49 protein-coding genes, 1 tRNA gene and 1 pseudogene (2 of these 51 running past the window's edge) are annotated in these 56501 nt (G+C 66.6%); 25 read left to right on the forward strand and 26 right to left on the reverse strand.

The window, feature by feature from the left end; all coding sequences use genetic code 11:
* The 5 genes from AVE30378_RS07125 to prpF all read left to right on the forward strand — a co-directional run.
* A protein-coding gene (locus AVE30378_RS07125) for a sigma-54-dependent Fis family transcriptional regulator (RefSeq protein ID WP_129240080.1) crosses the window boundary here: on the forward strand, positions 1–955 show its 3' portion. It extends 911 nt beyond the left edge of the window; 955 of the gene's 1866 nt are visible here — the last part of the coding sequence; the start codon falls outside the window, past its left edge; the stop codon is at positions 953–955.
* A gap of 221 nt (positions 956–1176) precedes the next feature.
* Positions 1177–2979, forward strand: coding sequence for an NAD(P)/FAD-dependent oxidoreductase (locus AVE30378_RS07130; protein ID WP_129240081.1), 1803 nt, complete (start codon positions 1177–1179; stop codon positions 2977–2979).
* A gap of 130 nt (positions 2980–3109) precedes the next feature.
* Positions 3110–3820 (forward strand): GntR family transcriptional regulator, encoded by a 711-nt coding sequence (locus AVE30378_RS07135; RefSeq protein WP_129240082.1) that lies wholly within the window; start codon positions 3110–3112, stop codon positions 3818–3820.
* A complete protein-coding gene (acnD, locus tag AVE30378_RS07140) occupies positions 3817–6435 on the forward strand; it encodes a Fe/S-dependent 2-methylisocitrate dehydratase AcnD (protein ID WP_129240083.1) in 2619 nt (872 codons plus the stop codon). Before AVE30378_RS07135 ends, acnD begins: the two co-directional genes overlap by 4 nt.
* A gap of 36 nt (positions 6436–6471) precedes the next feature.
* Positions 6472–7656, forward strand: a complete 1185-nt coding sequence (gene prpF / locus AVE30378_RS07145) for a 2-methylaconitate cis-trans isomerase PrpF (protein WP_129240084.1) — start codon at positions 6472–6474, stop codon at positions 7654–7656.
* Positions 7657–7686: 30 nt separating this feature from the next.
* On the opposite strand, the gene AVE30378_RS07150 is transcribed toward prpF, so the two are convergent.
* On the reverse strand, positions 7687–8127 hold the full coding sequence (locus AVE30378_RS07150; RefSeq protein ID WP_129240085.1) for a PaaI family thioesterase: 441 nt from the start codon (positions 8125–8127) through the stop codon (positions 7687–7689).
* 5 nt (positions 8128–8132) lie between these two features.
* Entirely contained in the window at positions 8133–8927 is a 795-nt protein-coding gene (locus tag AVE30378_RS07155; protein WP_129240086.1) for an IclR family transcriptional regulator, read from the reverse strand.
* Positions 8928–9094: 167 nt separating this feature from the next.
* Here AVE30378_RS07155 and AVE30378_RS07160 point away from each other — a divergent pair, with 167 nt between their 5' ends.
* From AVE30378_RS07160 to AVE30378_RS07175, 4 genes are all read left to right on the forward strand, one after another.
* Complete coding sequence (locus AVE30378_RS07160; RefSeq protein WP_129240087.1) at positions 9095–10681, forward strand: acetate--CoA ligase; 1587 nt, start codon at positions 9095–9097, stop codon at positions 10679–10681.
* A gap of 18 nt (positions 10682–10699) precedes the next feature.
* The gene (locus AVE30378_RS07165) at positions 10700–11845 is read left to right on the forward strand and encodes an FAS1-like dehydratase domain-containing protein (RefSeq protein WP_129240088.1); all 1146 of its coding nucleotides are present in this window, start codon (positions 10700–10702) and stop codon (positions 11843–11845) included.
* A gap of 96 nt (positions 11846–11941) precedes the next feature.
* Positions 11942–13186, forward strand: coding sequence for a CaiB/BaiF CoA transferase family protein (locus tag AVE30378_RS07170; protein WP_129240089.1), 1245 nt, complete (start codon positions 11942–11944; stop codon positions 13184–13186).
* Between the two features lie 43 nt (positions 13187–13229).
* Complete coding sequence (locus AVE30378_RS07175) at positions 13230–14195, forward strand: Bug family tripartite tricarboxylate transporter substrate binding protein (RefSeq protein ID WP_129240090.1); 966 nt, start codon at positions 13230–13232, stop codon at positions 14193–14195.
* Positions 14196–14209: 14 nt separating this feature from the next.
* Here the strand turns inward: AVE30378_RS07175 and AVE30378_RS33010 are convergent, their stop codons facing one another.
* Positions 14210–14335: a hypothetical protein gene (locus AVE30378_RS33010; RefSeq protein WP_279636184.1), complete on the reverse strand. Its 126-nt coding sequence runs from the start codon at positions 14333–14335 to the stop codon at positions 14210–14212.
* A 116-nt stretch (positions 14336–14451) separates the two neighbouring features.
* On the opposite strand from AVE30378_RS33010, the gene AVE30378_RS07180 reads away from it, so the two are divergent.
* The gene (locus AVE30378_RS07180) at positions 14452–15327 is read left to right on the forward strand and encodes a LysR family transcriptional regulator (protein ID WP_129240091.1); all 876 of its coding nucleotides are present in this window, start codon (positions 14452–14454) and stop codon (positions 15325–15327) included.
* On the opposite strand, the gene AVE30378_RS07185 is transcribed toward AVE30378_RS07180, so the two are convergent.
* Positions 15308–16516 carry an amidohydrolase family protein gene (locus tag AVE30378_RS07185; protein WP_129240092.1) on the reverse strand — a complete coding sequence of 403 codons (1209 nt, stop codon included), beginning with the start codon at positions 16514–16516 and terminating at the stop codon, positions 15308–15310. The two genes, AVE30378_RS07180 and AVE30378_RS07185, sit on opposite strands and share 20 nt — an antisense overlap.
* A gap of 594 nt (positions 16517–17110) precedes the next feature.
* Between AVE30378_RS07185 and AVE30378_RS07190 the strand changes: the two genes are divergently transcribed.
* The 3 genes from AVE30378_RS07190 to AVE30378_RS07195 all read left to right on the forward strand — a co-directional run bounded on the left by AVE30378_RS07190 (position 17111) and on the right by AVE30378_RS07195 (position 21538).
* On the forward strand, positions 17111–18772 hold the full coding sequence (locus AVE30378_RS07190; RefSeq protein WP_129240093.1) for a sodium:solute symporter family protein: 1662 nt from the start codon (positions 17111–17113) through the stop codon (positions 18770–18772).
* A gap of 57 nt (positions 18773–18829) precedes the next feature.
* Positions 18830–18952, forward strand: coding sequence for a putative transporter small subunit (locus AVE30378_RS32790; protein ID WP_244234988.1), 123 nt, complete (start codon positions 18830–18832; stop codon positions 18950–18952).
* 105 nt (positions 18953–19057) lie between these two features.
* Positions 19058–21538 carry a heavy metal translocating P-type ATPase gene (locus tag AVE30378_RS07195; protein WP_129240094.1) on the forward strand — a complete coding sequence of 827 codons (2481 nt, stop codon included), beginning with the start codon at positions 19058–19060 and terminating at the stop codon, positions 21536–21538.
* A gap of 19 nt (positions 21539–21557) precedes the next feature.
* Here AVE30378_RS07195 and AVE30378_RS07200 read toward each other — a convergent pair whose 3' ends face one another.
* Positions 21558–23096, reverse strand: a complete 1539-nt coding sequence (locus AVE30378_RS07200) for an argininosuccinate lyase (RefSeq protein ID WP_129240095.1) — start codon at positions 23094–23096, stop codon at positions 21558–21560.
* 227 nt (positions 23097–23323) lie between these two features.
* On the opposite strand from AVE30378_RS07200, the gene AVE30378_RS07205 reads away from it, so the two are divergent.
* Positions 23324–24532 carry a benzoate/H(+) symporter BenE family transporter gene (locus AVE30378_RS07205; RefSeq protein ID WP_129240096.1) on the forward strand — a complete coding sequence of 403 codons (1209 nt, stop codon included), beginning with the start codon at positions 23324–23326 and terminating at the stop codon, positions 24530–24532.
* Here AVE30378_RS07205 and pdxR read toward each other — a convergent pair.
* The 4 genes from pdxR to AVE30378_RS07225 all read right to left on the reverse strand — a co-directional run bounded on the left by pdxR (position 24529) and on the right by AVE30378_RS07225 (position 27855).
* Positions 24529–26034 carry a MocR-like pyridoxine biosynthesis transcription factor PdxR gene (gene pdxR / locus AVE30378_RS07210; RefSeq protein WP_129240097.1) on the reverse strand — a complete coding sequence of 502 codons (1506 nt, stop codon included), beginning with the start codon at positions 26032–26034 and terminating at the stop codon, positions 24529–24531. The genes AVE30378_RS07205 and pdxR overlap by 4 nt on opposite strands.
* 106 nt (positions 26035–26140) lie before the next feature.
* The gene (locus AVE30378_RS07215) at positions 26141–26836 is read right to left on the reverse strand and encodes a glutamine amidotransferase (protein WP_129240098.1); all 696 of its coding nucleotides are present in this window, start codon (positions 26834–26836) and stop codon (positions 26141–26143) included.
* On the reverse strand, positions 26833–26991 hold the full coding sequence (locus tag AVE30378_RS07220) for a hypothetical protein (protein WP_208742360.1): 159 nt from the start codon (positions 26989–26991) through the stop codon (positions 26833–26835). The genes AVE30378_RS07215 and AVE30378_RS07220 overlap by 4 nt, the downstream gene beginning before the upstream one ends.
* A 36-nt stretch (positions 26992–27027) precedes the next feature.
* Positions 27028–27855: a YggS family pyridoxal phosphate-dependent enzyme gene (locus tag AVE30378_RS07225; RefSeq protein ID WP_129240099.1), complete on the reverse strand. Its 828-nt coding sequence runs from the start codon at positions 27853–27855 to the stop codon at positions 27028–27030.
* A gap of 109 nt (positions 27856–27964) precedes the next feature.
* Here AVE30378_RS07225 and AVE30378_RS32795 point away from each other — a divergent pair.
* A pseudogene (locus tag AVE30378_RS32795) lies at positions 27965–28096 on the forward strand (carboxymuconolactone decarboxylase); the annotation flags it as partial.
* Positions 28097–28162: 66 nt separating this feature from the next.
* On the opposite strand, the gene ptsJ reads toward AVE30378_RS32795, so the two are convergent.
* Positions 28163–29458: a MocR-like B6 salvage transcription factor PtsJ gene (gene ptsJ / locus AVE30378_RS07235; protein WP_129240100.1), complete on the reverse strand. Its 1296-nt coding sequence runs from the start codon at positions 29456–29458 to the stop codon at positions 28163–28165.
* A gap of 123 nt (positions 29459–29581) precedes the next feature.
* Between ptsJ and AVE30378_RS07240 the strand changes: the two genes are divergently transcribed.
* Positions 29582–29652, forward strand: a tRNA-Cys gene (locus AVE30378_RS07240).
* 35 nt (positions 29653–29687) lie between these two features.
* On the opposite strand, the gene AVE30378_RS07245 is transcribed toward AVE30378_RS07240, so the two are convergent.
* From AVE30378_RS07245 to AVE30378_RS07255, 3 genes are all read right to left on the reverse strand, one after another.
* Positions 29688–30464: an SDR family oxidoreductase gene (locus AVE30378_RS07245; protein ID WP_129240101.1), complete on the reverse strand. Its 777-nt coding sequence runs from the start codon at positions 30462–30464 to the stop codon at positions 29688–29690.
* A gap of 63 nt (positions 30465–30527) precedes the next feature.
* On the reverse strand, positions 30528–31442 hold the full coding sequence (locus AVE30378_RS07250; protein ID WP_129240102.1) for a beta-keto acid cleavage family enzyme: 915 nt from the start codon (positions 31440–31442) through the stop codon (positions 30528–30530).
* 32 nt (positions 31443–31474) lie between these two features.
* Positions 31475–32680, reverse strand: a complete 1206-nt coding sequence (locus AVE30378_RS07255) for an ABC transporter substrate-binding protein (protein WP_165360119.1) — start codon at positions 32678–32680, stop codon at positions 31475–31477.
* A gap of 235 nt (positions 32681–32915) precedes the next feature.
* Here AVE30378_RS07255 and AVE30378_RS07260 point away from each other — a divergent pair, with 235 nt between their 5' ends.
* Positions 32916–33611: a Crp/Fnr family transcriptional regulator gene (locus AVE30378_RS07260; RefSeq protein ID WP_129240103.1), complete on the forward strand. Its 696-nt coding sequence runs from the start codon at positions 32916–32918 to the stop codon at positions 33609–33611.
* A gap of 84 nt (positions 33612–33695) precedes the next feature.
* Here the strand turns inward: AVE30378_RS07260 and AVE30378_RS07265 are convergent, their stop codons facing one another.
* From AVE30378_RS07265 to AVE30378_RS07300, 8 genes are all read right to left on the reverse strand, one after another.
* Positions 33696–34676, reverse strand: a complete 981-nt coding sequence (locus tag AVE30378_RS07265) for a Bug family tripartite tricarboxylate transporter substrate binding protein (protein ID WP_129240104.1) — start codon at positions 34674–34676, stop codon at positions 33696–33698.
* 16 nt (positions 34677–34692) lie between these two features.
* The gene (locus AVE30378_RS07270; protein WP_165360112.1) at positions 34693–36108 is read right to left on the reverse strand and encodes an MmgE/PrpD family protein; all 1416 of its coding nucleotides are present in this window, start codon (positions 36106–36108) and stop codon (positions 34693–34695) included.
* Complete coding sequence (locus AVE30378_RS07275; protein ID WP_129240106.1) at positions 36105–36800, reverse strand: RraA family protein; 696 nt, start codon at positions 36798–36800, stop codon at positions 36105–36107. Before AVE30378_RS07275 ends, AVE30378_RS07270 begins: the two co-directional genes overlap by 4 nt.
* Before the next feature lie 101 nt (positions 36801–36901).
* Positions 36902–37792, reverse strand: a complete 891-nt coding sequence (gene gcvA / locus AVE30378_RS07280; protein WP_129240107.1) for a transcriptional regulator GcvA — start codon at positions 37790–37792, stop codon at positions 36902–36904.
* A 29-nt stretch (positions 37793–37821) separates the two neighbouring features.
* A complete protein-coding gene (locus AVE30378_RS07285; RefSeq protein ID WP_129240108.1) occupies positions 37822–38481 on the reverse strand; it encodes a TetR/AcrR family transcriptional regulator in 660 nt (219 codons plus the stop codon).
* 91 nt (positions 38482–38572) lie between these two features.
* Positions 38573–39718 (reverse strand): CaiB/BaiF CoA transferase family protein, encoded by a 1146-nt coding sequence (locus AVE30378_RS07290; RefSeq protein WP_129240109.1) that lies wholly within the window; start codon positions 39716–39718, stop codon positions 38573–38575.
* 27 nt (positions 39719–39745) lie between these two features.
* Positions 39746–40804 (reverse strand): hypothetical protein, encoded by a 1059-nt coding sequence (locus AVE30378_RS07295; protein ID WP_129240110.1) that lies wholly within the window; start codon positions 40802–40804, stop codon positions 39746–39748.
* 41 nt (positions 40805–40845) lie between these two features.
* Positions 40846–42012 carry an acyl-CoA dehydrogenase family protein gene (locus AVE30378_RS07300; RefSeq protein WP_129240190.1) on the reverse strand — a complete coding sequence of 389 codons (1167 nt, stop codon included), beginning with the start codon at positions 42010–42012 and terminating at the stop codon, positions 40846–40848.
* A 197-nt stretch (positions 42013–42209) separates the two neighbouring features.
* On the opposite strand from AVE30378_RS07300, the gene AVE30378_RS07305 reads away from it, so the two are divergent.
* Genes AVE30378_RS07305 through AVE30378_RS07320 form a run of 4 tightly spaced genes read left to right on the forward strand, consistent with a single transcriptional unit; the run spans position 42210 to position 46177 of the window.
* Positions 42210–43403 (forward strand): CaiB/BaiF CoA transferase family protein, encoded by a 1194-nt coding sequence (locus AVE30378_RS07305; protein WP_129240111.1) that lies wholly within the window; start codon positions 42210–42212, stop codon positions 43401–43403.
* Positions 43400–44404: a zinc-binding dehydrogenase gene (locus AVE30378_RS07310; RefSeq protein WP_129240112.1), complete on the forward strand. Its 1005-nt coding sequence runs from the start codon at positions 43400–43402 to the stop codon at positions 44402–44404. Before AVE30378_RS07305 ends, AVE30378_RS07310 begins: the two co-directional genes overlap by 4 nt.
* A gap of 32 nt (positions 44405–44436) precedes the next feature.
* On the forward strand, positions 44437–45402 hold the full coding sequence (locus AVE30378_RS07315; protein ID WP_129240113.1) for a Bug family tripartite tricarboxylate transporter substrate binding protein: 966 nt from the start codon (positions 44437–44439) through the stop codon (positions 45400–45402).
* Between the two features lies 1 nt (position 45403).
* Positions 45404–46177, forward strand: coding sequence for an enoyl-CoA hydratase/isomerase family protein (locus AVE30378_RS07320; RefSeq protein WP_129240114.1), 774 nt, complete (start codon positions 45404–45406; stop codon positions 46175–46177).
* Between the two features lie 78 nt (positions 46178–46255).
* Here the strand turns inward: AVE30378_RS07320 and AVE30378_RS07325 are convergent, their stop codons facing one another.
* Together AVE30378_RS07325 and AVE30378_RS07330 are read right to left on the reverse strand one after the other, a co-directional pair.
* A complete protein-coding gene (locus tag AVE30378_RS07325) occupies positions 46256–47860 on the reverse strand; it encodes an AMP-binding protein (protein ID WP_129240115.1) in 1605 nt (534 codons plus the stop codon).
* Between the two features lie 55 nt (positions 47861–47915).
* On the reverse strand, positions 47916–49127 hold the full coding sequence (locus AVE30378_RS07330) for an acyl-CoA dehydrogenase family protein (protein ID WP_129240116.1): 1212 nt from the start codon (positions 49125–49127) through the stop codon (positions 47916–47918).
* A gap of 169 nt (positions 49128–49296) precedes the next feature.
* Between AVE30378_RS07330 and AVE30378_RS07335 the strand changes: the two genes are divergently transcribed.
* The 4 genes from AVE30378_RS07335 (at position 49297) to AVE30378_RS07350 (ending at position 53709) form a co-directional block, all read left to right on the forward strand.
* Complete coding sequence (locus AVE30378_RS07335; RefSeq protein ID WP_208742362.1) at positions 49297–50781, forward strand: acetyl-CoA carboxylase biotin carboxylase subunit; 1485 nt, start codon at positions 49297–49299, stop codon at positions 50779–50781.
* Positions 50781–51284: an acyl-CoA carboxylase biotin carboxyl carrier protein subunit gene (locus AVE30378_RS07340; RefSeq protein ID WP_129240117.1), complete on the forward strand. Its 504-nt coding sequence runs from the start codon at positions 50781–50783 to the stop codon at positions 51282–51284. Before AVE30378_RS07335 ends, AVE30378_RS07340 begins: the two co-directional genes overlap by 1 nt.
* Positions 51281–52888, forward strand: a complete 1608-nt coding sequence (locus tag AVE30378_RS07345; protein ID WP_129240118.1) for an acyl-CoA carboxylase subunit beta — start codon at positions 51281–51283, stop codon at positions 52886–52888. Before AVE30378_RS07340 ends, AVE30378_RS07345 begins: the two co-directional genes overlap by 4 nt.
* 92 nt (positions 52889–52980) lie before the next feature.
* A complete protein-coding gene (locus AVE30378_RS07350; RefSeq protein WP_165360113.1) occupies positions 52981–53709 on the forward strand; it encodes a TetR/AcrR family transcriptional regulator in 729 nt (242 codons plus the stop codon).
* Between the two features lie 114 nt (positions 53710–53823).
* Here AVE30378_RS07350 and AVE30378_RS07355 read toward each other — a convergent pair whose 3' ends face one another.
* The 3 genes in view from AVE30378_RS07355 to AVE30378_RS07365 are tightly spaced (at most 23 nt apart) and all read right to left on the reverse strand, a layout consistent with a single transcriptional unit that may run on beyond the window.
* A complete protein-coding gene (locus AVE30378_RS07355) occupies positions 53824–54801 on the reverse strand; it encodes a Bug family tripartite tricarboxylate transporter substrate binding protein (RefSeq protein ID WP_129240120.1) in 978 nt (325 codons plus the stop codon).
* A 16-nt stretch (positions 54802–54817) separates the two neighbouring features.
* A complete protein-coding gene (locus tag AVE30378_RS07360) occupies positions 54818–55570 on the reverse strand; it encodes an enoyl-CoA hydratase/isomerase family protein (protein ID WP_129240121.1) in 753 nt (250 codons plus the stop codon).
* 23 nt (positions 55571–55593) lie between these two features.
* On the reverse strand, positions 55594–56501 hold the 3' portion of the coding sequence (locus tag AVE30378_RS07365) for a CaiB/BaiF CoA transferase family protein (RefSeq protein WP_129240122.1). It continues 286 nt past the right edge of the window; the window shows 908 of its 1194 coding nt (coding positions 287–1194); its start codon lies off the right edge, out of view; it ends in the stop codon at positions 55594–55596.

Genomic DNA, 56501 nt, shown 5'->3' on the forward strand with positions numbered 1-56501 from the left:
CGCCCTGTTCGCGCACGCCATCGAACCCAACCGGCACGCCCGGGGCGCGGCCGTCGCGGTGCGCGGCCTGGACGGCGGCGACGCCAGGATGGCCGCCCTGCTGGCGCGCGCCGCCAAGCTGGCCAGGCAGGGCCTGCCCATACTGCTGCAAGGCGAAACCGGCGTGGGCAAGGAATACCTGGCCCGCGCCATCCATGACGGCAGCCGGCGCGCGGGCCGTTTCGTCGCCGTGAACTGCGCGGCGATCCCGGAATCCCTGATCGAAAGCGAACTGTTCGGCTACCTGCCGGGGGCCTACACCGGCGCGGCGGCGAAGGGCCGCAAGGGCCTGATCGAGGAGTCCGACGGCGGAACCCTGTTCCTGGACGAAATCGGCGACATGCCGCTGGCGCTGCAAAGCCGGCTGCTGCGCGTCCTGGCCGAATCCGAGGTCACGCCCATCGGCGCCAACGCGCCGCGCGCGGTGCGCCTGAGCCTCGTGTCGGCCTCGCACCGCGACCTGGCGGCGCTGGTGCGCGAGGGACGCTTCCGCGAAGACCTCTACTACCGCGTCAACGCCGCGACGCTGACCGTGCCGCCGCTGCGCGAGCGCGACGACCTGGAGTGGCTGATCGCCCGCCTGCTGGCGCGCCACCAGGACGACTCGGGCGCCCCGGCGCTGGCGCCCGCCGCGCTGATGGCGCTGAAAGCCCATTCCTGGCCCGGCAACATCCGCGAGCTTGCCAATGTCATCGCGGTGGCGGCCGCGCTGTGCGAAAACGGCGTCATCGAACCCGGCGACCTGCCCGACGCGCTGGCGCCGGCGGCGGCAGCCGCCAGCCCCGGAGAAGCCGCGTTGCGCGCCATGCTGGCGCGTTGCGCCGGCAACGTGTCCGAAGCCGCCCGGCGCCTGGGCGTGGACCGCTCCACCGTCCATCGCCAGATGCGGCGCTACGGCCTCTCCTCGCGCCACTGACAGGGCGCGCCACACCCGAACGCCACACCTGTGGCGCGCCGCCACGGCGCCCGGCGCCGGCCCCCTCGCCGTTCCCCGGCGTTCCGCGCGCCCGAATGGGTGGCACGGCTATTGCTTGATCGTTATCGACGCCCACCGGCCGGCACAGGCCGGGGCCGCCGACGGACCGCCCGCCGGTCCGACACGACAACGACCGCCCGCAACGGGCAAGGAGACAAGACATGCAGACCGATCATGCCGGCGCGGCCCTGGACGCCGTGCTCGCCCGCCTGAACACCGCGCTGGGCAACAAGGACATCGATGCCGTCGCCGGACTGTTCCAGGACGAATGCTATTGGCGCGACCTGGTGCTGTTCACCTGGAACCTGCGCACCCAGGAAGGGCACGGCCAGATCCGCGACATGCTGCGGCGCCAACTGGCGCAGGTGGAGCCGGTGCGCTTCAGCCGCGACGCCAAGGAGGCCGTGTCCGACGACGGCGGCCTGCTGCAAGGCTGGATCGAGATCGAGACCAACCTGGCCCGCGGCTACGGCCACGTCCGCGTCAAGGACGGCAAGATCTGGACGCTGCTGACCACCATGTCCGAACTCAAGGGCCACGAGGAGCCGAGCGGCGTGCGCCGGCCCAAGGGCGCCGAGCACGGCAGCAGCCGGACCCGCCAGACCTGGCTGGAAAAGCGCGAGCAGGAGGCCGCCGAACTCGGCTACCAGACCCAGCCCTACGTGCTCATCATCGGCGGCGGCCAGGGCGGCATCGCGCTGGGCGCGCGCCTGCGCCAACTGGACGTGCCCACCCTCATCATCGAAAAGAACGAGCGCGCCGGCGATAGCTGGAGAAAGCGCTACAAGTCGCTGTGCCTGCACGACCCGGTCTGGTACGACCACCTGCCCTACATCCCCTTCCCCGAGAACTGGCCGATCTTCGCGCCCAAGGACAAGATCGGCGACTGGCTGGAGATGTACACCAAGATCATGGAGCTCAACTACTGGACGTCCAGCGTCTGCCAATCGGCGCGCTACGACGAGCAGAAGCAGGAATGGGAAGTCACCGTGCTGCGCGAAGGCAAGCCGGTGGTGCTGCGGCCCAAGCAACTGGTGCTGGCCACGGGCATGTCCGGCAAGCCCAACATCCCCAAATTCCCCGGACAGGACGAATTCCAGGGCGAACAGCAACATTCCTCGCGCCACCCCGGCCCCGACGCGTACCGCGGCAAGAACGTCGTGGTCATCGGCGCCAACAACTCCGCGCACGACATCTGCGCGGCGCTGTGGGAAGCCGGCGCCAACGTCACCATGGTGCAGCGTTCGTCCACCCACATCGTGCGGTCCGACACGCTGATGGACATCGGCCTGGGCGGCCTGTATTCCGAGCAGGCGCTGGCCAGCGGCATGACCACCCGCAAAGCCGACCTCACCTTCGCGTCCCTGCCCTACAAAATCATGGCGCAGTTCCAGATCCCGCTGTATGACCAGATGCGAGAGCGCGACGCCGAGTTCTACGGCAAGCTGGAAGCCGCCGGCTTCATGCTGGACTGGGGCGACGACGGCTCCGGCCTGTTCATGAAATACCTGCGGCGCGGATCCGGCTACTACATCGACGTGGGCGCCTGCGACCTGATCATCGACGGCAGCATCAAGCTGCAATCCCGCACCGACGTCAGCCACCTGACCCGCGACGCCGTCGTGCTGGAGAACGGCGTGACCCTGCCCGCCGACCTGGTGGTCTACGCCACCGGCTACGGGTCGATGAACGGCTGGGCGGCGGACCTGATCAGCCCGGAAGTCGCGGACAAGGTCGGCAAATGCTGGGGCCTGGGCTCGGACACCACCAAGGACCCCGGCCCCTGGGAGGGCGAACAGCGCAACATGTGGAAGCCCACGCAACAGGATGCGCTCTGGTTCCACGGCGGCAACCTGCACCAGTCCCGGCACTACTCGCAGTACCTGTCCCTGCAACTGAAGGCGCGGCAGGTGGGGATGCCGGTGCAGGTCTACGGCCTGCAGGAGGTGCATCACAAGCGGTAGGCCCGCGCCGGGCGCCCTGGGGCCGGCCGCTTGCGCCCGCCCCGGTCCCGGGGTAAATTGTTGACAATCCGGCGCTTAACCGCGCCTTATTCCGATTTTTTCTCCACGAAACCGGAAAATTGTCGACACAATGAGCAAAGTGCTGACGCTGCCGGGCGCCGCCCCGGGCGATAGCGAGACGCTTTCGGAACATATCTTCCGCAAGATCCAGTCCGCCATCGTCAAGGGCGAGATCGCCCCCGGCAGCAAGATTTCCGAACCCGAGCTGGCGCGCGTCCACGGCGTCAGCCGGGGCCCGCTGCGCGAGGCCCTGCACCGGCTGGAAGGCCAGCGGCTGCTGGTCCGCGTGCCGCATGCCGGCGCCCGCGTGGTGTCGCTGTCGCGGCAGGAACTCTCCGAACTGTACGAAATCCGCGAATCGCTGGAAGGCACCGCCTGCCGCCTGGCCGCCGAACGCATGCCCCCCGCCGAAATCGCGGAACTGCGCGGCGTGCTGGAAGCGCACGAGCGCGACGAGGCCTTCCAGGCCGGGCTCGGCTACTACGAACAGGAGGGCGATTACGACTTCCACTACCGCATCGTCAAGGGCAGCGGCAACCAGATGCTGTTCCGCATGCTGTGCGACGAGCTCTACCAGCTTGCGCGCATGTACCGCATCCAGTATTCGACGACGCCCAACCGCCCCCGGCAGGCCTATGCCGAACACCACCGCATTCTTGACGCCATCGCCGACCGCGATGGCGAGTTGGCTGAAATCCTGATGCGCCGCCACATCCGCGCATCCCGTCTCAACATCGAACAGCAGATCGCGCAGGGCAACCTGCAGCGCACCGAGGCATGAACCACTCCTACCGCAAGCCCCTGCCCGGCACCCGCCTGGACTACTTCGACACCCGCGCCGCCGTCGAGGCGATCTCGCCCGGGGCCTACGACCGCCTGCCCTACACGTCCCGCGTGCTGGCCGAGAACCTGGTCCGCCGCTGCGACCCGGCCATGCTGACGGATTCGCTGAAGCAATTGATCGAGCGCCGCCGCGACCTGGACTTCCCCTGGTATCCGGCGCGCGTGGTCTGTCACGACATCCTGGGCCAGACCGCGCTGGTGGACCTGGCCGGCCTGCGCGACGCCATCGCCGAAAAAGGCGGCGACCCCGCCAAGGTCAACCCGGTCGTGCCGGTGCAGTTGATCGTCGACCACTCGCTCGCCGTGGAATACGGCGGCGACGACCCCGACGCCTTCGCCAAGAACCGCGCCGTGGAAGACCGCCGCAACGAAGACCGCTTCCACTTCATCGACTGGACCAAGCAGGCCTTCCGCAACATCGAAGTGGTGCCGCCGGGCAACGGCATCATGCACCAGATCAACCTGGAACGGATGTCACCCGTCATCTACACGCAGGACGGCGTGGCCTTCCCCGACACGCTGGTCGGCACCGACAGCCACACGCCGCACGTGGACGCGCTGGGCGTGATCGCCATCGGCGTGGGCGGCCTGGAAGCCGAGAACGTCATGCTGGGCCGCGCGTCCTGGATGCGCCTGCCCGACATCGTCGGCGTCGAACTGACCGGCCGCGCCCAGCCCGGCATCACCGCCACCGACATCGTGCTGACGCTGACCGAATTCCTGCGCAAGGAAAAGGTCGTGGGCGCCTACCTGGAGTTCTACGGCGAAGGCGCCTCCAGCCTGACGCTGGGCGACCGCGCCACCATCTCGAACATGGCGCCGGAATACGGCGCCACGGCCGCGATGTTCTCCATCGACCAGCAGACCATCGACTACCTGCGCCTGACCGGCCGCGAGGACGAACAGATCGCGCTGGTGGAAACCTACGCCAAGACCGCGGGCCTGTGGTCCGACAGCCTGAAGAACGCCGAATACGAACGCGTGCTGCGCTTCGACCTGTCCAGCGTGGTGCGCACGCTGGCCGGCCCGTCCAACCCGCACCGCCGCCTGCCGGTGGCCGACCTGGCCGAGCGCGGCATCTCCGGCGTCGTCGAGAACGAACCCGGCCGCATGCCCGACGGCGCCGTGATCATCGCGGCAATCACCAGTTGCACCAACACCAGCAACCCGCGCAACGTCATCGCCGCCGGCCTGCTGGCGCGCAACGCCAACCGCGCGGGCCTGACCCGCAAGCCCTGGGTGAAGAGTTCGCTGGCGCCCGGGTCCAAGGCGGTCTCGCTGTACCTGGATGAAGCCGGCCTGACCGAAGACCTGGAAAAGCTGGGCTTCGGCGTGGTGGCCTTCGCCTGTACCACCTGCAACGGCATGTCCGGCGCGCTGGACCCGAAGATCCAGCAGGAAATCATCGACCGCGACCTCTATGCCACCGCGGTGCTGTCCGGCAACCGCAACTTCGACGGCCGCATCCACCCCTACGCCAAGCAGGCCTTCCTGGCTTCGCCGCCGCTGGTCGTCGCCTACGCCATCGCCGGCACCATCCGCTTCGACATCGAGCGCGACGTGCTGGGGCAGGACGCCAGCGGCCGCGACATCCGCCTGAAAGACATCTGGCCCAGCGACGAAGAGATCGACGCCATGGTCAAGTCCGCCGTCAAGCCCGAGCAGTTCCGCAAGGTCTACGCGCCCATGTTCGGCATCCAGGACCAACGCCGCGCCGCGGTCAGCCCGCTGTACGACTGGCGCCCGATGAGCACCTACATCCGCCGCCCGCCGTACTGGGAAGGCGCGCTGGCCGGCGAGCGCACCCTGCGCGGCATGCTGCCCCTGGCCGTGCTGGGCGACAACATCACGACCGACCACCTCTCGCCGTCCAACGCCATCCTGATGGACAGCGCCGCCGGCGAATACCTGCACAAGATGGGCCTGCCCGAAGAGGACTTCAATTCCTACGCCACCCACCGCGGCGACCACCTCACGGCGCAGCGCGCCACCTTCGCCAACCCCAAGCTCTTCAATGAAATGGTGAAGAACGCCGACGGCACAGTGCAGCAGGGTTCGCTGGCGCGCGTGGAGCCCGAGGGCAAGGTCATGCGCATGTGGGAGGCCATCGAAACCTACATGACCCGCAAGCAGCCGCTCATCATCGTGGCCGGCGCCGACTACGGTCAGGGTTCGTCGCGCGACTGGGCCGCCAAGGGCGTGCGCCTGGCCGGCGTGGAAGCCATCGTGGCCGAAGGCTTCGAACGCATCCACCGCACCAACCTGATCGGCATGGGCGTGCTGCCGCTGGAGTTCAAGCCGGGCGTCAACCGCAAGACGCTGGGCCTGGACGGCACCGAGAGCTACGACGTGATCGGCGAGCGCAAGCCGCGCGCCGACCTGACGCTGGTGATCCACCGCCGCGACGGCCAGACCGTCGAGGTGCCGGTGACCTGCCGCCTGGACACCGCCGAAGAAGTGTCGATCTACGAGGCCGGCGGCGTGCTGCAGCGCTTCGCGCAGGACTTCCTGGAAGCCGAATCCGCGGCCGGCGCCGACAAAAAGGCCGGCTGACCCGCATCCCTTACACCGAGACATCAGGACTGCCCCATGGCCCATGCTCCCCAGACCAAGATTGCCGCCACCTACATGCGCGGCGGCACCAGCAAAGGCGTGTTCTTCAAGCTGGACGACCTGCCCGAATCCGCGCGCGTGGCCGGCCCCGCGCGCGACGCCCTGCTGCTGCGCGTGATCGGCAGCCCCGATCCCTACGGCAAGCAGATCGACGGCATGGGCGCCGCCACGTCCAGCACCAGCAAGACCGTCATCGTCGGCAAAAGCAGCCGCCCCGGCCATGACGTGGACTACCTGTTCGGCCAGGTCTCCATCGACCAGCCCTTCGTGGACTGGAGCGGCAACTGCGGCAACCTCTCGGCCGCGGTGGGCCCGTTCGCCATCGCCAACGGCCTGGTGGACCCTGCCCGCGTGCCGCGGGACGGCACCGCCGTCGTGCGCATCTGGCAGGCCAACATCGGTAAGACCATCGTCGCCCACGTGCCCATCACCGACGGCGCCGTGCAGGAGACCGGCGACTTCGAACTGGACGGCGTGACCTTCCCCGCCGCCGAACTGCGGCTGGAATTCATGGACCCGGCCGAAGAAGGCGACGGCGGCTCCATGTTCCCCACCGGCAACCTGGTGGACGACCTGGAAGTGCCGGGCGTCGGCACGTTCAAGGCCACCATGATCAACTCCGGCATCCCCACCATCTTCCTGGACGCCGAGGCCCTGGGCTACACCGGCGCGGAACTGCAGGACGACATCAATGGCGACGCCGCCGCGCTGGCGCGCTTCGAGACCATCCGCGCCCACGGCGCGCTGCGCATGGGGCTGATCAAGACGCTGGAAGAAGCCGCCGGCCGCCAGCACACGCCCAAGGTCGCCTTCGTCGCCCGCCCCAAGGAATACGTGTCCTCCAGCGGCAAGCGGATCGGCGCCGGCGACATCGACGTGCTGGTGCGCGCCCTGTCCATGGGCAAGCTGCACCACGCCATGATGGGCACGGCGTCGGTCGCCATCGCCACCGCGGCGGCGGTGCCCGGCACGCTGGTGAACCTGGCCGCCGGCGGCGGCGAACGCGACAACGTGTGCTTCGGCCATCCGTCGGGCACGCTGCGCGTCGGCGCCGAAGCCCAGCTCGTGGACGGCGAATGGAAGGTCACCAAGGCCATCATGAGCCGCAGCGCGCGCGTGCTGATGGAAGGCTGGATCCGGGTGCCGCAGGCCGGACGATAACGGGCTGCCGGCCGCGGCGGACCGGGCGCGTCAGGATGCCTGCTCGCCCGGGGATGCGATTGTCTTCAACACTGCCGCGCCGGTCACCACCGCCTCGCCGGCGACGCTCAGTTCGCCGTGCATGAACACCAGGCTGGAAGCCGCCTGGACTACCCGCCCGCGCACTTCCAGGAACTGCCCCGCGCGGGCCGCCCTCAGGAAATGTGTATCTAGCTGCACCGTCACGCAGGCCCTGCGGCCCAGGGCCTCCCATGCGATCGCGCTCAAGGCGTGATCCAGCAGCGCCGTCAACAACCCGCCATGCACGACGCCCGCGGGATTCAAATGGCCGGCGCCTGCCAACAGGCCGTACGCCCACCCATCCGTTTCCCTGCGCGCCCACAATGGCCCGATCAGTCCGGCGAAGCCCTGCAGGGATTTCTGGCGCCAGCCGCCGGCGGCAAGCGTTTCGAAAGTGACATCCGCGTCCATGGTCCTCAGCTCCTGGCAGCCAACAGTTGCGACAGCGCGCGCGCCTCGGTCTGCAGATCCTGGGCCAGCGCATGGGCGCGGGCTTCGTCCAACTGTTGGGCCAGGCCCGCCGTGACCAGCGCATGCGTCATCCGGTCATGGCTGTCCAGTAACGGCACCGCGATCAATACGACGCCGTTGATGTAATTGCTGCGGTCCATGCTGTAGCCGTCGCAACGAGCTGCTTCCACATCGGCCTTCCATGCCGAAAACTCCGGCGCCTTATCCCAGCGCAGGGCCTTGAAGCGGCGCTCGAGCTCCTTGTCCGAGAAACCCGAGAACGCGGCCACCAGGCGGCCTGTAGCGCTTATGAAGGCGGGAAAACGGCTGCCCACGTCCACATGCAGGCTGAACGGCGAAGTCGAACGCGAGAGCGCCAGCACCACCATGTGCTCGCTGCCGACGACTTCCACGCCGATCGCGGTGACGTTGGCTGCGCTGGATAGCCTATCCAGCACCGGTTGGACCAAGGCGGGGAACGGGCTGCTTTCGATCACGCTGCGCGCCAGCATCAGCATGCCGACGCCCAGGCTGTAGCGCTTGGCGCCGGCGTCGACCTTCACCAATCCCTCCAGCACCAGCACCCGAAGAATGTGCAGGCAGGTGCTGGTCACCATGTCCAGTTCCTGCGAAATCTCCTTCAAGGTCATCGGCGCGCCGCTGCGGCCCAGCAATCGCAGGATCGCAATCGACCGCGTGACCGCGGGCACTGGACGCACGCGCGGACCGGCCGCGGATGCCTGGGGACTGGCTTCACTCATTTGGATCTCCTTTTTATTGCGGCAAGCATACCTTGAGCGCCCGCTCGCCTGTCGCAGACACTCCCATTTAAATTGTACATATACAATTGATCAACGTTATTGACAATTTTTTGAGCGGCGCGCATAGTCGCTCCAACAGACTGCCGACCCCACACAGGTGCGACGAAATGACGAAGCTGACCGAGACCACTTCTTACACGGACGCCCAGGCGCTCTGTTCTCCCGACAAGCTCTGGGAACTCTTCGACGGCAACCGTGAGCGGATGAACATCGCCCACGAATGCATCGACCGGCACGCGGACAAGGACCAGCCCGCGATCATCCTGGTGCGCACGAACGGACCGGACGAGATCTACACCTTCCGCCAGATCGCCGAAGCGTCTTCGCGCTTCGCGCATTACCTCGTCGAACAAGGCATCCGTCCCGGCTCCCGGGTGGCCGTAATGCTGGAGCCGTCGCTGCCGTTCTACGTGGCGATGTTCGGCGCCATGAAAATGGGCGCCATCGCCGTGCCGCTGTTCACGCTGTTCGGGCCGGACGGCATCCGGCTGCGCGTACAGGATTGCAGGCCCAGCATGCTGGTAACGAACGCGGAAAAAGCGCCGCTCGTGGCCGGAGACGACGGGCTGCGCGTCGTGATTGCCGACGACGCGTTCGTCGATTCGATGGCCCGCTTCCCTTCGCACTATGCCTGCGACACCCGGGCGGACGACCTGGCCATCTTCCAATACACGTCCGGCACCACGCGCGAACTGCCCGACGCGGTCAAGCATACGCACCGCGCTCTGGTCACCCTGATGCTGGCCGCGCTCTACGGCACCGGCGTGCGGCCGGGCGATCGTTTCATGTGCCCCTCGTCGCCGGCATGGGGACATGGGCTGTGGCACGGCACCCTGGCCCCGCTGGCCCTCGGCGTGACGATCGGCGCCTATGCCGGCAAGTTCAACGCCGAGCGCCTGCTGCAGGCGCTGCAGGACCATGGGATCAACAACATCTCGGCCGCGGCCACGCACTACCGCATGATGCGCAATTGCGGCGCGGCCGGCCGCTACCGCTACGGGCTGGACAAGGTGTCGTTTACCGGCGAACCCATAGACAGCGAGACCGCCGCCTTCGTGGAATCCACATTCGGACGCCCCGCGTGCAGCATGTACGGGACCACGGAGATCGGAGTCTGCCTGGTGAACTACCCCGGCGCCCCGGACTTCACGGTCAAACCCGGTTCGCTGGGCAAGCCCGTGCCCGGCCTACGGGTCGAGGTGCAGGATGCCGGCGGCGCGCCCTGCCCGCCCGGCGTCACCGGCGAACTGAAACTGTGGCGGCGCGGTACCTGGGTCGCCACCAAGGACCTGGGACGTATCGACGAGGACGGCTATTTCTGGCATGGCGGCCGGGCCGACGACGTAATCATCTCGGCTGGCTGGACGATGAGCGCCGTAGAGATCGAAGACGCCATTCTCAAGCATCGCGACGTGGCCGAAGCCGCCGCAATCGGTGTGCCGGACGCCCTGCGCGGCCAGGTCGTCAAGGCCTTCGTGGTGTCCGACCGCCCGGGCGACAGCACTTTCGCGGAAGAAATCCAGGACATCGTGCGCAGCCAGCTAGCCCAGCACGAGTACCCGCGGCAGGTGGTATTCGTGGCCGAACTGCCCAAAACGCCCGCCGGAAAGATCCATCGCAGGAAGCTGCGGGAGCAGGAGCTCGCGACCGCTGAAGCATCAACCTCAATCACCGTGCCCGCCACGCACGCATGACCAAACTCAGGAGACATCATGCTGACCACGACCAAGACAGAACGAACCTTTCCGACCATCACCGAGCGCGGCCTGGACGAGTTGCGCGAACGCATAGGCGTGAAGATCGGCGCCACCGCGGAACCGTGGTGCTATGAGGCCACGCGCGACAACATCCGCCACTACGCTCATGGCATCGGCGACGACAATCCCTTGTGGAACGACCCCGAGTACGCGGCCAAGACCCAGCACGGCGGCATTATCGCCTTGCCCAGCTTCCTGTTTTCCACCAGCCGCATCGTTTCGGGCTACGTCGGCGGATTGCCGGGTGTGCACGCCATGTGGTCGGGTGCGGACTGGACCTGGCACAAGACCGTCAAGCGCAATGACACCATCTCGACCGAGGCGCATCTGAAAGACCTGATCGAACACCAGACCCGCTTCGCGGGCCGCGCGGTGCAACAGGTCTACCATGTCGATTTCTTCAACCAGGACGGCGACAAAGTCGCCGAGGCCGATAGCTGGTGCTTCCGCACCGAGCGCGACCACGCACGCGAACAGGGCAGCAAATACAAGGAAGTCCGCGCCCGCGGAGTCCGCCGCTACAGCCCCGAGGAAATCAGGGAAGCCTACAAACTCTATGCCCAGGAAGAAGTGCGCGGCGCCACACCCCGCTACTGGGAAGACGTCAAGGAAGGGGAAGAGCTTCCCGTCATGTTCAAGGGACCCATGACCGTGACGGGCTTCATCTCCTTCGCGCAAGGCTGGGGCGGCCTGTACATCCGGGCCAACAAGCTGGCCTGGCAACTCATAGACGCCCACCCCGGCGTGGGCATCACCAACCGCTTCGGCATCCCTGACGTTCCCGAACGCGTGCACTGGGAAGAAGAATTCGCTCTGGAAGTCGGCGCTCCCGGCGCATATGACTATGGTCCCGAGCGTAATTCCTGGCTGACGCATCACCTGACCAACTGGATGGGTGACGCGGGCTTCCTGCGCAAATCGACCTGCAAAATCCGCCGCCACAACCCCGAGGGCGACATGCTGTTCTTCAAGGGCAAGGTCAAGCGCAAGTACGTCGAGGACGGCCGCCATCTGGTCGAAATCGAGCAAGAGGCGCGCAACCAGGACAACGAACTGTCTGTACTGGGTTCCGGCGTGGTCGAGCTGCCCACCCGCGGTTGACGAACCGGCCGGCCAGGCGCCGCCGCCTGCCCTGATTGCCCGCGCGCCGGCGGATCGGCCGCAAGCGCGCGGGCCATGACCAAATCGAGGTCGACGATGTCTGATTCATCGGAGCACGCTGCACACGTCCCCCACCTCTGCAACCGCGGCGCGCTGGAGGGAATTCGTGTCATCGATCTTTCCAGAGTATTGGCAGGGCCGCTGTGCACCCAGATCCTGGCCGACCAGGGCGCCGACGTGATCAAGGTGGAGCCGCCCGACGGCGACGAAACGCGGACGCTAGGACCCGCGGTCAACGCGGACGGCGACGCGGCCTACTTCACCGCCGTAAACCGGGGCAAGCGTTCTATCGCGGTGGACCTGTCGCTTGCCTGCGGCCGAGAAGCCCTTCTCGCGCTACTGGAAGACGCCGACGTCCTGATAGAGAACTTCCTTCCGGGCACCATGGCCCGATGGGGACTGGATTACGAAACCGGCCTCAGGCCCCGCTTTCCCCAGTTGATCTATTGCGCCATTTCAGGGTTCGGCGAAGACGGCCCTCTGGGCGGCCTGCCGGGCTACGACGCCATCCTGCAGGCCATGTGCGGCCTGATGAGCGTGAACGGCGCCCCCGCCGGCGGTCCGACCCGCATCGGCATCCCCATCGTCGACCACCTGACGGGCTACACCGCGCTGTCCGGCATTCTGCTGGCGCTCTATCACCGGGCGCGCACGGGCCGAGGCCAGCGCGTCGAGGCCACACTGTTCGACACTGCGCTCAGCCTGCTGGTCCCGCATGCCGCCAACTGGATGCACACGCAAAGCGTACCCGGCCTGCTGGGCAGCGCGCATCCGAATATCGCGCCCTACGACCGTTACCCCTGCCGCGATGGCGAGGTTTTCCTGGGAATCGTGAACGACAGGCAGTTCCGCAAGTTCTGCGGCTACATCGGCCAGCCGGCCCTGTCGGACGACGAGCGCTATGCCACCAACCGGCAGCGGCTTCTGCACCGGGACGCGCTGCGCGCCGCCATCGAGGCAGCATTGCATGCCCGTGAACGCGAAGCCGTCTGCCGGGACTTGATGCAGCTAGGCGTGCCCGCAGGCCCGGTCAACTCCATACCCGAAGCATTCGAGCACGCCCATACCACGCATCGCGGCATGCGCATCGAGCGCGGCGGATACCACGGCATCGGCGCTCCTATCCGGTTGTCCGAAGCCCCCGCGCGCCCGGGCCGGCCGCCGCCAGCTTATGCGCAGCATACCGACGAGGTCCTCCGGGAGGCCGGCCTCGACGACACCCGCATCGCGGCCCTGAATGAACAGGGCGCCTTGCCGCGCAGGCCTCCCCGCAAGCCGTAGCACCACGACCGCCACTCTATATAAAAAAACGAGGAGACCACCAATGAAGACACTACGCCTGATCGCCGCGCTAGCGGCGTACGCGCTGTTCGCGCAGCCCGTCGCGGCAGCCGACAGCTATCCCGTGAAACCCGTGCGTATCATCGTCCCCTACCAGGCCGGGCAAGGCACGGACGTCGCCGCCCGCTATCTGGCCGAGGACCTTGCCCGTGCGCTGGGGCAGCCTTTCATCGTCGAAAACCGCCCCGGCGCGGGAGGCAACATCGGCACGTCCGAAGCCGCCCGCTCCGCGCCCGACGGCTATACGCTGCTGATGGGCACCAATGGCACGCACGTGCTGAACCAGTACATGTACGCATCCACGGCCTTCGATCCCGAGAAGGACTTCGAGCCGATCATGCTGGTCAGCTCGTTTCCGATGGTGCTGCTGACCACGCCTGCCTCGCCGTATACCAATCTGGCGGACCTGCAAAACGCCGCCAAGGCCAAGCCCGACAGCGTCAACGTAGGCATGCCCAGCACTACCGCTCGCCTGGTCTTCGAATTGCTCAAGCAACAAGGCGTGGCCAGCCTTCGCGGTATCCCCTATAAGGGTTCGGCCACCGCCACCACGGATCTATTGGGTGGGCAGGTACAGATCGGCATCGACACCGTGAGCGCAGCCCGCTCGTTCATCGTCGGCGGCAAACTGCGGGCGCTGGCGGTGACGTCGCTAAAGGAATCGGCGCTCTTGCCCGGCGTGAACTCCGTCGCCACGCAAGGCCTGCCCGGCTTCCAGGTGATCGCCTGGAACGGACTGTACGCGCCCAAGGGCACGCCGCCCGCCGTCGTGCAAAAGCTGAATGCCGAGCTGACCAAGATCCTGGCCCGGCCGGAAGTGCGGAAGCGCTTGCTGGAACTAGGCCACGAACCAGGCGGCGGCACGCCCGGCGAGCTGGCCGCTTTCGCCCGCAGCGAACGCCTGAAGTGGGAGCCGCTGATCGTGCAGGCGGGCCTGAAGGCCGAGTAGCCCGCCCGGCTTTCTCAGCCCTTCGCCCCCGCCGCCGCCAGCAGCCGCGCGAACTCGGCCTGGCCGCCGGCGGCGGCTCCGCCTCCCAGGCCCAGCAGGAATGCCGCCAGCCAGATACGGCACGCGCCAAGAATAGGCATATCGAACACCCCCTCAATCGATCGTCTCCGGTGTCACCCGGCCATGGTTCCTAGTATGGCAACGCCGCGAGCTATCATGAAATTAATTGGCTTGATAGCTTTCAGTGGAAATCCCGATGCTCGACCCCGTCCTGCTGCGCAGCTTCGTCACCGTCGTGGACACGGGCAATTTCACCCGCGCGGCCGAATACCTGCATCTGACACAATCCACCGTCAGCCAGCACATGATCCGCCTGGAAGACAGTCTCGACTGCCGGCTGCTGGACCGGACGCAGCGCCACGTCCTGCCCACCGAGGAAGGCGGGCGCCTGCTCGGCTATGCCCGCAGCATCCTCCGCCTGGCCGAGGAAGCGCGCGAAAGCGTCGCCGCCGCGCAGGCGAGCGCGTCGCTGCGCCTGGGCGCGCCCGAAGACTTCATGGGATCGACGCTGATGCCCACGCTCGCGGCCGTGCAGGCCGCGTATCCGCTCTTGCGGGTGGAGGTCGAGGGCGGGCTCAGCCATGAGCTGCTGCGGCGCTACCGCGAAGGCGAACTGGACCTGCTCCTGGTCAAACAGTGGGAAGTCGACGCGGACTGCCACGCGCAATGGCCCGAGCCGCTGTGCTGGATCGCCGCGCGGGGCTCGCCGCCGCCCGCGCCCGACACGGCCGTGCCGCTGGTCGCCTTTCCGGCCGGCGCGCTCTACCGCCAGGAAATGACCGCCATGCTCGAAGCTTGCGGAAAGCCGTGGCACGTGCGCTTCTCCAGCCCCAGCCTGCCCAGCCTGACGGCCGCGGTGGCGGCGGGAATGGGCATCAGCCTGCTGCCGGCCGCGTGCGTCGCCCCCGGGCACCGCGTGCTGACGGCCGAAGAGGGCTACGCCGCCCCCGGCGGCCTGCGCCTGGCGCTCTATGCGCGCTCGCGCCTCAGCGACGCCGGCCATGCCTTGCTGCGCGCCCTGACGGCCTATTGCGAGCTGCGCGCCGGCGCAGTCACACCGCCGGCCGCCTGACGGCGCCGGCAGCGAACGCCGCCGCCTCGCCGACCGGCTCCCCCTTGCGGAACAGGAAACGCGGCGCGGGCGCCGCGGCGACGGCCGCCGCCGCGTTGGGCGCGGGCAGCGCCACGAAGGTGGCGTCATTGCCCGCCCGCAGCCCATAGCCTTCCAGCCCCAGCGCGGCCGCCCCCGCATGCGACGCCATGTCCAGCGCAACCGACAGATCGGCATCCGTGTAGAAACCCGAGCGGTAGCCGATCAGCATCGCCCGCTGCAGCATGTCGCCATTGCCGTAGGGCCACCAGGTGTCCTGGATATTGTCGTTGCCCGCGAACACCCGCACACCCGCCGCGCGCAGGCGCAGCACCGGCGGAAAAGCCCGGTCGCCCGGCGCGTTCGTCATGATCGCCACGCCGGCGTCCGCGAGCTTGCGCGCCACTTCGTCCAGCGCCTTCGGCCCGACGTCCCCCAGCGCATAGGCGTGGCTGACGGCGACGCGTCCCGCCAGCCCCAGGGCGCGGGTCCGCGCGGCGATGCGGGCCAGTTGCGCGACGCCCTGCATGTCCGGTTCGTGCAGATGGATGTCGATCTTCGCGCCCAGCCTGTCGGCGATGCCGAATACGCAATCGAGCTGGCCGTCGGCATCGCCGTCCAGCGTGGAAGGATCGATCCCGCCCACCACCTCCGCGCCTTCGCGCACCGCCGCCTCCAGCAGTTGCGCCGTTCCCGGACAGGACATCACCCCGGCCTGCGGAAACGCCGCCAGTTGGATATCGACGATGCCGCGCCATTTCTCCCGCGCCGCCATGACGGCGTGCAGGTTCGCCAGCCCGGTGGTGGCGTCGACGTCCACGTGGCTGCGCATCGCGACGGTGCCGAAGGCGGCTGTCTGCGCGATGAGCGCGTCGGCGCGCGCTTCGATCGGCGGCGCGCCGGCCAGCTCGCGCTTCTCGATGGCCAGCCGCTCCCGCAGCGTGGCCGCCGGCCGGTGGGGATGCCAGCGGTCGCCGACGAAACTCTTGTCCAGGTGGATGTGGCCGTCGACGAAGCCCGGCAGCACCAGGTGGCCGCGCAGGTCTATCGTGTCGGCCGGACCGAAAGCCGGCGGCTCGGCGCCAATCGCGAGGATGCGCCCATCGCGGACGGCCAGGGTTAGGGGATTGCCGTCGATTCCGACGGCATTGATGAATACGCGGTCTGTCATGGTTCGCCTTCGACTTGCCTGGCCTTCCACCTTATCGGACGGCGGCGGCGGCGGCCAATTAAGTGTCGCGATAGTCTTCAATGGAAATCGCGATACCGCGTCCAGCAGGCAGCGCGCATGCCGCCCGTCCGCTGGACTCGACACGGCTATGGTCCTATACTGCGGTCCTGCTGTAGTTCACTACGCATGCCCGCCAGGCGATACACATTGCCCGGGGGCATCCGTCACAAGGCCGCGCACAGCGGCCCGGCGCGCAACGCCGAAACACCACAACCCAGCCTTACCGGCTGCGGAACAATTTTCCTGCCCACCAGGCAGGACCATCGCTCACCGCATTGGGCAACGTTTAAAGCAACTCACGTTCGACGCAATGCGGCAGCAAGACACCTACACGGTGTGCCTTGTCGCTGTTCGGCCGAGGGCGTCGCTTGCCGCGCCTTCGCCGGGCAGGCTCGCGATCGCCCTTGCGGCCGCTCGCCAGGTGTTTCGGCTGCGTCATCGGGGTTTGCCGCCCATCGCATTCCGCGGAAACGGCCTTCATGCAGCCATGACTGTCCGTCATGAATACGCTGTCAAGGAGAAAGGACGAAGACGATGCAAGAGACAGAATTCTTTCAGCTATCGGCGACAACCGCCATCCTGCTGCTCGCGGGCTTCTATGGCGCGACGTTCCTCATGTCGCTGTTCATCGGCGAGAAGAACGAGAACGTCGACGGCTACATGGTGTCGAACAACGCGGTCGGCTTCGGCCTGTCCACGGCCAGCATGATCGCCACCTGGATCTGGGCCGCGTCGTTCTACGCCAGCGCCACCTCGGGCTACAAGTACGGACTGTCCGGCCCCCTGCACTACGGCTTCTGGGGCGCGCTGATGATTCTCTTCATCTATCCCTTCGGCAGGCGGTTCCGCCAGCTCGCGCCCAAGGCCCATACGCTGGCCGAGGTCATCCACGCGCGGCACGGCACCTCCAGCCAGATGATCATGGCGGTATCCAACATCGTGGGGAGCTGTATCAGCCTCATGGTGAACTTCACCGCGGCCGGCGCGCTGGTCTCCATCCTGAGCCCGCTGACGTTCATCCAGGGCGTGCTCATCGCCGGCCTGGGCGTGTTGTCCTATACGCTGTGGTCGGGCTTCCGCACGTCGGTGATGACCGACTTCGCGCAGCTCGCCGCGATGATCATCGCGGCAGTCATCATCATTCCCCTGATCTTCTTCAACGCCGGCGGCCCCGACGTGCTGCAGGCCAATATGTGGCGCCTGGACTCCGAGCAGGCCGACTTCTATTCCACCAAGGCGATCCTGGAACAGGGCGCTCCCTACTTCGTGGCGGTGCTCGCCTACGCCATCGGCAACCAGACAATCGCGCAGCGCCTGTTCGCCGTGCGCGAAGACCTGATCAAGCCGACCTTCCTGACCGCGACGGCCGGATACGGCGCCGTCGTGATCGGACTGGGCATGCTGGGCCTGCTGGCGCTCTTCGTCGGCCTCGAACCGGCCAATGGCGACATGAACAACATCATTCCCCAGATGGCGTCCACCTACCTGCCGCCCTTCGGCATCGCGCTGTTCTTCCTCCTGGTGGTCGGCTCGCTGTCGTCCACCGCGGACTCCGACCTGGCGGCCCTGTCGGCCATCGTCATGACCGACCTCTACGCCAAGAACCTTGCGCGCGGCCGCCCGGATCCGCGACGCATGCTCTGGTGGGGCCGCGCCACCATGATCGTCGCCACGATGGTCGGCGTCATCTTCGCCAGCCTGCGGCTGGACATCCTGGTCATGCTCGTCTTCGTCGGCGCGCTGTGGGGCGCCATCGTCTTCCCCGTGATCGCCAGTTTCTACTGGGACCGCGTGGACAACCGCGCCTTCGTCTGCTCGGTGCTCAGCGCCGTGGCGCTGTTCACCGTGGTGCGCTTCGAACTCATCCCCATCGAGGGCGCCGTCGCGGTCTTCTTCGAGATCTGCGCGGCCATCGGCGGCGGCGTGGTCCTGGGCCTCATGACGTTCGGCTTTTTCGGCCGCAAGGCGGCGATCGCCGTGGGCGCGGCCGGCGTGGCCGTCATGCTGCCCGCCTTCATCGGGGCGTTGCGCGAGTACATCGTCCTGATGGGTTCCCTGACCGCCTATGGCGTCAGCGCGGCGGTGTGCGCGGGCCTGAGCCTGCGCAACACGCAGCGGTTCGATTTCGCCCTCCTGGCCGACCGCGTGACCTCGTTCCACCGCGAGCAGGAAACGCAGGCCCGCCCCTCCGCGTAGCGCCCCGCCGTCCTGCCCGCCAAGGGCTGATCCATCCACGCGAACAAGGAGACCGATATGTGGTTGACGTTGTACTTCCTGGTCTGGCCGGCCATCTCCGCCCTCATCCTGGCGATTCTTTGCGTAACGCTGTGGCAGGACATCCGCGCCGCGAAACGCAGCGGAAAATCCATGATCTGACCCCATGAATACCGGCCGGGCGTTCCGGCCGCTTGACCTTGACATCGTTGGAATCTTTATAGTGCGAGCCATCCACAGGAAATTCCCAGTTTTCAAGGAGCGGCAATGAGTTCCAGCCCAGCAGACAGCATCGCGGTCAGCCTGCCGATCGAAGGCATGACCTGCGCGTCCTGCGTCGGTCGCGTCGAAAAGGCCCTGAAGGCCGTCCCGGGCGTAGCCAAGGCCAGCGTGAACCTGGCGACCGAACGCGCCGACATCACCTTCGCCGGGACGCCCGACGTGGCCGCCGCGGTCCAGGCCGTGCAGAAGGCCGGCTATGCCGTGCCGGAAACCGGCATCGAACTGTCGGTCGCCGGCATGACCTGCGCGTCGTGCGTGGGCCGGGTCGAAAAGGCCCTGAAGGCGGTTCCGGGCGTGAGCGGCGCGACGGTCAACCTCGCCACCGAGCGCGCCCACGTCACGGCCGCGGGCGGCGTCGCGGCCAGCGCCCTGGTCCAGGCGGTGGCCAAGGCGGGCTACGAGGCCCGGGTCCTCTCGGGCGAATCCAGCGATACCGACGCCGTGGCCGAACGCCAGGCCGCCGAACTGAAGGCGCTCAAGCGCGCGCTGGCGGTCGCCGCGCTGTTCGCGCTGCCCGTGTTCATCCTGGAAATGGGCGCCCACATGGTGCCGGCCTTCCACCACCTGATCGCCGACACCATCGGCACGCAGAACAGTTGGTACATCCAGTTCGCGCTGTCCACCATCGTGCTGTTCGGCCCCGGGCTGCGCTTCTTCCAGAAAGGCGTTCCGGCGCTGCTGCGCGGCGCGCCCGACATGAATTCCCTGGTGGCGGTGGGCACCTCCGCCGCCTATGCCTATTCGGTCGTCGCCACGTTCGCGGCGGGCCTGCTTCCGGCCGGCGCGGTCAACGTCTATTACGAGGCCGCGGCGGTCATCGTGGCGCTGATCCTGCTGGGCCGCTACCTGGAGGCCCGCGCCAAGGGCAACACCTCCGAGGCCATCAAGCGCCTGCTCGGCCTGCAGGCCAAGACGGCCCGCGTCGTCCGCGACGGCGCGGCCATGGAGATCGCCATCGAGCAAGTCATCGCCGGCGACCTGATCGAGGTCCGGCCCGGCGAACGCATCCCGGTGGACGGCGCGGTGGTGGAGGGCAGCAGCTTCATCGACGAATCCATGATCAGCGGCGAACCCGTGCCCGTCGAGAAGACGCCCGGCTCCGAAGTCGTGGGCGGCACCGTCAACCAGAACGGCGCGCTGACGTTCCGCGCCACCAAGGTCGGCAACGACACGGTGCTGGCGCAGATCATCCGCATGGTCGAACAGGCGCAAGGCTCCAAGCTGCCGATTCAGGCCCTGGTGGACCGCATCACCATGTGGTTCGTGCCCGCCGTCATGGCGGCCGCCGCGGTCACCTTCGCCATCTGGCTGGCGTTCGGGCCGACGCCCGCGCTGACCTTCGCGCTGGTCAACGCGGTGGCGGTGCTGATCATCGCCTGCCCGTGCGCGATGGGCCTGGCCACGCCGACCTCGATCATGGTGGGCACGGGCCGCGCCGCGCAGATGGGCGTGCTGTTCCGCAAGGGCGAAGCGCTCCAGTCCCTGAAGGACGCCAAGGTCGTGGCCGTGGACAAGACCGGCACACTGACCAAGGGCCGCCCCGAACTGACCGACCTGATCGTGGCGCCGGGATTCGAACGCGCCGCCGTGCTGGGCAAGGTGGCCACCGTCGAGGCGAAATCCGAACACCCCATCGCGCAGGCCATCGTGGAAGCGGCCCGCGGGCAGGGCATCGCCCTGGGCGCCATCTCACAATTCGAATCGATCACGGGCTTCGGCGTGAAGGCCGACGTGGACGGCGCCCGGGTCGACATCGGCGCCGACCGCTACATGCGCGAACTGGGCCTGGACGTGGACATGTTCGGCGCGGACGCCGCGCGGCTGGGCGATGAAGGCAAGACGCCGCTGTACGCCGCGGTCGATGGACGGCTTGCCGCCATGATCGCCGTGGCCGACCCCATCAAGGACACCACCGCCGCCGCCATCCGCGCGCTGCACGGCCTGGGCCTGAAGGTCGCCATGATCACCGGCGACAACCGCCGCACGGGCAACGCCATCGCCCGCCAGCTCGGCATCGACGAAGTCGTCGCCGAGGTGCTGCCCGACGGCAAGGTCGAAGCCGTGCAGCGGCTGAGGAAGCAATACGGCCCGATCGCCTATGTGGGCGACGGCATCAACGACGCGCCGGCGCTGGCCGAGGCCGACGTGGGGCTGGCCATCGGCACCGGCACGGACATCGCCATCGAGGCCGCCGACGTCGTGCTGATGTCCGGCGACCTGGGCGGCGTGCCCAACGCGATCGGCCTGTCCAAGGCCACGCTGCGCAACATCAGGCAGAACCTGTTCTGGGCGTTCGCCTACAACGTCGCCCTGATCCCGGTGGCGGCGGGCCTGCTGTACCCGGTCAACGGCACTCTGCTGTCGCCCGTGTTCGCGGCGGGCGCGATGGCCCTGTCCAGCGTATTCGTGCTGAGCAACGCGCTGCGGCTGCGCCGCTACGCGCCGCCCTTCGCGGCCGCCGCCTGAGGCCGGGGCCCCGGCCCCCTTACTGGCCTTTCCCCTTCGGCGCGCTGGCCACCAGCGCGTCGAACCGCTTGTCCAGTTCGGCGAGCGAATCCTGGATGTGGGCGCGGCGCGCCTTGATCCAGGCGTCCTGCGACGCAAGCTGCTCGCGCGCCTCCTTGATCATGCGGTCCATCTCGGCCGGCTGCGGGCCGCCGGCGGTGGCGCGGTTCTTCACGATGGCCACCGGATCCAGGGTGGAACGGAATTCCGCCTCGCTCATCGGCAGTTCGGCGCCGTACTTCGAATCCTTCATCGCATCCGCATAGATGCGGCGAGCCTGTTCGTACGGGAAGTCCAGCGGCTTGATGTTGTTGGTCTTGGCGTAGGTCACGACTTCGGACGCGAAATGGTGGCCGTCGCGAAACGGCAGCTTGTACTTGCGCATCAGCACGTCGGCCAATTCCTGCGACGCCGTCCAGTCGCTGTTCAGCTCTTCGAGCGCGCGGTCGGGGCTGATGACCATGGCCTTGAGCACCCGGTTCCAGCGCTTGAGCGCCGAAATGCCGGCGTCCACCATGGCGGAGTTCTGCTTCACGTCCTTGGGGTCGCTCATGCCCGGGGTGATGTTGTGCGTCTGGATGACCGGTCCCATGGCCAGGGTCACCGCGGTCGACGCGTCGCTGCGGGTATCGTTCAGCAGGCCGGGATTGCGCTTTTGCGGCATGGCGCTGGACACGTAGGTATTGCCGCCGCCTTCCTCCAGCAGGATCCAGGGGCGCGGCTGGGCGTACTGGGTCATCACGTCTTCCACGAAATTACCCGTGCGCAGCGCGATGCTGGTGACGATGGAGGCCACTTCGACGGGCTGGTCCATCGACGAAATCTGCGACGCGTCGTAGGCGTTGTCCACCAGCGCCTCGAAACCCAGGTACTGCGCCATGCGCTTGCGGTCCAGCGGCCAACTGGTGCCGTTCAGCACCGTGGTGCCCATCGGCGAGCGGTCGATGCGCACATAGGCCTCGCGGATGCGCTGCGCGTCGCGCGCCAGGCCGGCCGCCTGCCCCAGCAGGTAGTGCCCGTAGCTGTTCGGCTGCGCGGCCACCCCGTTGGTGTAATTCGGCACGATGGTGCCGGCGTGCCGGGCGGCCAGCTCCACCAGGGTCGTGGACGTGGCGTTCAACTGGTCGGCCAGTTCCAGCAGCTTGTCGCGCAGGATCGCGCTGCGGTAGGTGGCGTGCATGTCCTGGCTGGACCGCCCCGCGTGCAGCAGCGTCACGTCCTCGCCCGCGGCCTTGATCAAGAGCGGCTCGAACGTGATGACGCTGGCCGGGCGCTTGGCGCCGGGCTGGTTGCCATCGCCGATCACCTTGGCCACGCCCGCGGCCAGGCGCGGCGCCATGGACTTGTCCAGCAATCCCTCGTCGGTGTTGATGACCGCGGTGGCCTTGTTGATCTCGCCCAGCCAGAAGAACGGATCGCGCGGCACGGGGGCCCCGGCCTGCGCCGGCTGGGCCGACGCGGCCTGGGCGCCGAGCGACAGGGCAAGGGCCGCGCCCAGGGTGGAAAGTAGATGTCTCATGGCGTTCTCGTTATAGGGGGGAAAACGCAGTGTATCGGCGCGGCGGCCGATGGAAAATACCGGATTTCACGGAGTGGGCGCCTTGCGCTTGCCGTCCGTGGTTCGCACAGTGGTCTGCCCATCCTTCCAAATGTGGCATGAAACGACCGGCCGCATCGCTCCTAGACTACCCGTTCGCGTCCGGCTGCCCCGCCAGCCGGCTCCCTCCTACGAACGCGGAGCGATTCATGAAAGCACTGCCGGCCGGCCTTCGACCCGCCGATTTCTTTTCCCCCACCGTCGCGGCCCTGATCTCGGTGCTGGTGAACTATGGCGGGACCTTCGTCCTGGTCTTCCAGGCCGCGGAGCTTGCCCGGCTATCGCCGGCCCAGACCGCGTCCTGGGTATGGGCGGTGTCCATCGGCGTCGGCGTCACCGGCGCGCTGCTGAGCTGGCGCTACAAGGCGCCCATCATCACGGCGTGGTCGACGCCCGGCGTGGCCTTCCTGGCGACCGTGATGCCCTTTACTCCCTACGGCGAAGTCATCGGGGCCTACGTGGTCTCGGCGCTGGGCTTCGTCGTGCTGGGCCTGTCCGGCGCCTTCGAAAAGCTCGTCCGCATGATTCCGGGCGGCATCGCCGCGGGCCTGCTGGCCGGCATCCTGCTGCAATTCGGCGTCAATGCCTTCGGCGGCGCCGCGGCGGATCCGGTGCTGGTGATCGTGCTGGTGATCTCCTACGCGCTGCTCAAGCGCTTCACATCGCGCTTCGCGGTCGTCGGCATCCTGGTCATCGGCCTGGGCCTGCTCATCGCGCAGGACCGGATCGACTTCTCCGCCATCCATCTCAGCCTGGCCGCGCCGGTCTTCGAAATGCCCCGGTTCTCGCCGCAGGCCCTGCTGGGCGTCGCGCTGCCGCTGTTCATCATCACGCTGACGGGGCAGTACATGCCCGGCATGCTGGTGCTGCGCAACGACGGCTACCGGACCAGCGCCAATCCCATTCTCACCGTGACGGGCCTGGGCTCCCTGGCCATGGCGCCGTTCGGCGCGCACGCCTTCAACGTCGCGGCCATCACCGCGGCGATCTGCACGGGCAAGGACGCTCACGAGGACCCCGCCAAGCGCTACCTCGCGGGACTGGCCTGCGGGCTGTTCTACATCCTGGTGGGCACGTTCGGCGTCACGCTGGCCACGCTGTTCATGGTATTGCCCAAGGCGTTCATCACGACGCTGGCCGGCCTGGCGCTGCTGGGCGCCATCGGCGGCAGCCTGGCCAACGCCATGGCCGATGCGCGCACCCGGGAAACCGCGCTCATCACCTTCCTGGCCACCGCCGCCAACGTCACGATGCTGGGCGTGGGCGGCGCGTTCTGGGGGCTGGTGGCCGGCCTGACCGCGCATGTGCTGATCCACGGCGGCCAGGCCGCGCTGGCGGACGGCGCGGCCAAGCCCTAGCGGCCCGGCGGCGGTTTCCCGCCCAGCGCGTGGGCCAGGCGCTGCATGGCGGCTTCGATCTCGTAGGCCGTCAACGAGGCGTAGCCCAGCAGCCAGCCCTGCTGCTTGGGGTCGCCGGTGTACAGCCGGCTGAGCCCGGGCAGGCGCAAGCCGGCCGCGGCCGCCTGCCGGATGGTTTTCTCTTCGGACCATCCGCGTTCCAGCAGGCAGGGTATCTGCAAGCCGCCCGGCGGGCGGACGGCCATCGCGATGCCGCCCAGGTGCCTGCCGATGGCTTCCAGCAATGCCTGCCTGCGCCCGGCGTACAGCTTGCGCATCGCCCGGACGTGGGAGTTGTAGTGCCCGTCTTCCATGAAGCGCGCCAGCGTCAGTTGGAGGATCTGCGGCGTATGGCCGTCCATGATGCTGCGCGCGCAGGCGAACGCGCCGACCAGTTCCTGCGGCAGCGCCATGTACCCCATCCTGAGGCCGGGATAGAGCGTTTTGCTGAAGGTGCCGAGATAGAGAGTCCGCTGGTGCCGGTCCAGGCCCTGCACGCACGCGGTGGGCAGGCCGTCGTAGTGGAATTCGCTGTCGTAGTCGTCCTCGATGATCCACTTGCCGTTCTCCGCGGCCCAGCCGGTCAGCTCCAGGCGGCGCGCCAGCGATAGCGTGGCGCCCGTCGGATACTGATGCGACGGCGTCACGTAGACGCAATTGGCGCCGCTTCGGTCCGCCCGCAGCAAATCGGTGCGGATGCCGTGCGCGTCGACGTCGATGGGCACGATCCTGGCCTCGGCGGATTCGAATGCCTTCCTTGCGCCGAAGTAACCGGGGTTCTCCATCAGGATCGGCTTGCCCGCGTCCACGAGCAACTGCGCGCACAGGAACAAGGCCTGTCTCGCGCTGCTCAGGATCAGGATCTGCCCGGGCGAGACCTTGGCCCCGCGCTCCAGGTTCAGATACGCGGCAATGGCCTTGCGCAGCGGCTCGGCGCCCTGGGGATCTCCGTGTAGCAGGACATTGGCGCGGTAGTCCTTCAGCACCTGGCGCTGCAGGCGTTCCCAGACGTCGGTAGGGAAATTCCGGGTTTCCGGCAGGCCGGTGGCGAACGCCTTGATCGATTGCTGGTCGGCGACCCCGCCGCTGTCCAGGATGGTCCGGCCGCGCCGGCTCAGGCCCGTCCCCGGCTCCGCCGGGCGGCGTACCGGGTCCGTTTTCCGGCGCCCCGCCCCGCGCAGTTGGATGGCCACCGAATCGGACACGTAGCTGCCCGAACCTTCGCGGCGGACGATGTAGCCGTCGCGATGCAATTGCACGTAGGCGTTTTCGACGGTATCGCGGGCCATGCCCAGCGACTTCGCCAGGACGCGGGTCGCAGGCAGTTTCACGCCCGGGCCCAGCGCGGCGTCGAGTATCAGCGCGCGCAGCGCCCGCTGGACGCGCCGGTGCAGGTCCAGGCGCTTGAACTCCGCGTCGTTCAAACGAATCTTCAGCGTCTCGAGCTCGAACGTCTTCGCCATGCGGTCTGCCCAATGTCATGAAATTGGCTTTCCAGGACCGGCCATTCTATCCGCGGGCCCTCGCGGGCGCCACGCAAGCACTCGGCCCGGGCCCGTCAGCGCAACCTCAGAGCGCGTCCAGCCAGATGCCGATCGCCAGCCCGGCGCTGCGCGCCAGCGACGGGCCATGCCTCTCGGCGTCCCGCCGGATGGCCGCGGGGTCGATGCCATGGCGGCTCAGTTCGCACGCGTGGCCGATCAGCCATTGCTCGATCCTCGACGCGTCCGCTTCCAGGTGGAATTGCAGGCCCAGTATCCTGGGCCCCAGGGAGAACGCCTGGTTGGGAAAGCCCGGCGTCTCGGCAAGCCGGCGCGCGCCCGCGGGGATGCCGAACTGATCGCCATGCCAATGCAGCACCGGCACGGACTGGACGGCCCGCAGCGGCGATGCCTGGCCGTCCGCCGTCAGCGTCAACGGCGCGTAGCCGATTTCCGCGCGTCCGGCCGGCGCGACCTCGGCGCCCAGGGCCGCGGCCATGAGCTGCGCGCCCAGGCAGATGCCCAGGGTCGGCCTGTCCCGCCGCAACCGCTCTCCGATCGCGCGCAGCTCCGCCTTCAGAAAGGGATAGCGGCCGGTCTCGTACACACCGACCGGCCCGCCCAGGATCACGGCAAGATCGGCGTCGGCCAGCGCCGCGGCGTCTATCGCATCCACGCCCGCCTCCAGGTACTGCACGGTGTAGCCCCGCTCCGCGAGGGCGGGCGCCAGGATGCCGAGGTCTTCAAAAGGAACGTGGCGGACGGCCAGGGCGAGGCGGCTCATTCCAGGACCTCCGAGCGGCGGCAGGCGTCGCGGTCCAAACCGCCCGGCAGGCGCGACGCGATGTCCCTGCTGTCGTCCAGCCCGGCGGTGGCGGCCGATTCGAAATGGCCGATCAGCCGGCCATGGCGCTTGATGACGAGTCGGTAAACCGGCATGGGTCGGTTCCTGTGGCGGTATGTCGCCGGCGGCGCTCAGGCGGCCGGACCGGAGCCGGGATCGGCCGGCCAGTAATAGGAATCGGGCGTATTGCGGGCGCCGAAAATCGCCTGCCCGACACGGACCACGGTCGCGCCTTCCTCGATGGCGATCTCGTAGTCGCCGGACATGCCCATCGACAGTTCATCCAGGCCGATGCCCTGGGGGGCCTCCTGGCGCAGCCGGTCGCGCAGCGTGCGCAACAGGACGAAGCACTGCCGCACCCGCGCCGCCTCGGCGGAAAACAGCGCCAACGTCATCAGCCCGCGCACGCGCAGCGCCGAAAAGGCCGGCATCCCGCGCAGGAACGCCGCTGTCTCGTCCGGGTGCAGACCGTATTTGCTGGCCTCGCCCGAGGTATTGACCTGCACGAACACGTCCAGCTCACGGCCTTCGGCCTGCAGCCGGCGGTCCAGCGCCTCGGCCACCCTCAGGCTGTCCAGCGCCTGGAACTCGGCCGCGTAGCGCGCGACCAGCTTGGCCTTGTTGGTCTGAAGATGGCCGATCACCGACCACTTCAGGTCGGTCAGGTCGGCCATGGACTCCCACTTCCGCGACACTTCCTGCAGCTTGTTTTCGCCGAGGTAGCGGCAGCCCGCCGCGTAGGCCAACCGAATGCGCGCCTCTTCCACGGTTTTGCTCACGGGCAGCAGGCGCACGCTTGCGGGATCGCGTCCGGCGCGTTGGCACGCGGCCGCGATCCGGCCGTTCACCGCGGCCAGGTTGCGGCGGAAATCCTCGACCGACTCGGCCTTCGGCCACTGGCCGTGCCGGTCGTGCTGCGTCTGCGTGCCGCCGCCCTGGCCCCGCGTGACTTCGTCCATGCCTGCACCTCGCGTGGGGACGGAACGCGCGATGAAAGCGATTCCGCGTCCGCCTCTCAGTTTGTCATAGGTCAAATATTATCATGGCCTATCAAGATGAACGCAACCGGCCGCCCATACCGCCCTCGGCCGCAAGACCGGCGCCAACGCCGAGGAAATGTCCGCCACTCAGGGCGGCAATGCCGCCGACCCCAAGACCGCCGCGACGCTGCGCTTCGCGCTGCAACTGGTCGAGGCCCGCGCCGGCCTCGCCCGGCCAGGCGCCCGGGGCCGGCCGGAGCGAGGCATCTTGCAGTGCGATCGGGCCCTAGCCCAGGCTTTGCCGGATGTCGCGGGCGAGGTCCCGGCACTGGGCGGGTTCGATGCTGGAAAGCGTGATGCGCAGCCCCCCGACCGGCTCCTGGACGCCGAAGGCGTCGCCATGGCGCACCAGCCAGCCGCGATGGGCGAGGGCCAAGGCCACCGCCTGGCCGTCGGTGTCCAGCGGCACCCAGAGGTTGAAACCGTCGCCCTGCCCCGCGCAGGGCACGCCCTGCGCCCGCAAGGCATCCTCCAGGACCTGCCTGCGCCGGGCATAGTCCTCGCGGGCCCGCGCCATCTGCCGGGCCACTTCGGGCCGGCCGAGCGTGACCTCCACCATGTCCTGCAGCAGATGGCTGACCCAGCTCGTCCCCGACGCCAGCCGCAGCCGCAGTTGCCGGGACGTCGCGGCGTCGCTCGCGACCATGGCCATGCGGACGTCGGGCCCCAGGGCCTTGGTCAGCGAACGGACCAGCGCCCACCGCTGCGCGCCCGCCGGCAGCACCGAGTGGTATTCCGTGTTGGACAACAGGGCAAAGTGGTCGTCCACGATGACCATGACGTGGGGATATCTGGCCAGAACCCGCGCCAGCGCCCGAGCGCGCTTGGCGCTCAGGCTGCAGCCCGTCGGATTGTGCGCGCGCGGAGTCAGGATCACGGCCTGCGCGCCCTTGCCCAGCGCGGCCTCAAGGGCCTGGGCCTGCATCCCCTCGGCGTCGACCGGCACCCCGACCGCCAGCAGGCCGGCGATGCGCAGCAAATTGATGCTGCTGAGAAAGCAGGGATTCTCGACCGCCACCTTGTCGCCGGCGACCAGGTGCGAACTGAGCAGCCGTTCGATGGCGTCCACCGCGCCATGGGTCAGGTTGACCTCGAAGGGCGCGAGGCAGTCCGGCGCGAACCAGGCCCGCGCATAGTCTTCCAGCCCCGCGTTGACGGTGGGTTCGCCGTAAAGCCGGGGCCGGTAGGGCCGCAGGGCGAGCGCGGCGGTGAGGTCCGGCAGCCAGGCCGGATTCGGGTTGCCGCTGGCCAGGTCCACGAGCGGCGAGTTCGACAACGCGCCTTCCTGCTCGCCCGGGCCGGAGGGCTCGCGGATGATGGTTCCCAGGCGCCCCTGCGTCGCGGCGATGCCGGCCGCCGCCAGCCGCTTGTAGGCCGCGGCAACGGTGTTGCGGTTGATGTCCAGCTCGGCCGCCAGGTCGCGCACGGGCGGCAGGACCTGGCCCGGCCGCAACTGCCCCGACTGGCGCAGCGCGCGCACGCAGTCGAAGATTTCGGCGGCGGTCTTTCCTTGTATTTTCATATCGTCCCAAGACAATGCCACCCCAGGCTGTGACAACCCCGAGGCCATGTCGAGTCAATATGCGAGTTTGACATGATTGAGCCGCCGCCGAAAGCGCGCTCACCGCAGGCGATTCCCCCTGATGGCGCGGCGGCGGAGCGGCTATGCGGCAGATTGCAAATCCGCAAAGCTTGGTTCGATTCCAGCCCGCGCCTTCAGCGTTCCCGGAGTCCGCTCGCGGGGCAGGCCGCTAGCCCAGATACTCCACGTTTCCGCACACCGAAATGCTCTGCCCGCTGATCATCGCGCCTTCGGCCGAACACAGGAAAGCCACCTGATTGGCCACGTCCTCCGGGCTGGTCATGCGGCGCAGCGAGACTTTCTCCACCAGTTGCCCGCGCATCTCGTCGTTGCTCACGCCGCCGGCGGCGGCGCGGGCTGCGATGATGCGCTCTACCCTGTCGCCCGACACCACGCCCGGCAGGACGGAATTGACCCGGATATTGGATGGGCCCAGTTCCATCGCCCAGGTCTGCGTCAGGCCGGCCAGCCCGAACTTGCTGGCGCTGTACGGGGTGCGCAAGGAGAAGCCCAGGCGGCCCGCGACGGACGAGATATTGACGATGGATCCGCCTCCGGCAGCCCGCAGCAGCGGCACCGCGCTGCGGGAACACAAGAAGGTTCCGGTCAGGTTGACGTCCAGCGTGTTCCGCCAAGCGTCCAGCGTGGTGTCTTCGAGCCGGCTGGTGGGGCCGGACACGCCCGCGTTATTGACGAGCGCATCGAGCCTGCCCCATTTCCGGGACAAGTCATCGAACATGGCAAGGACCTGCGCTTCATCGGAGACGTCGGTCACGCTTGCGGTCAGCGACGGGTGTTCACCCGCCGCAGCCTGGCAGGCCTGCGCGTTCACATCGCAGATATGCACCTCCGCGCCCGACGACAGGAACCTGCGCGCGATCGCCAGGCCGATGCCGTGCGCGCCCGCCGTGACCAGGACTCGTTTTCCTTTCAGGGATTCGCTCATTTTTCCGCCAATAGATGAAAAAAACACCAGCGCGGCCGCCTGGCGCGCCAGCCGGATACCGCGTCAGAGGGCGAATTCGGGCCGGATGCCGCTCTTGAGCGGCAGGCCGAGAATCTCGCGCGCTTCCGCGGGCGTCGCGGGCTCCATGTCCATTTCCCGGATGATGCGCACGATGCGCTCGGTCAACTGGACATTGGTGGCCAATTCGCCGTGGCGGTAATACAAGTTGTCCTCCAGGCCGACCCGCGCATGGCCGCCCAGCAGCAAGGCGTTGATGTTGGCCTCCAACTGCGACGGGCCGATGCCGCTGACGCAGAAAATGCTGTTCTTCGGCAGCATGTCCACCATCATTTGCAGATAGCGGGGCGAGAACGGCATGGCGTTCTGGAAGTTCCGGTGCACGTTCATGACCAGGTTGATGAAAGAGGGTCCTTCATCCAGGCCTTCGTCGATCAGCGTCGTCGTATCCTGCAAAATGTGCGTCGGGCTGAACACCTCCCACTCGGGCTTGATGCCGCGCGCCTTCATCCCGGCCGCCAGCTCGCGAGCCTTGCTCAAGGGCGTGTTCATCAAGTATTCGCGGTCGCCGAACGCAAGATTCAATGTCGTGGCGTCCAGGGTGCACATCTCGGCGCCGGCATCCATGCCCTTGAGCCGTTCCTCCCAGAGGATTTCCCAGGTCCCGGGCGACGTTTCCTTGACCATGTCGCCATGCACGCCGCCCCCCGTCGAATTGTTCAGGACAATGTCGCAGCGTTCCCGGATGAGCCGGTTCATCTGGAGGTAGATCGCGGCGTCGCAGGTGGCCTGATCATCGGGGCGGCGCGCATGCAGGGCCACCACGCTGGCGCCCGCGTTATAGCAGCGATAGACATCTTCGGCGATTTCCGCGGGCTGGGTCGGCAGATGCGGGTTCTGGCTCTTGAACGCCATGCCCCCGGTGGGGGCTATGGTCACAATCACTTTACGTTTGGCCATGAAAATTCTCGTAGGGGGTTGGCGAACGCCGTTCACTTCCAGAGCGCGCAGCGGCTTTCCGCCTTGGTGGTAAAGGCCTGATTGCCGTCGATGGTTTGCACGACGTCGAAGTAGTCCCAGGCTTCCTTGGACTGTTCCGGCGTCTTGACCTGCAACAGGTACATATCGTGCACGACCCGGCCGTCCGGGCGGACGACGCCGTCCTTGATGTACATGTCGTTCAGCTTGTTCTCGCGCAGATAGGCAAGCACGCGGTCGGCGTCGTCGGTGCCCGTGGCCTTGACCGCGCGCAGATACTGCAGCGCCGCCGAATAGTCGGCAGCCTGCAGCGACGAGGGCATGGCCTTGCGGATCTCGAAGAACTTCCTGCTCCACGCGCGGGTCTGTTCCGACGCGTTCCAATACCAACTGTCGGTCAGGTACATGCCCTGCGTCGGCGGCAGCCCCATGGCGTGGACGTCGTTGATGAACATGATCATCCCCGCCAGCCGCATGGTCTTCGTGATGCCGAACTCGTTGGCCGCCTTGATCGCGTTCGTGGCGTCCGCCCCGGCGTTGGCCAAGGCGAGGATATCGGCCTTGCTGCTTTGCGCCTGCAGCAGGAACGAAGAAAAGTCGCTGGACGACAGGGGATGCTTGACCGATCCCACGACGGTGCCGCCGGCGGCCTCGACCACGGTCGTCGTATCGGCCTGCAACGCGTTGCCGAAGGCGTAGTCGGCCGTCAGGAAGTACCACTTCTTGCCGCCCGCCTTCACGACCGCCGCTCCCGTTCCGCGCGCTTGCGCGACGGTGTCGTAGGCGTAATTCAAGGTGTACGGCGTGCACTGCTCGTTCGTGAGCGCCGGGGCCCCCGCGCCCACGACGATGATCGGCTTCTTCTTGTCGGCGGCCACCTTGGACATGGCCAGCGCCGTGCTGGAATTCGTGCCCCCGATCAGCATGTCCAGGCCCTTCTGGTCGAACCATTCGCGGGCCTTGGCCGAGGCGATGTCCGCCTTGTTCTGGTGGTCGGCCGTCAACAGTTCGATCTTCTTGCCGTCGATCTCGCCGCCCATTTCCTGGATCGCCATCTTGATGGCTTCCGCGCCGCCAGGGCCGTCCGGGCCGGAGTAAACGCCGGACATGTCCGTGATGAATCCGATTCGAATGACATCGTCCGAAATCTGCGCATGCGCTGTCGTGGCAGCCAGGAACGAGACGGCTACGCCGCACGCCACGGCAGCGCCAGACTTCATGCGTTGCATTGACAACATACCTATCTCCTCTTATGGTTTTTGGCTCTGGGGGCCTCGACTATTCTGGGACCGGTCTCGAGGAGCGGACAGTCATCATGGTGACAAAGCGCCCTAGGGTTTACCTTAGCGGCATCGCAACGGCCAAGAAGGGGTAGATATGGGCGGACCGCCTGCCGGCGCCGACTACGGATCGTCAAGCGCGAAACGCCGGCCCGCGCAATGTCCGGTGGACAGAATGCTCGACGTCGTGCCCTGGTACAAGGGCTTGCCCGCGCTCGAGCGCGGCGTGGTCCGCGCCGAACTGCGCACCGTCGCGCTCGCCACGGGCGAATATCTTTTCCGCGCGGGGTCGCGGTCGCTGGGTTGGTATGGGGTGGTGGAAGGCCTGGTGAAGTGGTCGTCCCGCGGCACGGACGGCAGGTCCCTGTCGCTGGCCGGTTTCAGCACCGGAAGCTGGTTCGGCGAAGCCACCATGATCCGCCGCGAGCGTTTCGAATACGAAGTGGTCGCCCTGAGGCCCAGCCGCATCGTGATCCTGCCGCGAGACACCTGCGAGCGCCTGTGGAACAACAATATTGAATTCACCAAGGCGCTGATGATGCACCTGGCGCAGCGGGTGGACTGGCTGATGGCCAGCTACACCGGCAATGTGCTTCTGGACGTGGACACCACGGTGGCGCGCGCCGTCGCAGCGCAATTCGATGCCGAGCAGCATTCCGGCACCAACGGGCGCCTGAAAATCTCCCAGGAAGAGATCGCCGGCCTGTGCGGCGTTTCTCGCCAGCGCTGCAATGCCGCCTTGACGAAGCTGGCCCGCGCCGGCGTACTGCAAACGCACTATGGCGGCCTGACGATCCTCGATAGGGACGAGCTATACCGGCAGGCCAAGATCAGCCGCAAGCCGTCGGCCCGGTCTCCGGGGCAGGCTTGACGCCGCTGCCGGGAAAGCGGGGAGCCTGCGCCGCGCATTCAGTGCAGCCCGCCGACAATGGCGGGCTGCGCCATGGGCGGATTTTCAGCCGTGCAGGGAAATGCCCGTCTCCTGGATCACGCGGTCCCACACCGCCACCTCGCTCTCGATGCGCTGCTTGGCGTAGGCCGCGCTTTCCGTCACGATCTCGATACCCAGGCCGCCGAAGCGCTCCTGCACGTCCGTCCGGCCCAGCACGGCGTTCAGGTCGGCGTTCAGTTGCTCGACCGCCGCGCGCGGCGTGCCCGCCGGCGCCGCAATGCCGAAGATGGATACCACGTCGTTGCTCATCTGCACGCCCGATTCACGCAGCGTAGGGACTCCCGGCAGGGCCGCCACGCGGTCGGGACCGGCGATGCCGATCACCTTGATGCGCCCGGTCTGCAGGTTGGAAATGGCCGTGGACGTATTCACGAACATCGCCTGGATACGGTCGCCGATCAGATCCGCCATGCCCGGCGTGGATCCCTTGTAGGGCACAGGCTCGATATCGATGCCCGTGGCGCGCTTGAACATCTCGCCCGCGATGTGCTCCAGCGAACCGTTGCCCGTGGTGGCGTACGAGAACGCGCCCGGCCTGGCCTTGGCGGCCTGGACGAACGACGCCACGTCGTTCACCTGCAGGCTGGTGGGCACGATCAGCACGTTGGGCAGGTACCCGACGATGGCCACGTGCTCGAAGCTCTTGAGCACGTCATAGCCCATGGTGCTGCCCATCAGGCGGGCATTGATGGCGTACGAGGTCAGCGCCGTCATCAACAGCGTATTGCCGTTGGGGGCCGCCTTGGCGACGTACTGCGCGCCGATGTTGCCGGAGAAGCCCGGCTTGTTGTCCACCACGACCGCGTGGCCGCGCCGTTCGCCCAGGTGCTGCGCGATCATGCGCGCCATGGCGTCTAGCGATCCGCCCGGCGGATAGGCCACGATGATGCTCATGTCCCGGGATTGGGCGCGGACCAGGCCGGCGTGGGCCGCCAGGGATGCGGCGGCGCCGATCAGCAACTGGCGGCGAGAGATGGCAGGCATGTGTAGCTTCCTTCAATCAGGTTATCGAATCTTGGGAACCGACCGCGGAGAGCGCGGCGGACAGCTCGGGCACGGAGCATGGCCGCGGCGCGTGCAGCAGCCGCCATAGCTTGGCAGCGCGTTCGGCCGGAAGGGCCATCGCCGCGTGGCGCATGAACTTCGCCTCGTGCTGCGCCTCCGACAGCGGCATGCTGGGATGGCCCTGCGGTTTGGCCTGCGTCTGCCGGAACACCTCAGCCCCGTCCCGCATCACGGCCAACGACGCGAAATCGCCGTTGCCGGCCGGGAAATCCGGCCCCACCGACACGCGCACCCTGCCCGCCCAATCGCGCACCTGCGGGCTCCCCAGCGCCTCGTCCGTGAAATCGCCGATATCCTGCGTTCCCAGGCAGGCCGCGACCGCCACGCAATACTCCACATGGAACTTCGCAGCCAGGCCCGCTGCCGGCCAGCCTTTGCCGCGCGCCGCCTCCAGCCGCTGGCTGATGCCGCAGTGCAGCTCCAGCCCCTCGCCGGGCGCCAGCCACCCCGCCGCCCTCGCCTGGAGCACCATGTCGATGAGCGCGTGCATCAGCGAGCAGGTCGGATACCGCTTGTAGACAATGCCGGGGCTGAGAACCTCGAAGGTCTGTCCCATCGGCCGCAGCGCGCGCCCGGCGTCCTGGCTGCCGTCATCGCAGAACAGTTGCAGAAACCCCTCCTGGCCTTCCAGCGCCACCGGGCTGGCCGTCATGCCGCCCGCCGCCAGCCGCGCCGCCAGCACGCCGTGCCGGGCGGCAAGCCCCGCATGCAGCGCCTTGGTCATGGTGCCGAAGTTCACCCGCAGCCCGCCCGCCATGGAGCTGGCAATGCCCAGGGCGTGCCGTGCACGTTCCGCGTCCAGCCCCAGCAGCGACGAGCAGGCCGCTGCCGCCCCCACGGCGCCCAGCGTGCACGTGGTGTGCCATCCCAACTGCGAATGCCGGTCGTTCACGCTGCGCCCCAGCCGGCCCGCCACCTCGACACCCGCCACATAGGCCGTCAACAGGGCGCCGCCGTCCGAACCCAACAATTCCCCCAGCGCAACGATGGCCGGCACGATGGGCGCGGAAGGATGCCCACGCATGGATTCATGCGTATCGTCGAGCGCATGCGCGTGCGCCGCGCAACCGTTGATGAGCGCGGCATCGTCCACGGACGCGCGGTCCGCGCGCCCCCACAGTGTGCAATCGCCACGGGCCTGCCCCAAGGTCGCGGCCGCGATGCCGGTCACCCCGTCCACCGCCCCCGCCAGGCCGCCGCCCAGGCAATCGGCGATGGCGCGCTGCGCTTCCCGGCGCACCGCCGCCGGCACATCCTGCTCACGCAGCCCCGCCACGAATTCGGCGAGCGCCTGCGTCAAACCTTCCGAAAGCGGCGCTGCGGCCGCCGCAGGCGCAGCTTGCGCGCTCATTGCCCGACTCCGTCCAGCCATCCGGCGATATGCCCGTCCATCTCATCGAGGAAGTGCTCGATGCCATGCCCGCCCTGGCTTGCCCGCAACGCACGGACAACCGCCGCCACGCTGCCGTGCGGCACCACGGCCACGCCTTCGGCGCTGGCGCACACCACGTCGCCCGGCTGCACGATCACACCCGCGCAGGCCACCGGCACGTTCACCTCGGCCGGCCCGAACTTGGGTCCCGAGTGCGGCGACACGGCCAGCCCATACACCGGCAGCCCGGCCGCCTGCGCCTCCGCCACGTCGCGCCAGGCCCCGTTCACCACCAGTCCCGCCATGCCGCGCTGCTCGCACGCGTACTTCAGCAACTCGTAGCCGCCCATGCACCACTGCGTGAAACCCTGTCCGTCCACCACCAGAACGTCCCCCGCCTCCACCTTGCGGATGGCCGCCATCACGCCCAGGTTGTCGCCCGGCGGGCACTTGACCGTGAAGGCCGGCCCGCACAGCGGCACGGCCGGCGCCACCAGCGAGCGCAGGGACGGCTGGCAGGTGTACATGCGCCCCACCAGATCGCTCACCCGCGTCACGTCGGCTTGCGCCAGCACCGCCACATCGGACGGCGCCGGCCGCTCGACGCTGGGGTTGACGACGAATGGCGGCAGGGGTTTTTTCCAACGGCGATCGGTCGGAGGGGATGACATCGGTTTCGGCTCCTGAACAGTTTTCCTGCAATTCAGTCCGAATTGTCCCGGCTCATTCCCTGTACAGAAAGCGATGCTTTGTGATCAATTAGATAGAAAATCTAATCACCTGTAATCCGCGCCAACAGCCAGCCGCGAAACGCCGACACCGCCCTGGCGTCCTGCTTGGCCTCCGGGCAGACCAGGTAATAGCCGCGAGAACTGGGCAGGGCCTGCGGGGACAACTGCACCAGGCTACCCTGCGCCAATCCCTGAGCCACCAGAAAGCGCGGCAGCAGCGCCGCGCCCAGATGCGTCTGCGTCGCTTCCAGGATCATCAGGAAACTATCGAAGCGCGGCCCCTGGAAGGCATTCGCCGGCTCGATCCCCACGTGGGCAAACCAGTCCCGCCACGCCGACGGCCGCGTGAACTGCTGCAGCAGGACGGCCCTCGCCAGATCGGCCGGCTCACGCAGGCCCAGCCGCTGCCGGTACTGCGCGCTGCACACCGGCAGCATGTCCTCGTCCATCAGATGCGTGCACACGGCTCCCGACCACGACGCTTCGCCGTAGTGGATGGCCGCATCGAACGGCTCCGCCGAAAAATCGAACGGCGCATTGCGCGACACGAGATTCAGGTTCACATCCGCATGCGCGTCGAAGAACGTCTCCAGCCGCGGCACCAGCCACTTCACCGCGAACGCCGGCACCACCGCCAGGTTCAGGATCTCCTTGTCGCCGCTGGCCATGGCCTGGTGCGTCACCTCGCCCAAAGCCCGCAGAATCCGCCGCACTTCCGCCAGATACCGCTCGCCCGCGCTGGTCAGCAATACCCGCTGCCGCACCCGCGCGAACAGCGCCACCCCCAACTGCGCCTCCAACTGCCGCACCTGCTGGCTCACCGCTCCCTGGGTCAAATGCAACTCCTGCGCCGCGCGCCGGAAATTCAAATGGCGCGCCGCGGACTCGAAGGCCGTCAGCGTGGCGGTGGAAGGCAGGCGGATGCGGTTCATCGCGAAGGCGGATGCGGGGGCCGCGCGCGTTACCGCCCCCCTTTCACCCCGAATACCACTTGCGACGAGAGTTGCGAGGCAACGCGCTCCCGGAAATCCGGCGCCTCGGTCTCGCGGGGCCGATACCAGACCGTGATCCAGTTCAGCGAGCCCAGTATTCCCTTGGCGGCCAAAGAAGGATCGATATCGGCGAACAGGCCGTCGGCCGTCCCCTGGGAAATGACCTGCCTGAACAGGTCTTCATAGACGTCGCGCATGGCGACGACTTCCGCCAGCGCTTCCCGCTGCATCGGCGTGGTGCTCACCGATTGATGCAGCTCGACACCCTGTACGGTCACGCGCTGATAATACAGAGACTCCATCATCAGGCTGGCATGCAGATAGGCCATCCGATAGAGCTTGTCCTGGGCATTCAGCGATGTATCCGTCACAACGGGAACCTGGGTCTTGAGGTTCATGACCATTGCGCGTTTGTGCACGGCAAAGAACAGGTCCGTCTTGCTGCGATAGTAGTAATAGACACTACCTTTGGTCGCGCCGATCTGATCGGCGATCACATCGATAGAGGCCGCGGCAAAACCGTAAATGGTAAATGCCTTCGCGGCCGCATCCAGCAACCTGAGTTGGTTGGTTGGCAGACTGTCGTAATCGAGGTTGACCCAGTTGGAAAGTTCAGGGCTTATTGTCACGGTATATATGCATCCTGCGGGCGGCCTACAGTATAGCGGTCCGGCCAGCCTTGCCTGCCCGGCTGGACCGGCCGTTTCTGCTGGCTGATTGTCAAGGCATGAACACGGTATCGTTGGCCGCGAGCACGGTGTTTCCCAACGTTGGCGGCGCCAGCCGGATGCTTCCGGGCGTGTCCGTCAGCTTGATGGGAATGCCGGGCCCCGTGTAGTCGGGGCTGCGAACGACCATGCCGCGAAACCTGGCATGCTCCGAATTCGCGACCGCTTCAATATCGAGGATCGGAGCCGCCGGCACCCCATCCGCCAGCAAGGCCGGGCCGAGCCGCTCTCCGTCCGTGTTCTCGAATGTCTGTCGCAGCGCTTCCTCCAGTTGTTCGCGGTTCTCGACGCGCGCGCGGTTAGTGGCGAAGCGCGCGTCCGCCGGCAAGTCGGCCCTGCCCAGATGGGCGCATAGTTTCGTGAACAGCCTGTCATTTGCGACCGCGATGAACAGCGCAACAGTGCGGGTCTTGTAAACGTTGTACGGGACGATATTGGCGTGCCGATTGCCCGAGGGGCGCGGAACCTTGCCGGAGTGCAGATAATTGGTAAGGAACGGATGCGCGACCGACACCGCGCTGTCGTAGAGACTGACATCCGCCATCTGGCCTCGGCCGGTCCGATGCCTGGCCTGCAACGCCAGGAGCACCGCCATGGCGGCGTTCATGCCCGTGGTCAGATCGACCACCGGCACGCCCAGCCGGACTGGTTCGGCGCCAAGATCGCCGTTGATGGACAACAGCCCGGCCATCGCCTGGACCGCCGCGTCGTAACCCGGCAGCCTGCCATACGGACCTTCGTCGCCGAAGCCGGTGATTCGGCAATGAATGAGCCTGGGGAAATTGTCGACGAACCATTTCGCGTCGGGAATGCCCCAGACGCGCAACGTGCTCAGCTTGAAATTCTCGATCAGGACGTCGGCGGTCTCCAGCATGGCGAAGAACCGTTCGCGGTCGCCCTCCTGCCCAAGATCGAGCAGGACACTGCGCTTGTTTCGATTGACGGCATTGAAATAGGCGGAACTGCCATTGACGAACGGGGGGCCGAACCCGCGGCACTCGTCGCCTTCCGGGCCCTCTACCTTCACCACGTCCGCGCCGTGATCGCCGAGGATCTGGCCAGCGTAAGGTCCAGCCAGGACCCGGGCCGCGTCGACGACCTTCAAGCCGGCCAACGCGCCGAGGGAGTGTTGCTGCATCGCCATGCTCCTGTGGATTTCTTCGTTCTACTCGCTGACCTTCCATAGCAGCGAGGGTTTCGCGCCCACGGTCTGCACGGAAAAGGCCATGCCCAGGCGCCGGTTGTGCGCCTGCAATGCGCCCTCGATAAGCCCGTTCCAGGCCGTGGAAAGGACGGGATGCCATTCTTCGATGCCCGCCATGAACGCGCAGTCATCCTGGCGGACTTCGAAGCTGCCGTCCAGGTGACGCTCGACCTGGCTGGCATCGCCGTGGGCGGCGCCGAAATCGGCGATGAAGCGAGCGAAGCCCGCCGCATCCGCCTTGTAATCTCCCCCCAGGCCCCGCGCTATTTCATGATAGAACTGCATACCTATCATCTTGCCGACCATCCTCAATCGGTGGCCTGCCTCGTCGGCGCCCCACAATTGCAGCGCGGTGGGAAACGCCGATCGTACGTACTCCATGGCGTAGTTGCGATGCGCCTTGGCCAGACGGGTCGTGGGCCATTGGTCGATCGGCAACTTCGGCGCGTTGGCGGCGTCGAAATCGGGCGCATCCTCTTCACGCGCGAACCTCAGCCTCTCGTGGGGAAGCAAGTCCCGCTCATACTCGTAGTAGTAGCCTTCCAGGCCGGATTGGCCATCCACCGTTTGCTTGGTGCAGACAAAGCCCAGGCGCGGATTGGCCAGCATCGTGCCGTTCTGCGCGTGCCAGCCCTGCAACATGGCGCGAGAGACCTCGGGCGCAACGCCGCACAGGGCCGTCCCGGACCAGATCCAGCGCGGCGCCGCATAGCGTATCCAGGCCTTGCGGTCCGACTCGTACATGTACTCCACCGCCACGCCGCCGATGTGGTTGGACAGATAGTGGTACTGCGCGGCCGCGACCGCGTGAGGCAGGCCGGTCAGGTTCAGCTTTTCAAGGCCGGGCAGGAATCGCTCGCGCCGCTGCCTGCTGAAGATCTCATATACCAGTTCGGCGGCGCATGCCGCCCCATGGCGGGTCGTCACGTACAGGACCAGGCCTGTGAAGTAGGCGTGATAACACTCCGCCACGGCCCGCCAGGCGCCTATCGGCTCATCCCCGAATTGATCGTCGTTCAAGTCTCTCCTCCCTGTACAGAATCTTCGTCGCGGGCCGCGGCTCAAGCGGCTTGTATCTCGACCTCGCGCTTGATCGCGCGCGCAATGACCAGGCGCTGGATCTCCGAGGTCCCCTCATAGATCTCGGTGATCCGCTGGTCCCGGTAGCAACGCTCCACGACATTCGGTTTTACATAGCCGCGCCCGGCCAGGATTTGCACCGCATGGTCGCACGCGGTGTGAGAGGCCTCGCTGGCGAACAGCTTTGCCATCGCGCCCAGCGTACCGATATCGCGCCCCTCGTCATAGGCCCTGGAAGCCTCGTACATCATCATTCTTGCGGCCGACAGTTGCGTCGCCGAGTCGGCCAGCATGAACCCGATGCCTTGATGATCGATGATGGAGCGGCCGAACGTCTTGCGCGACGCGGCGAACCGGCAGGCGGCGCGATAGCTGCATAGCGCGATGCCCAGCGCCTGGGCCGCGACGACAACCCTTCCGACGTTCAGCGTGGACAACGCCAAGCGCAAACCGTGCCCGATCTCGCCGACAACGCTCGATTGCGGAACCCGGACGTCCACCTTCAGATTGGTCGTCGTCGTGCCGCGGATGCCCATCTTGTCTTCGTAGAAATCGACCACCGCCCCCTCCGTATCGCGAGGCACCCAGAAGGCGGTTATCGCATGGCGCGAGTCGGCTTGCGCCGTACGGGCGAAGACAATGAAATGATGAGAATGGCCGCCATTGCCCAGCCAGCATTTCTCGCCGCGGATTCTCCAGCCGTCGCCTTCGCGAACGGCGGTCGTCTCGATGGCGGACGCGTCCGAGCCGGCGCCCCGCTCGCTCAGGGCGAAATTGACGGCCTCGCCCCGCTCGGCCAGCCCGCCCAGCAAGGTCTGCTTCTGCGCCTCGGTTCCTCCCAGCAAGACAGGGAAGGCGCCCAAGGAGAGAGCCGCCATGATGGCCGCGGTGGAGCCGCAGCCCTCGGCGATGGCCTCCACCGCGGCCACCAGGGCGGTCAGCGACGCGCCGCCGCCGCCGTACCGGGTCGGAATGAACAACCCGGAGACCCCCGATTCCCGCAGCGGCTGCAAATGCTCGACCGGATAACGCTGCTCCTGGTCGATCGAATGCGCGGCGGGAGCGAAGTACCGATCAGTCAGCCCCTTGGCCGCGGCTTGCCAACGCAACGCCTCGCTATCCAGCGGGGCTTCCCAAATTGCTGCCATGAACACCTCATCGGTCATTGAACATTCAAGATACTACGCAGTATCATAGCTTCAAACAAGATTGCCGACCAAGGGAAAAAACAGCGCTTTTTCATAGGGGTAAATACGAATGTCGTAAGAACTCTTCACCAAGAATACTACTCAGTATCTAAGCGTTTTGATGTTCTCAACCTTGTCGGAGCATGGGTAGGCAACACATGAGTGGACCACTGACTGGCGTGCGGGTACTGGATATGACGACGGCCCTGTCCGGCCCCGTCTCGACGCACATTCTTGGCGACATGGGGGCCGACATCATCAAGGTGGAGCCCCCCGAGGGCGACAGCATCCGCGACCTCGGCCCCGCCCGCCATCGGGGCATGGGCGCGATGTTCATGCATACCAACCGCAGCAAGCGGAGCATCGTGCTGGACCTGAAGATCGAAGCCGGCCGCGACGCCTTTTTGCGCCTGCTGAGCCGGACCGATGTCTTTGTCTGCAACATCCGCCCCAAGGCCATGGCGCGGCTGGGGCTGGCGTACGACCAGACCGTTGCGCTCAATCCCGAGCTCATATACGTGAACATCGTGGGCTACGGTTCCCATGGGCCTTATGGCGACAAACCCGCCTACGACGATCTCATCCAGGCCGCGGCCGGCATCGCGTCGCTGCGCGCCCCGGCCGACCCAGCCCGCTATACGCCGATAGCGCTGGCCGATCGGGTCAGCGGCATTCTGGCGGCGAATGCCGTGCTGGGCGCGCTGTATCACCGCGCGGTGAGCGGAAAGGGCCAACACATCGAAGTACCCATGTTCGAGTCGATCGCCTCCCTGGTGCTCGCCGATCACATGGCGGGAGCGACGTTCGAACCCCCTGCGGGCCCGCCCGTCTTCCATCGCTACGCCTCGATCCGCCGGCCCTTCCAGACCCAGGACGGATTTCTTTGCATGATGGTCTTGACGGACCGCCAATGGCGCGAGTTCTTCGCGACCGTGGGGCGCCCGGAAGTCATGCAGGACGAACGGTTCAGCACCATGGCGAATCGCACCGGGCATCTGGAGGAACTCTATGCCACCGTGTCGGAGATTCTCGCGAGCCGCCCTACCGACCATTGGCTCGCCTGCCTGGAAGCGGCGGACATTCCCGTGGCCCGGATTGAAACCATGGAATCGCTGCTGGTCCATCCACACCTGCGGCAAACTGGGTTTTTCGAAATGATCGACCACCCCACCGAAGGACAGGTGCGCAGCATGGCCCGGACCAGCACCTGGTCCGTCACCCAGCCCGAGGCCACGCGGCACACCCCCAGGCTGGGGGAACACAGCCGCGAAATTCTGGCGGAGGCAGGCTTTTCCGAAGAAGAAGCCCAGTCTCTGTTCGACAACGGTGCAGTCAAAGGATGCCAAGCGTGAAAGCCGTCGTGTGCAGACAGTATGGCGGGCCGGATTCCGCTCGCCTTGAAGAGATAGCGCCTCCGGCGATACGGCCAGGCTCGGTGCGAGTACAGGTCCAGGCCTGCAGCGCGAGCTTCGCCAGCTTGCTGGTGATGGAGGGCAAGCACCAGAACAGGGCCCCGCTGCCATTGATACCGGGAACGGAGGTGGCCGGCGTCGTGACCGAGACCGGCGAAGGCGTGACGCAGTTCCAGGCCGGCGACCGCGTCATCGCCGGTGTGCAAAGCGGCGGCTACGCGCAAGAAGTCGTCGTGCCGCAGCAGACCGTCTTTCATATGCCGGAACAGGTGTCCCACGACTCGGGCGCGCATTTCCCGACGATCTACGGCACGGCCTATGGCGCGCTGCAATGGCGCGCCAACCTGATGCCCGGAGAATTCGTTCTGGTTCACGGAGCTGCCGGCGGAAGCGGCCTTGCCGCCGTGGAAATCGCCAAGGCGCTTGGGGGCACGGTAATCGCCACGGTGGGCTCGCAGGCCAAGGAGAGCATCGTCCGGCAGCACGGGGCGGACCACGTCATCAACTACCGGGATACGGATTGGCGCGACGCGGTGCTCGGACTGACCGGCGGCCGTGGCGCGGACGTCATCTACGACCCCGTCGGCGGCGACACCTTCGACACCTCGCTTCGATGCATCGCGCCGGACGGCAGGATCATCCCCATGGGGTTCGCCGGCGGCCGCATACCCACGGTTCCCGCCAACATCGTTCTGGTGAAGAACATCAGCGTCATAGGGGTCTATTGGGGCTATTACTTCGGCTGGGGCCGGCACCCCGTCGCTCCCGCCAACGATGCGCGGTTGCGGGCTGCCTATGCGCAACTGTTCGATTGGACCATCCAGGGAAAGCTGAAGCCGCGCACGCACGCAACGCTTCCCCTCTCCGAATTCAAGACCGCCTTGCGCATGATCGCGAACCGCGAAGTCATGGGCAGGGTAATCATGAAGCCGCAGGAATAGCGGACCTCATCTACATCATCCAGGAGACAACCATGTTCAAACGCATCGCCGTTCTGGGCGCACTTGTGCTTGCCAGCCTATGTCCGGTCCTTGCCGCCCAGGCCAAGTATCCCGCCCGGCCCGTCGTGCTGATCTCGCCCTATCAGGCCGGCGGCACGACCGAGACATTCGCCCGGCTGATCATCGACGACGTCGGCACCCTGCTTGGCCAGCCCATTGTCATCGAACAGAAACCCGGCGCCGCGGGGACGATCGGCGCGCGCATCGTCGCGACCAGCGCGGCCGACGGCTATACCTTACTGGCCAATACGTCGCAGCACGTCATGTATGACGGCATGCTGACGCGCTTGCCATTCGACCCCATGAAGGATTTCCGCCCGGTGGGCGTGTTGGGCTCCGCGCCCATCATCCTGGTCACCGGCCGGGACTCGGCCTACCGGAGCTTCGAAGACGTACTGGCGGCAGGAAAGACCAAGACCGTCACGTTCGCGTCCGGCGCTCAGGGCTCCCTGCCCCACCTGACGGGCGAGCGCGTCGCCATCCAGGCCAACCTCAAGATGACGCACATCCCTTTCAGCGGCACCGCCCCCGCCCTGACGAACGTCATCGGCGGCCACGTCGATCTCCTGTACTCCACGGCCGCCAGCGTGATGCAGCAGATCCGCGGCGGCCAACTGCGGGCCTTGGCCGTTTCCACCAAAGAACGCATGAAAGAACTGCCGGACGTGCCGACCATCGCCGAAATGGGCCTGCCCGGATTCGACGTGACCGCCTGGTACGGCGTATGGGCGCCCAAGGACACGCCCGCCGAAGTCGTGGACGCCTTCAACAAAGCCATGCGGGAAGCCTCCTCCACGCCGGCCGCCCACAAACGCATGGAAGCGCTGAGCGTCACGCCGAACGACATGACCGCGGACCAATTCTCCCAATTCGCCGAGAGCGAGCGCCGCACCTGGCTCGACGTGATCAAACGCGCGAACATCCAACCGGTGAACTGACATGGCGAATGTTGAGGATATCGGCGTCCGCATCGAAGAGCATGTGGCCTGGGTCACCATCGACCGCGCCCACCGGATGAACGCCTTGGCAAAGTCGACGTTCCGGCGGCTGATAGACGTATCGCTGTCGCTGGATCTGGATCCTTCCGTCAGGGTGGTGGTGTACAGCGGAGCGGGAACGCGCGCCTTCTCCGCCGGCGTCGATCTGAAAGAGCTGGATGCGGAAGGCAGCATGGCGCACCCGATGGGCGGCGCAAACCGGAACCTCAATGAGGTCGTGCTGGAAATGTCCAAGCCCACGATAGCGGCAATCAACGGTGTTGCCGCCGGGGGAGGCTGCGAACTTGCCCTGGCCTGCGATATCCGCGTGGCCGCCTCGACCGCCAGGATCGGCTTGCCGGAAGCCAAGGTTGGAATGGGGGCCAACTTCGGCAGTGTCGTTCTGCCCCTTCTCATTCCCAGAGGCGCCGCGCTGGAGGCGCTTTTCAGCGGAGAACTGCTTACCGCCGCGGACGCTTACCGGCTCGGCTTGATCAACCACGTCTTCGAGCCGGACGATCTCATCGGGCAGACATTACAGTTGGCCCGGAAAATCGCCGCCAATGCGCCGCTCTCGGTGCAGCGCATGAAGGCCGTGGCGTCCAAGAGCGTCGGCCTGCCCATATCCGCCGCCCTGCGTCTTTCGGTAGGGCCGAATCCCTACGACAGCGCGGATAGAAAAGAAGGCGCGCGGGCATTCCTGGAAAAACGCCAACCCGTTTTCTTGGGAAGGTAGAAAAGCCCGCGCGGATGCGCGCCGCCGCTGGCGGCGTGCTGATTGGCCTGTCTTCCGGGACAGCGCCCGAAGGGCGGACTAACGCCGGCTTTCGGATGCGTAGTGGTCCGCATAGGCGCGGCGGAGAACGGCCTTCTGGATCTTCCCCGTCGCCGTCTTGGGCATGGCGTCGACCACGATGAACGACTTGGGACACTTGAAGGGGCTCAGGCGCTCGCGCAGTTGCTGCATCAGCGCGGCCTCGTCGAGGCTCTTGCCCGGGCGCAGCAGCACGATCGCGGTCACCGCCTCGGTCCAGCGCTCATGGGGCAGGCCGACCACGACCACTTCCGCGATATCCGGATCGCTTGCATACAAGGCCTTTTCCACTTCGATGGAGGCGATGTTCTCGCCTCCGCTCTTGATCACGTCCTTGAAGCGGTCCTTGAACCAGAGCACGCCATCCGCATCGAAGTAGCCGGCATCGCCCGAATGGAACCAGCCATGCCGGAAAACGGTATCGGTGGCGTCCTGGTCACGCAGATAGCCGCTCAGCGCCTGGGGACTCCGGTAGACGATCTCGCCGGCCTCGCCCTGCGGCAGGAGCCTTCCCGTCTCGTCGATGATGCCGACCTGGACATTGATGCCCGGCGTTCCCACCGCGCCGGGATGGCTGAGCTGGTGCTCGGGCCGGAAGAAGGTGGCCACGGGACTCATTTCCGTCTGGCCAAACATGAGCGAGAAGCCGCAGCCGAAGGTGTCGATGGCGGCGCGCAGCTCATGATCCGGCATCGGCGCCATGGCATAGACGGCCAGTCGCAGGCTGCCGACATCTCGCGCGCGGGCCTGCTGGGCCTCCACCAGCGCCCGGTACATCATGGGAAGGGCAAACAATACCGTCAGCCGCTCCCGCACAACCAGATCCAGCAACGATTGCGCCTCGAAACCCTGCATGATCACGACGCACGCGCCTACCGCGACGGCCGGCGTGCAGATGGCGTTCAACTGCGCGGTGTGGAACATGGGCATCAAGGCCAGCACCCGGTCGCGGCAGCTCAGCTCGGTGTCGATGGCCGTGCCCAACGATTCCAGATAAATCGCCAGATGGCTGCCGACCACCCCCTTTGGCGCGGAGGTGGTGCCACTGGTATACAGATAGGATAACGACGCGCGATCGGGAACGGCGACCGATGGGACGTCCGACGCCTGGCCAGCCGATAGCTGCGCGAAGGAAATGCGCGCCAGCGATTGGGGCAGATCGGCTTGCGCGCCCTCGCCCTCATCGATCACGAACACGTCGCGCAGCGCCTGGCCGGATTCCAAGCCCGTCAGGAACTGTTCCAGCATTCGCGCGGTGACGACCGCGCCGCGCACGCCGGCATGCTGCAACACATAGGCCAATTCGCCGTGTCGCCACAACAGGTTGATAGGCACGCACACGACGCCGATCTTGGCGCACGCGAAATAGGTCGCCAGAAACTCGGCGCTGTTTCCCGACATGAGCGCCAGCGCATCGCCCACCTTGTAGCCGCGGGCAAGCAGGCCATGCGCAAGCTGGTTGCTCCATGCCTCCAACAAGGCGTAGCTGTAGCGGCGCTCGCCGTCGATCACCGCACCGCTCCCAGGCGCCCTGGCCGCGCTGCGCGTGAGCAGGTCCCCTACGTTGATGCGCCTTACAAAATCCCCGTCCGCGTGTTGTGTCATGCCCGCCTCCCTTTCCGTCGGAATATCGGTTCCAGGACTCAGTCCCTGGGCCTGGTCACCCTTTGAGCAGCTCGCCGCTGATGATGAGTTTGCGCACTTCGGTCGTGCCCGCGCCTATTTCCAGCAGCTTGATGGCGCGGTAGAGACGGTTGATTTCCGACTCCCAGATGTAGCCGGTGCCACCATGCACCTGAACCGCCTCGTCCAGTACGCCATGCATGCCGTTGGCCGCGAACATCACCGCGGCGGCGGTCAGCTTGTGGATTTCGCCGCGCCCGGCATCCCCATTTTCCAGCGCGCTGGCCGCGCGCAAGGTCTGATAAGTGAACACCCGCATGGCCTCCACCTGGGTATACATGGAGGCGATCTTGTCCTGCACCATCTGAAAACTGGCTATCGGCTTGCCGAACTGCTGGCGCGCCCGCGCGTAGTCGATGCTCAGCTCGAGCGCCCGCTCGGCAATGCCCAGGCACAACGGCGCGATCATCGCCCGCTCGAAGTCCAGGCCGCTCATGACCACCTTGACCCCCGCGTTCTCCTCGCCCATCAGATTCGCCACGGGCACACGGCAGCCGTCGAACACGAGTTCGCCGGTCTGGCTTCCGCGAAACCCCATCTTCACGAGCTTTTGCGCGACGCGAAAGCCTGGCATGCCCTTTTCCACAAGAAACGCGGAGATGCCCTGCGCCCCAAGATCGCGATCGGTCTTGGCATAGACCAGCAAGACGTCCGCCACGGGGCCATTGGTGATGAAGATCTTTGTTCCATCCAGCACATAGTGGTCGCCCACCCGGCGTGCCGTGGTGCGCATGGAGCCCAGCGCGTCCGACCCCGCGCCCGGTTCGGTCAAGCCCAATGCGCCCACCAGCTTCCCGCTCGACAAGCCGGGCACGAACCGTGCTTTCTGCTCATCGTTCGCGTTGCGCAGAATGTTGTGCAGGCACAGGTTTTCGTGCGCAACCCATGCCAGTGCCAAGGCATGGTTCCAACGGGCGAAGGCCTGGAGCACCAGGCCGCTGGTGAAGAGGTTCAGGCCCGTCCCCCCCAGCGCCTCTGGCGCCGTGATGCCGAAGTAACCGTTGGCGCCGATCCGCTCGAAGATGCCGGCCGGCCACCATTCTTCGTCATCCATCCGTTGCGCCAGGGGATACAGCTCGGCGCGCGCGAAGCGATCCGCCTGCGCGAGCACCTCCATTTCATCGTCCGACAGACCAGCGAATAGCTGAGGCGTGGAACGTTGTTCGATATGCAAGCCACCTTCGGACATGGTCACTCCACCTTTAGGCAACACGACCCCGATTGACGGTATCTACAATTTGAGTGACGCTCATATTATCTTCACGCCAGGATTTTTCCACATAGGGAAAACACTGGCTTAAAGAAAAGTGAGTACCGCTCAATAATCTGCATGATCGTCAACATGAACTGGAGCGCAGGTGCAAACCAACTGGCCTTTCCAATCGGTGCTGATCGCGAATCGAGGCGAGATCGCTGCACGCATCGTGCGCACGGTGCAACGCCTTGGCCTGCGGGCCGTCGTGGTGCATCACGCCGTCGATGCGGACACTCCCGCGGTGCGCCTGGCGGACACCGCCATCGAGATCACCGGAGCGACTCCGGTGGCGGCCTATCTCGACGGCACGCAGATACTGGAGGCGGCGCGCCGCGCCGGGTCTGGCGCCATCCATCCGGGCTACGGCTTTCTCTCGGAAAATCCGTCGTTCGCGCGCCAGTGCCGACAGGCGGGTTTGGTGTTCGTGGGCCCCTCCGCCGAGGCGATCGAACTGATGGGAGACAAGGTGCGCGCCCGCGCATTCGTCGCCCAGGGCGGCTTCCCCGTCGCGCCTTCCGCGATCGAGGACGACGATCCTGCCAGCTTCGCCGAACGCGCGGCGGCCGTCGGCTTTCCGCTGCTCATCAAACCGGCCGCCGGCGGGGGAGGAAAAGGCATGCGCATCGTGCGCGAAGCGGCAGGGCTGCGTGCCGAACTGGACCGCGCGCGCAGCGAAGGGCAACGTTACTTTGGCGATGGCCGGCTGTACGTCGAGCGCTTCATCGAAAACCCCCGGCATATCGAAGTGCAGGTGTTCGGCGACGATCATGGCACTGTCGTCCATCTGTTCGAGCGCGAATGCTCGGTGCAGCGGCGCTTCCAGAAAATCGTGGAAGAGTCGCCGTCACCGGCTCTGTCGCCACAGGTGCGCGATGACATCTGCGCCACTGCCGCGGGCATCGCCCGGCGCGCGGGCTACTGCAACGCGGGGACGGTCGAGTTCATCTATGGCAATGGCGAGTTCTACTTCCTGGAGATGAATACGCGGCTTCAGGTCGAACATCCCGTCACAGAGGAGATACTGGGCATCGACCTGGTGGAACACCAGTTGCGCGTGGCGGCAGGCGAAAAGCTGGCCTTCTCGCAGGAAACGCTGCGGCCTCGCGGCCACGCATTCGAGTTCCGCATCTATGCCGAGGATCCGTCGCGCGGCTATCTCCCCACCACCGGGCCGGTGCTGGCGCTGCGCGAGCCGCGCGCCGCGGGCATCCGGATCGATTCAGGCATCGCCGCCGGACAAGAGATCACCGCCGCCTTCGACCCCATGCTGGCCAAGCTGATCGTCAGCGCCGCCACGCGTGGCGAAGCCATTGCGCTGGCCCGGCGCGCCCTGGACGACTATGCGCTGCTGGGATGCAAGACCAACACAGGCTTCCTGCGGAGGCTGCTGTCCCACCCGGCCTTTTTGGCGGGCGAGATCCACACGGGTTTTCTGGATGCGCACCCCGAGGTCGCCGCGCAGCCGCCGCTATCCGACGAAACACTGCACCGGCTGCTGGCCGCCGCGGCGCTGGCGACGCGCCCGGTGCGCGATGCCGCCGACGCCGTGCCGGCGTTGTATGCCGACATGGGCGACTGGAGAAACTGATGTTGCACGCATTTCTTCTGGACGGCGAAGCACACGAACTCTGGCTCGGCCGCTCTCGCGAGGGCTATTGCCTGCATGCCGGCGGCCGGCAAATTCCCGTGGATCTACTGGAGCGCGGCGGACATGCTCACGAACTGGTCATCGATGGCGACAGTTACCGCGTCCTCATCGCAAGGCGGGGCGATGAAGTGCATGTGCACCTGAATGGAGAAAGCCACCTCCTGCGCTACGTCCATAACCTCAAGCGTTTTGCCGGTGATCCCGCGGACGAGGGAGACGCCGTGACGCGGGCCCCCATGCCGGGGTCGATCATCGCCGTTTCCGTGGAAGTCGGCCAGCGGGTGCGCCGGGGCGACGCGTTGATGGTGATAGAGAGCATGAAGATGGAAACCACCATCAATGCCGCCTGCGATGGCGCGGTGCAGCGCCTGCACGTCGACGTCGGACAGCTCATCGACAAAGACGCCTTGCTTATCACTCTGGACAGGAGCGCCTCGGAATGAACCGCATCGAATCCGCGCTGAACACGCGCTCGGCAGATTTTCTGGCCAACCGTGAACACAACCTGGGGCTGGCCGCGGCGCTGCGGCAACACCAGGATGCCGTTCGCCACCAGCGTCCCGAGCGCGACATGCAGCGCCTGGCCCGCCAGAATAAGCTGTTCGTGCGGGATCGCCTCAGGCAATTGCTGGATCCAGGCACGCCGTTCCTCGAACTGTCCACCCTGGCAGGCAACATGGAGTATGACGGAGAGGTGCCCGGCGCCGGCGTAGTCACCGGCATCGGAATCGTCAGTGGGCGCGAGGTAATGATCAATGCTTCCGATGCAAGCGTGAAAGGCGGGGCCTGGTACCCGCTGTCGGTCAAGAAGATCGTGCGCGCGACCGATATTGCCGTCGAGAACCGCCTGCCCATGGTCCACCTGTGCGACAGCGCCGGAGGCTTTCTGCCCCTGCAGGCTGAACTTTTTGCCGATCGCCACTTCGCCGGGCGCATCTTCCGAAACCAGTCGATCCTCTCGAAGATGGGGGTTCCCCAAGTCGCCATCGTGCTCGGGCATTGCACCGCCGGCGGCGCGTACGTGCCCGCGCTGTCGGACTACAGCGTGATTGTGCGGGGGAACGGCGCCATCTTCCTCGGCGGGCCGCCATTGGTGAAGGCCGCCACCGGCGAAGAGGTGAGCGCCGAGGATCTGGGCGGATGCGACGTGCATACGCGCCTGTCGGGGACGGCCGACTATCCCGCCGGCAACGAGTACGAGGCCATCGCCATCGCCCGGGACGTCGTGGCGCAATGGCAGCGGCCGCGGAAGGCGCAAGTGGAATGGCAGGAGCCCGAGGCGCCATACTACGACCCCCGGGAACTGTATGGCATCGTGCCGCGGGACATCAAGGTGCAGTTCGATATGCGCGAGGTCATCGCGCGCCTGGTGGACGCCAGCCGCTTCCATGAGTACCAGCCCGCCTACGGCCCGACGCTGCTGTGCGGCTTCGCCCATCTGTGGGGCTACAAGGTCGGCATCCTGGCCAATAACGGCGTGCTTTTCAACGAAAGCGCCCAAAAGGGGTGCCACTTCATAGCGCTGTGCAACCAGAACCGCACGCCGCTGATCTTCCTGCAGAACATCACCGGCTTCATGGTCGGGCGCGACTATGAACGGCGCGGAATCACCAAGGACGGGGCCAAGATGATCATGGCCGTGGCGGGTTCCGAGGTGCCCAAGTTCACCGTCGTCTGCAACGGCTCGTTCGGGGCGGGCAACTACGGCATGTCGGGACGCGCCTTCGACCCCCGCTTCCTCTTCATGTGGCCGCAGAGCCAGATCTCGGTCATGGGCGCGGAGCAGGCGGCCAACGTGCTCGCCGACGTGAAGCTGCGGCAACTCGCGCGCAATGGGGAAAAACTCTCGCCGGAACAACTGGCGGCCATCCGCGATCCCGTGCTGGAGGACTACCGCCGCCAATCGAGCGCGCTGTATTCGACGTCGCGCCTATGGGACGATGGCATAATCGACCCGACAGATACACGCAACGCCCTGGGCATCGCCTTGAGCGCCGCGCTCAATCAACCTATAGCCCCCCCAAGCTACGGCGTGTTCCGCATCTGAGCGGCCGAGCCCGCCGCAGTCGATATCGGCAGGTCCTGCGCCGCCTGCGCCCGGAAGGCCTACGGAAACGGCAAGCCCACGCATCAGCCATCATGAAAACCAGCTCCAGTACAGCCGCCGACACGAAGACAACCGGCAACCATGCTCCGGCGCCTCTTTCAGAAAAGCGCCAAAAGCGTGCCGGCGAGATCCTCGCGGCGGCGCGGCAGGTTTTCATAGAAAAAGGCTTCCAAAAGGCCGCCGTAAGCGAAATCGCCCACCGCGCCGGAATTGCCGAAGGGCTGATCTTCCGCTACTTCCCGACCAAGCGCGATCTCCTGCACGAAGTGCTGAGCGAAATGTATGAACCCTTGATCCGCGACGTCGAAGAGGGATTCTCGCGCCTTCAGGGCTTGCGCGCGCGGCTGCGCTTCATCATCTGGCGGCACGTGCGCGTCTATGCGGAAACGCCCGGCCTGGCCCGCCTCGTCCTGCATGAAGTGCGCACGGGGCCTGACTATGCCGGCTCGGGCCTGCATGCGCTTCAGGTGCGCTACACCCAATTCGCCCAACTGGCGCTCATGGACGCCGTGAAAGACGGAGAGCTTGCCGCAGGCGTGGACACCGAGGCTGCCCGGGCCATGCTGTATGGCGGGCTTGAGCATCTGATGTGGCCGGTACTTTTCGGCAACCAGAGCGTCAACGTCGATGCCGTGACGGAAAGCTATACGAACCTGATGCTGCATGGCCTTCAAGCCACTACGCCGGAAACGGGAGTCGAGGCGCGCTTGTCGCGGCTGGAGTCCCTGTTCGCGGCGGCGGAAAGAGGAAAAACCGCGTAATTCTCGCTGCTTGAACGGCGCCTGCATGCCCGAATCCCATGCATGCGGGGCGCTCGCCATGACGCACGGACAACGACCGGACCCAGAGCCTCTCACGGCGCTGGATCCGCAGGCCTATTCCGCCTCGATCTTCGCCTCCTTCACCAGCTTGTTCCAGCTCTGGTAGCTGGAACGGACCACGGCGCTGAATTCCTGCGGCGTGCTGCTCCAGATCTCGACATACTGATCCTTGAGCTGGCGCTGCACGTCCGGCGCGGCCAGCGCTTCGCGCAGGGCGGCGTTCAAACGGTCCATGACGGGCTGGGGAATGCCGGCGGGGCCGACCACGCCCCACCACAACTCGCCGCCGGCGGCCGCATAGCCGCCGATGCCGGCCTCGTCCATGGTCGGCACGTCGGGCAGGAAGGGCGAACGCCTGGGGCTGGTGACGGCCAAGGGGCGCAAGTTGCCCGCCTGGATGCGCGACATCGCGGTGTTGAACGTGTCGAACATGAAGGTGGTATTGCCGGCCAGCAGGTCCGTCAGGGCGGGCGCGCTGCCGCGATAGGGAATATGCGTCATCGCCGCGCCGGTCAGCGCGCGCAGCAGTTCGCCCGAAAGATGGTTGGACGAACCGTAGCCGGCCGAGCCGAAGGTGACGTTGGCGCCGGGCTGCCGCGCCTGCGAGACCAGGCCTGCGACGGAGACGATGGGCGATTGCGAGCCGACCAGCAGGACATTGGTGTAGCGGCCCAGCAGGCCGATGTTGGAGAAGGAGTCTATCGGGTCGTACTTGGCCGACTTGGCGACATTGGGCACGATGGTCTGCGTGCCCACGCTGCCGATACCGATGACGTAACCGTCCGGCTTGGCGCGCGCGACGTAGTCGGCGCCCAAGGCGCCGCCGGCGCCCGTGCGGTTCTCGACGATGACCGTCTGGCCCAGGATATCTCCCATTTTCTTGGCGACCGGCCGGGACACGATGTCCATGGGCCCGCCCGCGGAAAAGGGCACGATCCAGGTAATGGGCCGTTCGGGCCATTGCGCGCGCGCCGCGCCGGCATGGCAGAGCAGCGCGGCCGGAAGCAGCGCCATCAGGCTTTTCTTGAACATGGCTGTCTCCCCGGCGTCACATGAATTTTTCGCGCGCCTGGCGCGCTTCCGCGCTCTGGCCGCACACCAGCGCCTGGTCCACGTCCATATAGGTGCTGACGAAGTTCAGGGCATGGGCATGGGCGTTGACGCTTTCCTTGCTCATCTTGACCACGTGCGACGGCGATTTCGCCACCTGGCCGGCCAGCGCCGTGGCGCGCTCGACGGCCGTCCCCGCCGGAGCCAACCAGTCGGCCAACCCCCATTCCAGGGCCGTGGCGGCAGGCATCCGCTCGCCCAGCAGCATGATCTGCTTGGCGCGCGAAGCGCCCACCATGTTCACCAGGCGCGGCACCGTATGCCATACCAGCGGAATGCCGATCTGCACTTCCGGCACGAAGAGGAAGGCGTTGTCCGCCATGACGCGCCAGTCGCAAGCCAGCGTCAGCGCAATGCCGCCGCCGACGTTGAAACCCTCGATGGCGGCGATGGTTAGCTGCGGCAGGCCCTCCCAGGCCTTGCACATGCGGGCCCCGGTGGAGGCCAGATAGCGGCGCTCGTCCAGCGATTTCTCCTCGATGGCCCAGCGCTGCGGGTCTTTCAGATCGACGCCTGCGGAGAAGCCCTGGGCGCTGCCCGCCAGCACGACGGCCGTAATGTCGACGCGCGACGCATAGCGGTGCGCCACGTCGATGAGTTCATTCATGGCCTGCAGGGACAATGCGTTGCGGCGTTCGCCGCGGTCGTAAGTGACCACCGCCAGGCGGTCGAACTCTTCTATCTTGATCATTGCGGTCTCCTTGTCTATTTTTCTCAGGCCTGGCGCACCGCGCCGGCCTCGATCGCGGCGTGGATCTCCGCGTCGCTGAAGCCGAAGCGCTGCATGACTTCCTGGCTGTGCTGGCCGATGGCCGGCGGCGGCAGACGCAGCGCGCCGGGCGTGCGCTCCAGCTTGATCGGGATGCCCGTGACGCGGTATTGGCCGATGGACGCCGACATCTGCCGGGTAGCGGTGTGCTCCATGGCCAGCGCCTGCTCCACGCTCAGCATGGGCGCGCAGGGCACGCCCAAGGCCATCAACTGCTGGAATAGCTGCTGACCGTCGAACCCGGCCAATTGCCCGGCCAATTCCTTGCGCAGGGCATCCCGGTTCACCACACGGTCGCTGTTCCTGCGAAAACGTTCATCGGTGGCGAGTTCTGGCTTGCCTATCACTTCGCACAGGCGCGCGAACTGCCGATCGTTGCCCACGGCCACGAACAGTTTCTCGCTGCGGGTCGGATATAGGTCATAGGGCACGATGTTGGGATGCCCGTTGCCGGTGCGCGCCGACTTGCCGCCATTGAGCGCGTTGGAGGTATGCGGGTGCAGCATGCCCAGCGCGGTATCGAACAGGGTCACCTCTATCGACTGCCCCTGGCCGGATTTCTCGCGCTCGTACAGGGCCAGCAGGACGCCGATGACGGCGTTCATGCCGGTGGACGTATCGACCAGCGGAATACCGATGCGCACGGGATCCAGCGCCGGATCGCCATTGATCGACATCAGGCCGGACAGCGCCTGCACGGCGGCGTCGTAGCCAGGCAAACCGCCCAGTTGCCCGGTTTCGCCGAAGCCCGAAACCCGGCAATGGATCAGCCGCGGGAAACGGCGCGTCAATGCCGCCGGATCGTCGACGCCCCATTTGCGCCAGGTGCTGAGCTTGAAGTTCTCCACCAGCA

The organism is Achromobacter veterisilvae, assembly GCF_900496975.1.
Lineage (GTDB): Bacteria > Pseudomonadota > Gammaproteobacteria > Burkholderiales > Burkholderiaceae_B > Achromobacter > Achromobacter veterisilvae.

Bases quoted from the DNA above. Each gene is read 5' to 3' on its own strand.
- AVE30378_RS07130 (WP_129240081.1), top strand. From the start codon at position 1,177: ATGCAGACCGATCATGCCGGCGCGGCCCTGGACGCCGTGCTCGCCCGC.
- AVE30378_RS07135 (WP_129240082.1), top strand. From the start codon at position 3,110: ATGAGCAAAGTGCTGACGCTGCCGGGCGCCGCCCCGGGCGATAGCGAG.
- acnD (WP_129240083.1), top strand. From the start codon at position 3,817: ATGAACCACTCCTACCGCAAGCCCCTGCCCGGCACCCGCCTGGACTAC.
- prpF (WP_129240084.1), top strand. From the start codon at position 6,472: ATGGCCCATGCTCCCCAGACCAAGATTGCCGCCACCTACATGCGCGGC.
- AVE30378_RS07150 (WP_129240085.1), bottom strand. From the start codon at position 8,127: ATGGACGCGGATGTCACTTTCGAAACGCTTGCCGCCGGCGGCTGGCGC.
- AVE30378_RS07155 (WP_129240086.1), bottom strand. From the start codon at position 8,927: ATGAGTGAAGCCAGTCCCCAGGCATCCGCGGCCGGTCCGCGCGTGCGT.
- AVE30378_RS07160 (WP_129240087.1), top strand. From the start codon at position 9,095: ATGACGAAGCTGACCGAGACCACTTCTTACACGGACGCCCAGGCGCTC.
- AVE30378_RS07165 (WP_129240088.1), top strand. From the start codon at position 10,700: ATGCTGACCACGACCAAGACAGAACGAACCTTTCCGACCATCACCGAG.
- AVE30378_RS07170 (WP_129240089.1), top strand. From the start codon at position 11,942: ATGTCTGATTCATCGGAGCACGCTGCACACGTCCCCCACCTCTGCAAC.
- AVE30378_RS07175 (WP_129240090.1), top strand. From the start codon at position 13,230: ATGAAGACACTACGCCTGATCGCCGCGCTAGCGGCGTACGCGCTGTTC.
- AVE30378_RS33010 (WP_279636184.1), bottom strand. From the start codon at position 14,335: ATGCCTATTCTTGGCGCGTGCCGTATCTGGCTGGCGGCATTCCTGCTG.
- AVE30378_RS07180 (WP_129240091.1), top strand. From the start codon at position 14,452: ATGCTCGACCCCGTCCTGCTGCGCAGCTTCGTCACCGTCGTGGACACG.
- AVE30378_RS07185 (WP_129240092.1), bottom strand. From the start codon at position 16,516: ATGACAGACCGCGTATTCATCAATGCCGTCGGAATCGACGGCAATCCC.
- AVE30378_RS07190 (WP_129240093.1), top strand. From the start codon at position 17,111: ATGCAAGAGACAGAATTCTTTCAGCTATCGGCGACAACCGCCATCCTG.
- AVE30378_RS32790 (WP_244234988.1), top strand. From the start codon at position 18,830: ATGTGGTTGACGTTGTACTTCCTGGTCTGGCCGGCCATCTCCGCCCTC.
- AVE30378_RS07195 (WP_129240094.1), top strand. From the start codon at position 19,058: ATGAGTTCCAGCCCAGCAGACAGCATCGCGGTCAGCCTGCCGATCGAA.
- AVE30378_RS07200 (WP_129240095.1), bottom strand. From the start codon at position 23,096: ATGAGACATCTACTTTCCACCCTGGGCGCGGCCCTTGCCCTGTCGCTC.
- AVE30378_RS07205 (WP_129240096.1), top strand. From the start codon at position 23,324: ATGAAAGCACTGCCGGCCGGCCTTCGACCCGCCGATTTCTTTTCCCCC.
- pdxR (WP_129240097.1), bottom strand. From the start codon at position 26,034: ATGGCGAAGACGTTCGAGCTCGAGACGCTGAAGATTCGTTTGAACGAC.
- AVE30378_RS07215 (WP_129240098.1), bottom strand. From the start codon at position 26,836: ATGAGCCGCCTCGCCCTGGCCGTCCGCCACGTTCCTTTTGAAGACCTC.
- AVE30378_RS07220 (WP_208742360.1), bottom strand. From the start codon at position 26,991: ATGCCGGTTTACCGACTCGTCATCAAGCGCCATGGCCGGCTGATCGGC.
- AVE30378_RS07225 (WP_129240099.1), bottom strand. From the start codon at position 27,855: ATGGACGAAGTCACGCGGGGCCAGGGCGGCGGCACGCAGACGCAGCAC.
- ptsJ (WP_129240100.1), bottom strand. From the start codon at position 29,458: ATGAAAATACAAGGAAAGACCGCCGCCGAAATCTTCGACTGCGTGCGC.
- AVE30378_RS07245 (WP_129240101.1), bottom strand. From the start codon at position 30,464: ATGAGCGAATCCCTGAAAGGAAAACGAGTCCTGGTCACGGCGGGCGCG.
- AVE30378_RS07250 (WP_129240102.1), bottom strand. From the start codon at position 31,442: ATGGCCAAACGTAAAGTGATTGTGACCATAGCCCCCACCGGGGGCATG.
- AVE30378_RS07255 (WP_165360119.1), bottom strand. From the start codon at position 32,680: ATGAAGTCTGGCGCTGCCGTGGCGTGCGGCGTAGCCGTCTCGTTCCTG.
- AVE30378_RS07260 (WP_129240103.1), top strand. From the start codon at position 32,916: ATGCTCGACGTCGTGCCCTGGTACAAGGGCTTGCCCGCGCTCGAGCGC.
- AVE30378_RS07265 (WP_129240104.1), bottom strand. From the start codon at position 34,676: ATGCCTGCCATCTCTCGCCGCCAGTTGCTGATCGGCGCCGCCGCATCC.
- AVE30378_RS07270 (WP_165360112.1), bottom strand. From the start codon at position 36,108: ATGAGCGCGCAAGCTGCGCCTGCGGCGGCCGCAGCGCCGCTTTCGGAA.
- AVE30378_RS07275 (WP_129240106.1), bottom strand. From the start codon at position 36,800: ATGTCATCCCCTCCGACCGATCGCCGTTGGAAAAAACCCCTGCCGCCA.
- gcvA (WP_129240107.1), bottom strand. From the start codon at position 37,792: ATGAACCGCATCCGCCTGCCTTCCACCGCCACGCTGACGGCCTTCGAG.
- AVE30378_RS07290 (WP_129240109.1), bottom strand. From the start codon at position 39,718: ATGCAGCAACACTCCCTCGGCGCGTTGGCCGGCTTGAAGGTCGTCGAC.
- AVE30378_RS07300 (WP_129240190.1), bottom strand. From the start codon at position 42,012: ATGGCAGCAATTTGGGAAGCCCCGCTGGATAGCGAGGCGTTGCGTTGG.
- AVE30378_RS07305 (WP_129240111.1), top strand. From the start codon at position 42,210: ATGAGTGGACCACTGACTGGCGTGCGGGTACTGGATATGACGACGGCC.
- AVE30378_RS07315 (WP_129240113.1), top strand. From the start codon at position 44,437: ATGTTCAAACGCATCGCCGTTCTGGGCGCACTTGTGCTTGCCAGCCTA.
- AVE30378_RS07320 (WP_129240114.1), top strand. From the start codon at position 45,404: ATGGCGAATGTTGAGGATATCGGCGTCCGCATCGAAGAGCATGTGGCC.
- AVE30378_RS07325 (WP_129240115.1), bottom strand. From the start codon at position 47,860: ATGACACAACACGCGGACGGGGATTTTGTAAGGCGCATCAACGTAGGG.
- AVE30378_RS07330 (WP_129240116.1), bottom strand. From the start codon at position 49,127: ATGTCCGAAGGTGGCTTGCATATCGAACAACGTTCCACGCCTCAGCTA.
- AVE30378_RS07340 (WP_129240117.1), top strand. From the start codon at position 50,781: ATGTTGCACGCATTTCTTCTGGACGGCGAAGCACACGAACTCTGGCTC.
- AVE30378_RS07345 (WP_129240118.1), top strand. From the start codon at position 51,281: ATGAACCGCATCGAATCCGCGCTGAACACGCGCTCGGCAGATTTTCTG.
- AVE30378_RS07350 (WP_165360113.1), top strand. From the start codon at position 52,981: ATGAAAACCAGCTCCAGTACAGCCGCCGACACGAAGACAACCGGCAAC.
- AVE30378_RS07355 (WP_129240120.1), bottom strand. From the start codon at position 54,801: ATGTTCAAGAAAAGCCTGATGGCGCTGCTTCCGGCCGCGCTGCTCTGC.
- AVE30378_RS07360 (WP_129240121.1), bottom strand. From the start codon at position 55,570: ATGATCAAGATAGAAGAGTTCGACCGCCTGGCGGTGGTCACTTACGAC.